Genomic DNA, 56,192 nt, shown 5'->3' with positions numbered 1-56,192 from the left:
CCCAGGACTTACCCGCCTGGCTGACACGCGGCTCCGGGTCGGCAACCAAGTTGCCAACGACTGTGATCAGCGGCTCACCGGCCATGAGCTACGCGCCGACCTTTGCAGCGGCGCGTGCCGCCTTGGCCTGGTCGCGCTTCGTCTGAGCAGCGCGCTGGGCGATGAGCTCGTCGGAGCGGAGCACCTTGGTGCGGAGCACGGCCTCGGACAGGCCCAGCTGGCGATCGAGCTCAGCGGTGGCTTCGTGCGACGCGGTGAAGTTCACCACGACGTAGATGCCCTCGGACTGCTTCTTGATCTCGTAGGCCAGACGGCGCTTGCCCCAGATGTCGATGTTCTCGATCTCGCCACCCGCATTGCGGATGACGCCGAGGAACTTCTCAATGCTGGGGGCAACGGTGCGCTCGTCGATACCCGGATCGAGGATCACCATCAGTTCGTACGGATGCATTATTGACCCACCTCCTTCGGACTTCACGGCCACAGGATTTCTGTGACAGGAGGGTGTTTGTGCATCGTGCCTCCGTGACGCACCGGTGCGCGGCACGCAGACAACCTCAGTAGCTTAGCACTTTGCGGCCGTGTTGGCACCTGTGCGCCGACCCACCGCCGCCACCCCGCCTAGGCTGATCACCATGCGGATCGCGCTCATCTCGATGCACACCTCTCCGGCGGCGGTGCCGGGGAGGGGCGATGCCGGGGGAATGAACGTGGTGGTCCGCGAAGCAGCCAGCGCTCTCGCCGCTCGCGGTCACGATGTCTCGGTGATCACACGGGCGACCGCTGCCGAGCCCGCAGGCACCAGGCCACTGCATGCCAGCCACCCCTCCGGGGCACGATTGATCTCCATCGCCGCGGGTGATCCCGATGCACCGAAAGAGGCATTGCCCGCGCTCGTTCCCGATTTCTCGCGGGCCATGGTCTCGCGGTTCGCGGATGATCACGCATTCGATGCGGTGCACGCGCACTACTGGCTGAGCGGAGTCGCCGCCCTCCCGCTGGCGGCAACGTCGCGCGTCGTGCCCGCGATCACGCTCCACACCGTCGGGGCGCAGAAGAATGCGCTGCTCGCGCCCGGAGCACGCCCCGAGCCCCCGCTGCGCCTCGCCGCCGAGCGCGCAGTCGTGATGCGCGGTACCGCGGTCGCGGTGAGTCGCGCCGAGGCCGCGGCGATCCGCCACGCGACTGCGGTGCCGGTTGCCGATGATCGACTCGTTCTCCCGGGAGTCGACACGTCGATGTTTCGTCCTCGACCGCGCGATGTTTCCCGTGAAACACCGACGACGCTGCGGCTCACGGTGCTCGGTCGCGTGCAACCCCTCAAAGGCCAGGATCTCGCCGTACGTGCCGCGGTCGCACTCGCGCAGCGCGACCCCGAACTCTGGTCGCGCACCGAACTGATCATTGCGGGGGAACCGACCCCCGGCGCTGAACCGTTCGCGCGACAGTTGCGCGAGCTCGCCCGCATCGGCGGCATCGCGAAGCAGGTGCGGTTTCTCCCGGCGCAGGATCGCGCGAGCGCCGCCCAGCTCCTCTCCGAGAGCACGCTCGCGCTCGTACCGTCACACTCGGAGACCTTTGGCCTGGTCGCCCTCGAAGCCGCGGCGAGTGGCACCCCGGTCATCGCGGCGGCGCACACCGGGCTCGTCGAGGCCGCGCCCGACGGCATTGCGGGTGCCCTCGTCGAGGGGCGGGATCCGGAGCAGTGGGCCGCCGTCATCGCGGCACTGCTGCGCGACGCCGCGCGCCTCACCCGTCTGCGGGAGAGCGCGCGGCGGCATGCGCTCTCCCATGATTGGAGTGCGCACGCCGCCGCGCTCGAACGCATCTACGCGAGCCTGCGCCTCACGTGAAACTCGCGCCGAGGGCGCACCCGCCCCCACGCACCAACGTCACTCGCCGAGGAACGCCTCAAGCTCCTCGCGCGCAGCGTGATCGGGCTTCTGTACCGCCGGCGACTTCATGAAGTAGGCCGAGGCGGACTCGACGGGACCGGCGAGGCCGCGATCCAGCGCCAACTTCGCGCTGCGGATGGCATCGATCATCGTTCCGGCGGAGTTGGGGGAGTCCCAGACCTCGAGCTTGTACTCGATGCTCATCGGGACGTCGCCGAAGCCGCGGCCCTCGAGTCGCACGAACGCGAACTTGCGGTCCTCGAGCCACGGCACGTGGTCGCTCGGCCCGATGTGCACATCGTCGGCAGGCAGGTCGACATCGATGTTCGAGGTGACCGCCTGCGTTTTCGAGATCTTCTTGGACTTCAGGCGGCTGCGCTCGAGCATGTTCTTGAAGTCCATGTTGCCGCCGACATTGAGCTGGTACGTGTGGTCGAGCGCGACACCGCGGCTCTCCATGAGGCGAGCGAGCACGCGGTGCGTGATCGTCGCGCCGACCTGGCTCTTGATGTCGTCGCCCACGATGGGCAGCCCGGCTGCGACGAACTTCGCGGCCCATTCCGGATCGCTCGCCACGAACACAGGCACCGCGTTCACGAACGCCACACCCGCTTCAAGCGCCGCCTTGGCGTAGAACTTCACGGCGTCATCGCTGCCGACCGGCAAGTAGCACGCGAGCACCTCAGCACCCGAGTCGCGCAGCACCTGGGCCACATCGACGGGGGTGAGCTCTGATTCCTCGACCGCGTCGCGGTAGTACTCGCCGAGCCCGTCGAGCGTCGGGCCGCGCTGCACCTCGATGCCGAGCTTCGGCACGTCCGAGAACTTGATCGTGTTGTTGTGCCCCGCCCAGATCGCCTCGCTGAGATCGAGACCGACCTTCGTCGCGTCGACCTCGAATGCGGCCACGAACTCCAGATCGGAGACGTGGTATCCGCCGAGTCGCACGTGCATCAGGCCCGGAACCTGCTCATCGTCGGCAGCGCCGCGGTAGTACTCCACGCCCTGCACCAACGAGCTCACGCAATTGCCAACGCCCGCGAGGGCCACCTTCACACTCATCGCACCCCTGTTCTCCGTGTGATTCGGGCGCGAGAACGCCCAACGAGTCAGCTTAGCGAGACGGGTCGTGCGGCTCGGCGTCAGCTCCGCGCTTCGGCGTTCGGCGTAAGCGACTCCGGCGCCGGAGTCAGACGACGAAACACCTCGACCGTGCGGATGGCCTCGCGCTGGCCACCCACGTGAACAATGTCGTCACCATCGACGGTGAGTTGCGTCGCGTACCCGCGCAGCGCGGCGACCTTGCGGGGGAGCCACTCGGTGACATCGTGGACCTCGAACGCATCGGCTCCGGTCGCGTCGGTGTCGGTCGCGTCGGCAGCCGCCGGGTCGCCGACGATCTCCCAGTACGGCAGATCGAGCGCCTGGGCCACGGCACGCGCGATGCGATACGCAAACACGTGATCGGGGTGCCCGTACCCGCCCCCATCGTCATAGCTCACGATGACCTGCGCACCCGACTGGTACGCAGCAGCCAGCAGGTCGTTGAGCGCTTCGACGGCCGGCGCCGAGGTGAGCGCATCTGGCCCGGCTTCGGGCGCCGCGGTCGCGCGGCCATCGGGCCCCCAGATCATGCCGGAGTCTTCGTAGATCACCGGCGGGAAGCCCTCGGCCCGCGCGGGTTCGACCCCGAGAAACGCGTGGCGCTCGACGCCGAGCATGCCGAGTGCGGTCTTCAGCTCGTTCTGCCGCGCGACGGCGATGCCGTGCGCCGCGACCAGTGCCTCGAGCGGGCCGGCGACCACCTCGCCCTGCTCGCCACGAGTCAGGGTGACCAGCAACGGTTCGCGCCCGGCCTCGGCGAGCGCGGCGAGTGTGCCGCCGGTCGCAATGGTCTCATCGTCGGGGTGCGCATGCACGAACATCGCCCGCGGGCGCCCGTCGAACCAGGTCGCTGCGTCACTCATTGGGGGTCTCCTGTCGGGCGGTTCGAGACGAAGGGGGAGGGGCATCGGCTGCGTGCTCCGCGAACCAGGCGCGCAGGCGATCGGCCGCGGCTTCCTCGCCAATGGGCCCCTCGTCGAGGCGCACCTCGAGCAAATACTTGTAGGCCCGGCCGACGACCGGCCCGGGCGCGATACCGAGCAATGCCATGATCTGCTCGCCATCGAGTTCGGGGCGCACCGCGGCGAGCTCCTCGGCTTCGGCGAGCTCATCGATGCGCCGCTCGATGTCGTCGTAGGCGTGCTCGAGCCGCTCCGCCTTGCGGCGGTTGCGGGTGGTCACGTCGGCGCGCGTGAGAATGTGCAGTCGCTCGAGCTCGGCGCCGGCGTCGCGCACGTAGCGTCGCACCGCGGAGTCGGTCCACTGCTGGTCGCTGTACCCGAAGAACCGCAGGTGCAGTTCGACGAGTCGGGCGACGCGCTTCACGGTGTCGTTGTCGAAGCGCAGTTCGCGCAGCCGCTTCTTCGCCAGCTTCGAACCGACGACATCGTGGTGGTGGAAGGTGACGCCGCCGCGCTCGAATCGCCGGGTCGCGGGTTTGCCGATGTCGTGGAGCAGGGCGGCGATGCGCAGCACGATGTCGGGTTCGGTCGTTTCGGGATCGCGCCGCTCGATCTCGAGCGCGATGGCCTGCCGCAGCACCGTGAGGCTGTGCTCGTAGACATCCTTGTGGCGGCCGTGGTCGTCTTGCGTTTCGACGAGCGCGGTCAGCTCGGGGAGGAAGCGATCGACGAGGCCGGTCTCGACGAGCAGGCGGATCCCGGGTTCCGGGTCGGGTGCCGAGAGCAGCTTCACGAACTCATCACGGATGCGCTCCGCCGAGATGATGTCGAGGCGTTCCGCAAGCTCGTACATCGACGCCTGCGTTTCCGGGGTGACCGCGAATCCGAGCTGCGCGGCGAACCGTGCGGCTCGGAGCATGCGCAGCGGATCATCCGTGAACGAGATCTCGGGTGCACCCGGCGTGCGGATCGTGCCGGCCAGCAGATCCTCAACACCACCGGAGACGTCGACGAGTCGCAGATCCGGCAGCATCAGCGCGAGCGCGTTGATCGTGAAGTCGCGCCGCACGAGATCACCCTCGATGGAGTCACCGAATTGCACGTCGGGCTTGCGGGAATCGTCGCGGTAGATCTCAGCACGATAGGTCGTGATCTCAACGGTCTCGCCATGCACCTTCGCGGCGATGGTGCCGAAGTCGCGACCCACATCCCACACATTCCCCGAGACCAAATCGAGAATGGCGCGCGTCTCATCGGGCCGAGCCGACGTCGTGAAGTCGAGATCGGTGACCGGGCGGCCGAGCAGGGCGTCGCGCACCGGCCCGCCGACGAGAGCGAATTCGTGGCCGCGTTCGGCGAATGCCGCGGCCAGCGTGGCGACCGGCGCCGAATCGGCGATGGCGCGCACGGCGTCCATCGAGGCAGCGAGGGAGGGCATCTCACCAGGGTACCTGGGTCCGCTCCACGACCCCGTTCCCTACACTTGGCGCTATGCCTTCTCTGCCCCGAGTTTCCCGTCGCGTCGCCGGCGCCTGGGGACTCGCCGCCGCAGTCGCACTCGGCGGGTTCCTCGGGGCCGTTCCGGTGACGGCGGCGTCGGCTGCTGCGGTTGGGGTTCGTGTCGGATCGCCCGAAGCGGCTGCGCAACCGGCCGAATGGCAGACCGAGCAGCAGGCCGGTTCCGAGGCTTCAGACGCTGCGACGCCGAGTGCCGATCTCGTCATCGCGCCGCAAGACACCGTGCTCGAGCCCGGCACGAACGACGTGCAGTTCAGTGTGCTCGTGCGCAATACCGGTGAGGTCGACCTGCCCGCTGGGCAACTGTCACTCGTCATCGGATCCCGGCCCCTCGCCGATCTCGATGCGCTCACCGAACTTGACGCGCTCACCGAACTTGACGACGAATCGCCCGGCGTTGCCATGGCCATCGGCACGGCCGAAATCGGCACGACGGGTGCGGGGGAAGAACAGACCACGACGATCGCGGTGCCGCGCTCCGAGCTGCCGCTCACCGCGTCGTCGGACGCCGGCGTCTATCGCGTACAGGGCACACTGGCGTTCGCCGAGGCTCCAGCATCGGGGCCTGCGGAGTTCGACGACGGCGAACCCGAATCACCGGGCGACCTCATCGCGACCACCCCGCTCGTCTGGCGCGGGGCCGGCGAAGCTACCGTGCCCACGAGCCTCATCGTGCCATTCGTGCTGCCCTCCGACATCCGCACCCTGCCCACCCGGCAGCAGCTCGACGAACTCTCGCGCAACTGGGATCGTCTGCTCACTGCGGCCCGGTCGCACCGCGCCACGATCGCGATCGATCCCCGCATCATCGCGGGGATTCGCGCGTATGGAGACGATGCACCGCGCAGTGCGCAGCTGCTACTGGGTCGCCTCGAGTCGACCGCGCTGCCGTCGTTCCTGCTCCAGTTCGCCGATGCCGACCCCGCTGCTCAGGCGGCCCTCGGGTTCACCTCGCTGCTTGAACCCACCAGCCTCGACTTCGTATCGCGATTCGGCACCTTCCCGGACGTGAGCACCGATATCTCTGGCGACTCCTCCGGTCAATCATCAGATGCGTCGGGCAGCGACAGCGGCACGAGTACGCCCTCGCTGAGCAGCACCCCGTCACCGACTCCCACACCGGATGCAGGTGAGGAGGCGAACGCGGACGACGAGAATTCGCCGGTCGATGCCGACGAGCCCGACGTCACGCTCCCGGAACTCACCGAGCTGCTGGAGTGGCCCGCAGAAACCGCCGCAACCGCGTGGCCCGCCGGCGGACGCGCCGATTCCGAAACACTTGAGCTGCTCGAAAGCAGTGGCATCAACAATCTCGTGTTGAGCTCGGACGCCGTCACCCGCACCGGCGGACCCCGTGCCGCACTCGGCGACGCGGAAGCAACCGTCACCGATGCCGGCCTCGACTCGGCTGCGCGCCGAGCACTCGCGGGTACCTCAGAGACCGAGCGCTCAGCCGGGCTCACCGACCTCGCCGCACGGCTGGTCATCGAGGCGCAGTCCGGTTCCACCGGCGTGGTCATCGGTCTCGACCGCGGTGCCGTCGGCGATGCCGCGGACCCTGCGACCCTGCTCGATGCGCTCGACCGCTTCACCTGGGCGACACCGACCGCCGTGGCAGATCAGCCCGTCGGCAGCGCACGCCTCGCCAAATCAGGCCCGTCTGAAGACCGCCTTGAACAGCTGCGAGCCGCCGCCAACCGGGAGGCCTCCGTCGCCGAAGTCGGCGCCGTGCTCGTGCACCCCGAGTACCTGTCGGGATACCAGCGCACCCGACTCCTCGAACTCTTCGCCACTCGGTACGCCGACACCGACGTCGACTTCACCGATGTCGCGGCCACGTTCCGCGCACGCGATGCCGAATTGCTCGACGGCGTGCAGGCCATCAGCACGGAGCACATTCAGCTCGTGGGTAGCTCCACGCGAGTTCCCGTGCAGATCAAGAACGCACTCCCGTTCGATGCAGTCGTCACCGTGCAGGTCGATCCGGCATCGGCGGCCCTCTCCGTGAGCGAGCGACGCTTTGCCGACGTCCTCGTCTCGGCCGAGGCCAATGAACGGGTACTCGTGCCCGTGCGCAGTCGCGTCTCCTCGGGCGAATCAGGTCTGGTCGTCGGCATCTCGACGGTCGACGGCACCCACACCGTCTTCACCGGAACGCTCTCGATCACCATTCGCAGCAGTGTCGAGACCATCGCGTTCTGGGTGCTGGGCATCCTCGCCGCAGCCCTGCTCGGATTCGGCATCTGGCGCAGTATCCGCCGTCGACGCGCACGCCGCGACTGGCACGGCGATCCCGCAGCCACGCCCACCGGTGACGCCTGAGCGCACCCCGAGGCGGCAGGAATACCGCGCGCCTAGGATGGGTTGTACCCACCGAGCGGCCCAGGCCGCGAATTCCGTCACCGGTGTGCAAGGAGCCTCATGCACCAGATCATCATCATCGGATCCGGCCCCGCCGGGTTCACCGCCGCAATCTACGCTGCGCGCGCCGGCCTGCAGCCCGTGCTCTTCGCAAGTTCCGTCGGCATCGGCGGCGAGCTGATGAACACCACCGAGGTCGAGAACTTCCCCGGCTTCCCGGAGGGGGTGCAGGGCCCCGACCTCATGCAGAAGATGCAGGAGCAAGCGGAGAAGTTCGGCACCGAGGTCGTCTACGACGACATCACCGAGGTCGACTTCAGCGGCGAGATCAAGCGCGTCACCGCCGGCGACGGTTCCGTTCACGAAGCCCACACCGTGATCTATGCGACCGGTTCGGCGTACCGCAAGCTCGGCATTTCCGATGAGGATCGCCTCTCCGGTCACGGCGTCTCGTGGTGCGCGACCTGCGACGGGTTCTTCTTCCGCGAGAAGACGATCGCGGTCGTGGGCGGCGGCGACTCCGCGATGGAAGAAGCCACGTTCCTCACCCGCTTCGCCGACAAGGTCTACGTGATCCACCGCCGCGAAGAGCTCAAGGCGTCGAAGATCATGCAGCAGCGCGCATTCGACAACGAGAAGATCGAGTTCGTGTGGAACTCCGAGGTCGCCGCGATTCACGGAGACGAGCAGCTCAGCGGCGTCACCCTGCGCGACACCGTCGACGGCACCGAGAGCGAACTCGCGCTCGAAGGCTTGTTCATCGCGATCGGCAACGACCCCCGCACGCACCTCGTGCACGGCAAGCTCGATCTCACGGAAGACGGCACCATCGCGGTCGAGGGGCGCACCTCACGCACCTCGTCGCCCGGTGTCTTCGCCGCGGGCGACGTCATCGACCCGTCGTACCGCCAAGCCATCACCGCCGCGGCATCCGGAACGGTCGCCGCGCTCGATGCGGAGCACTACCTCGCCGCACGCGAGCAGGCCGAGCACACCGCTCTCGCCGCCGTCTAACCAGCAGAACTGTCAGAAGGAGTTATCGTGTCCAACGCAATCACCGTAGACGAGCAGAATTTCGAGCAGGCCGTGCTCCAGAGCGACGTGCCCGTGCTCGTCGACTTCTGGGCCGAGTGGTGCGGCCCGTGCCGCGCTGTCGCGCCGGTGCTCGACCAGATCGCCGCCGAGCAAGAGGGCAAGATCATCATCGCGAAGCTCAATGTCGATGAGAACCCCAACCTCGCGGCTCAGTTCCGCATCACCTCAATTCCCGCGATGAAGGTCTTCAAGGGCGGCGAAGAGGTGCGCGAGATCATCGGCGCCATGCCGAAGCCCATGATCGAGGAGCACCTCAACGGCATCATCTGAGCGCACTCGCGCTGTGTAACGGCTGTGGCCGGGATCCCGATCGGGTTCCCGGCCACAGCCGTTTCTGCAGGTGCTGCGCTCAGAGCAGCTCAGTCGTGCACGATCGTCTCTGCGAGCTCGGCCAGACGATCCACCGAGGCACGGAGCGCATCTGCGGTGAAGGATCGCGCACGCTCGAATCGACTTTCGTCGGTGAGCCCGCTCCAGTCGTAGGTGTGCCGCACCAGCGTCATGCCATCGCCGACCGGTTCGAGTTCCCATCGCCACAGATGCCCGGGTTGCGCTTCGCCCACCGGGCTCGGCTTCCACGCGATCAGGCGGCCCTCGATGAACTCGACCACATGATTCGCGCGCACGTGACCGCCAGTGTTGTGCATCACGAATACGTCGCCGATGCCGTGCACCCGCTGGCCGTCTGCGGCCTCGCTGAGGTTGTCGTTGCCATCCCACTCGGGTTGCCGCGACGGGTCGGCGATCAGTTCAAACAGTGCAGCGGCATCGGCGGAGACGACTCGCTCAGCCGTGACAATTCGGGAATCTTCGCTCATGACGACAGTCAAACACACCCGGAGGCTGTGCGAAGCTGCACCCTCGTGAACGTTATGCGCCGAACCCCGGGTCGCCGAGATCGGAAAGGATGCGCTTCAGATCAGCGATCGTGGCGAAGTCGATGACGATCTGCCCCTTCTTCGCACCGAGCTTCACCGCGACTCGCGTATTGAAACGGTCACCGAGACGATCAGCGATCTCACCCAGCTGCGCCTGCACGCCGCCGGCCCGAGCCTTCGGCCCGCGGCGCTTCGGCTCATCAGCTGCGGCAGACTCCGCGGCGCGCACAGACAGGCCCTCGTTCACCACCTTGTCGGCGAGACGCTGCATGGCATCAATGTCGCCATCGAGTGACAGGATCGCTCGAGCGTGCCCCGCTGACAGCACTCCGGCAGCAACCCGCGCTTGCACCGTCTCGGGGAGACGCAACAGGCGAATCGTGTTGGAAATCTGCGGTCGCGACCGTCCGATGCGCTCGGCGAGCTGCTCCTGGGTGATGCCGAAGTCGGCGAGCAACTGCTGGTACGCCGATGCTTCTTCGAGCGGGTTCAACTGTGCGCGATGCAGGTTCTCGAGCAGCGCATCTCGGAGCATGTGCTCATCGGCGGTGCTGCGCACGATCGCGGGAATCGTCTCGAGTTCAGCGCGCTTCGACGCACGGAGTCGACGCTCACCCATGATGAGTTCATATCGCGGCCCCTGCTCGGGCACCGGCTCAATGGCACGCACCACGATCGGCTGAAACACCCCGAACTCGCGGATGCTGTGCGTGAGCTCATCGAGCGCCTGCTCGTCGAACTCGGTACGCGGCTGCACGTGATTGGGCACGATGTCGCTGACATCGAGTCGAGTCAGGCGGGCACCGGGCACCTCTTGCAGCTGTTCGTCAGCGGCATTCGGTGCGACATCCTGAGGTGCGGTCGCCGCAGCCGTGCTCTCGGCGTCGACCGGCGTCGAACTCGCCGGGAAGAAGACGTCAACCGGGCGTTCGCCCGTCGACGGCGACTGCGGAATGAGCGCGCCGATACCGCGCCCGAGGCCGCCTCGTTTCTTCGTCGCCATTCCGTTACGCCTTTCCGTCTTCGTGAGTGCCAGCTGCCACCGGCGCGCCTGCTCCGCGGTCCGCCATCTCGGCAGCCGCTTCGAGGTATGCAAGTGCTCCGATCGATGCCGCATCATAGGCGTGCACCGTCTGGCCGTAGCTCGGAGCCTCCGAGATCCTCACGGATCTCGGGATGATCGCTCCGAGTACCTGCTCGGGGAAGTGGGCCCGCACTTCCCCGGCGACCTCCTGAGCGAGATTCGTGCGGGCGTCGTACATCGTGAGCAGAATCGTCGAGATGCGCAGCCCCGGATTGAGGTGCTTCTGAATCAGCTGGATGTTGCCGAGCAACTGACTCAGACCCTCGAGCGCGTAGTACTCGGTCTGAATGGGAATCAGAACTTCGTCTGCGGCGACGAATGCGTTCACGGTCAGCAGCCCCAGTGACGGCGGGCAATCGATAAAGACGTAGTGGTACGTGCGCTCCGAGGTTTCAAGGAAGTTCTGCAGTGCCGTGCGCAGTCGCTGTTCACGTGCAACCAACGAGACGAGTTCGATCTCGGCACCCGCAAGGTTGATCGTGGACGGAACGCACCACAAATTCTCGTGGTCCGTTGTCGGTTGCAGGGCATCAGGAATGTCGTCATCGCCGAGCAACACGTCATAGATGCTCGTGATTTCTGGCCGATGCGGCACTCCGAGGGCTGTGGATGCATTGCCCTGCGGGTCCATGTCGATCACGAGCACATTCGCGCCGCGTCGTGCGAGTGCCGAAGCGAGATTGACGGTCGTTGTCGTCTTTCCGACGCCACCCTTCTGGTTCGACACGGTGATGATCCGCGTCGCATCGGGAAGTGGCGACACGGTCTCCGCGAGTTTGCGCCGTCGCCGAATCTTGTCGACGAGGTGGTCGCCGACGAGCGATTTCTCCGCTTCAGCCATGTCTCACGATTTTAGCCCGAAAGACGCGCGTCGTTTCAGCCAGCAATCCTGCGCCGAGCTCTTCGACGGTAACGTCGCGCACCCGATACTTGCGGAGCGCTTTCTCCGCGTTCTCGATCTCGGCCTCGACAGATGCCCCCTTGAGGAACAGCATCTCCCCGCCGTCGACGAGCAGGGGAGCGGTCAACGGCACCAGCTTGCGGAGAGCTGTGACCGCACGCGCCGTGATCTGGTCGACCTCGAACGCATCGTGGTATTCCTCGGCACGCCCCCGGCGCACTTCGGCATTCGTCAGCCTGAGGGAGTCGATCTGTTCCTGCAGCCAGGCGCAGCGACGCTCCATGGGTTCGATGAAGATGAAGTGTGCATCGGGCCGCACGATGGCCAGTACCAGTCCGGGCATGCCGCCCCCGGTGCCGATGTCGGCAACCTGTGCTCCAGTGCGGATGAGCGGTGCGAGCACGGCACTGTTGAGTAGATGACGTGTCCACAGGCGAGGGGCTTCAAGCGGGCCGATGAGGCCCAGCTCTTCACCTCGCCCACCGAGATCTGCAGCAAAGGCTCGCAGCAACTCAATGCGGTCTCCGGCAATCTCTGCTGCAGCCGCGGGTTCCTGCTCGATGACCACGTCACCGGACATGGGGCTCCTCCCGGAGTTTCACGTGAAACGAGTGCGAATTCAGGCGGCGCTGATCACGAGTCGGCGATCGCGGCCTTCACCGCGCGACTCGGAGTGGTAGCCGCGTGATGCGACCTCGTCGTGCACGAGCTTCCGCTCGTACGATGACATGGGTTCAAGTTCAACAGTGCTGCGCCCGGCAACGATCTGAGCGACTGCACCATCGACCATGCGCTTGAGCTCGATGGCTCGGGCGTCGCGCGATCCACCGACATCGACGATGAGCCGAGAGAATCGGCCGGTCTTGGCCTGCACGGCGAGTCGCGTCAGGTCCTGCAGTGCCTGAACCGCATCCGGGCCGGCGATCCGATCGAGATCCGCGCCGCCGCCCGTCACCGAAACGTAGGCACGACCATTGGCAACGTCGATGTCGATATCTCCGTCAAGGTCGGCGATATCGAGCAGGCCCTCGATGTAGTCGGCGGCAAGGTCACCGTCTGACTCGAGATCGGCCAGGCTCAGCTCTTCGGTCTCCGACTCGGGAGTCGTCGTTTCAGCGGTCACGCTACTTGCCCTTCTTCTTCGCACGCTTGGAGCTCAGGGGCTGCTGACGCTGGCCCTCCGGGAGAGCGATGATCTCTTCGCCGCGCGCCTGGGCGCGCTTCTCGTCGTCGGTGAGCTTTCCCTTGGCCTTCAGTCGCGCCTGACGTTCACGCCACGCATCGCTGCCGGGAGTCGGCATGTTGCGGATGACGATGAACTGCTGCGCCATCGTCCACAGGTTGGAGGTGAACCAGTACACGTTGAGCGCGAGGGGGAATGCGACGCCCGAGAAGAGGAAGGCGAACGGGATGATGTACAGCAGGATGCGCTGCTGGCGGTACATCGGCGAGTTCTTCGTCTCATCCGAGACGTTCTTCGACATGATCTGCAGCTGGGTGAAGAACTGCGAGCCGATCATCAAGATGACGTTGATGCCGAGCAGCACGACCACGGTCCAGTTGCCAGATTCCCAGCCCTGGGTAAAGGTCATCTTCAACGGTGCGCCGAACAGCGACGCCGCGTTGAAGTTGTTCGTGAGCTCCTTGGTCATGAAGCCGATGCCCACCGAGTTGTCGGCCGCGTGGCGCAACACGTAGAAGAGCGAGAAGAAGACGGGCATCTGAATCAGGATCGGCAAGCACGAAGAGAACGGGTTCGTGCCGTGCTTCTTGTACAGCGCCATCGTCTCGCGGCTCATGGCTTCGCGAGAGAACTGATCTTTCTTGCCCTTGTACTTGTCCTGGATCTTCTTCATCTCCGGGGCAAGATCCATCATGCGACGCTGCGACTTGATCTGTCGCACGGTCACCGGGATGAGTGCCGAACGCACCACGACGACGAGTCCGATGATCGAGAGCACCCAGGTGAGCCCGGATTCGGGATCCATACCGATCCACGTGAACGCCTGATGCCAGACCGCGAGCACGAGCTCGACGAGCCAGCGAAGCGGCCAGAGAATTGTTTCGAAGAAGTCCACCGGGTTAAGCCTTTCGCTCGATGGGGCGGACGAAGCCGCGGGTGTTGGTCACGTAGTGTGCATGCGCGCGCGGAGGGACATCATCGACGCCGCCGGCGGTGAAAGGATTGCAGCGCAGCAAGCGCCACGCAGTGAGCGCGGTTCCGACGGTGAAGCCGCGAAGTTGATACGCCTCCACAGCGTATCTGGAACACGATGGATAATACCTGCACACTTCGCCGTACAGTGGCGAGACGAGACGCCGATACGCGTGCATGCAGGCGATCGCCGCATTTCGGGGGAGCAGCCAAACCTCATGAACGATTTGGATCATGTGCGGGCTGCTTCTTTGGGCGAGGTGATCCGAGCGATGGCCCGCGTCATCTCGTGTTCGAGCTCGGCGAAGCTCGCGTCCGCTGCCGCAGGGAGCGCACGAAAGACGACATCGATTCCGGTGGCCCCGCCGGCGATCTGTCGCTCGACGACAGTTTTCATTCGGCGGCGTACACGATTTCGCGTGACCGCGTTCCCCACGGCCTTGGAAATGATGAAGCCATACCTCGCTGGGGTGTCTTCACCTGAACGCAAAACCGCGTGGGTGATGCACAGTGCACCACCCACGCGGCGGCCGGCACGAAGAGTGCGCCGGTAGTCCTCACCCCGGGTGACACGATTGCGCCTTGCGGGCATGATCGAGTTCGGGGTGCAGAAATTACGCGGTGAGCTTCGAGCGGCCCTTGCCGCGACGAGCTGCAACGATGGCGCGGCCGGCGCGAGTGCGCATACGGGCACGGAAACCGTGCACCTTTGCGCGGCGGCGGTTGTTGGGCTGGAAGGTACGCTTGCTCATAGTGAAGGCTCCGTGACTTATGGAATAGATCCCCGAGCGTCTGAGCGTCGAGGAAGTCGGATGTTGGCAGCTCGCGTTCGCACGTTCACCGATGAATGTTGTTCGTCGGTGGGCATACGACTACGCGCTCGCGTGTTACGAGCTACCCATACAAGGTCTTTACTCTACGCGCTTCATGCCGTTCCGTCAAAGTTGTCAAGCGTATCGTGCGGCATGTTCTCCTACGCTCCAGCACCAACTGCGGTGAAATCGTGCAACTTTGACCGGTGGACTTGCCTGTGGACAAATCTGTGACTAACGTTGGCGCAAGCATTTCCACACGGCTGCAGTCTGCTGTATTTCCGCGAAACTCTGTCCGATTGGCTGTGGATAAGCCTGGGTATAACCAGGTTCCGTTCGGAAGAATTTTGAGGCAGGAGTCACGTGACCGAGGACGAGCTTCAGGAAGTCTGGGAACGAGTCACTCAGGCGGTGATGGGGGATCCGGCAGTGGGCCCCGCCGTGGGAGCGCAGCTTGCGCTGGCGCTTCCCCGTGGTATCGCAGCGGGGACGCTGTATCTCGCGGTCCAGCTGGATTTCACCTTGAAGCTCCTGGAGAACCGCTTGCGCCCGGCGATCATGACGGCCATTGCGAACATTCCTGAGGCTCGTGAGATCGAAAACTTCGTGGTGATCGTCGATGAAGACGCACATCCTGATATTGATCCGGAACCGTCGCCCGAGCCTCGGGTCGCACCGACGCCGGAGCCCATGCCAGATTTCGATGGGGGCTTCGGAGGATTCGAACCGAGTCGGGCTGAATCATCACGTCCAGTTGCTGAGCCTCGCCGACGCCACGGTGTGGATGAAGTGCTCGACAGCCGGCTCAATGAGAAGTATCGATTCGACAGCTTCGTGATCGGCCAGTCCAATCGCTTCGCACACGCCGCCGCAGTCGCGGTCGCCGAAGCTCCGGCCCGCGCGTACAACCCCCTCTTCATCTACGGGGATTCCGGTTTGGGGAAGACCCACCTGCTGCACGCCATCGGACACTATGCGCGTGAGCTGTTCCCGGATGTGCGTGTTCGTTATGTGAGTTCTGAAGACTTCACAAACGATTTCATCAACTCGATCGCCAACAACCAGGGCGCGGCGTTTCATGCGCGGTATCGCAGCGTCGACATTCTGCTCGTCGACGACATCCAGTTCCTCGAAGACAAGGTTGAGACCCAAGAGGCTTTCTTCCACACGTTCAACACCCTTCACGACCACAACAAGCAGGTGGTCATCACGAGCGATGTGCAGCCGAAGCAGCTGCGCGGGTTCGAAGAGCGCATGCTCTCGCGCTTCGAGTGGGGCCTCCTGACCGATATTCAGGTTCCCGACCTTGAGACGCGTATCGCCATTCTTCGGAAGAAGGCGGAGCGTGAGAATCTCGAGATCGACTACAGCATCCTCGAGTTCATCGCCAGCAAGTTCTCATCGAATATTCGCGAGCTTGAGGGCACGTTGATCCGCGTCACCGCCTATGCGAGCCTCAACCAGCAACGCATCGATATGCAGTTGGTGCATACCGTGCTGAAGGATTTGATCACCCTCGATGCCGACAACGAGGTTCAGCCTTCCGACATCATCAATAAGACCGCCGAGTATTTCGATCTCTCGGTCGATGACCTGTACGGACCGACGCGTGCGCAGCAGATCGCAACCTCGCGTCAGATCGCAATGTACCTGTGCCGCGAGTTGACCCCGCTGTCGTTGCCCAAGATTGGCCAACTCTTCGGTGGACGTGATCACACGACGGTGATGTACGCGCACAAGAAGATCTCGCAGCTCATCGCTGAACGGCGTTCGATCTACAACCAGGTGACCGAATTGACCACCCGCATCAAGCAAGGCACGCGGTAGGGAAGTTATCCACAAGAATTCATTCACATGTGGATAGTTGGGGAGAACTCGACAATTTTTGTGCATGAATTCGCCGGACCTGTGAGTCGAGCAGATCGGGCCGGTTGCTGGAAAATCTCAAGGATCGGGATCTATGCACCGCTCCTCCACAAGCTACAAGCGTGTAGTTCCCTGCCTAGAGTTGCGATGTCTCGAGTTATCCACACAATCCACAGACGTTAACACTGTTAACATCCCTCTCATTTTTAACGGGCACTCGATCACGCGAACGACTTCCGCGGTGTATGGCTTCACAAGAATGCTCGCCCCTACGGAGTATGCAAAGATTGTGAACCGGAACAGATACGCGACCCAGTTCGCGTGCGGAGGGAAGTCAGATGCGTTTCACCGTCAATCGTGACGTGTTCAGCGAAGCCGTATCGTTCGCTGTCAAGCTGCTTCCCCAACGCCCGACACAGCCATTGCTGAGCGGTGCGCTGATTGAAGCCGATGGCGACCAGTTGACAGTCTCATCGTTCGACTATGAGGTCTCCGCGCGTACATCGATTACCGCTGTGGTCGCAGATGCGGGTCGCGCTCTGGTTTCCGGTCGATTGCTCGGTGAAATCGCTCAGCGTCTTCCCCACTCTGACGTCGAGGTCACGCTGATCGATAGCCGTGTCGAAGTTCGTTGCGGCTCAGCGTCATTCAGCCTGCCGGCGATGCCCGTCGAAGAGTACCCGCAGGTGCCCCGCATCGATGAGGTGTCCGGGTCCGTTCCCGCAGATGTGTTCTCAGACGCTATCGCTCAGGTATCGCTGGCTGCGTCGAAGGACGATGTCACTCCGGTGATCACTGGCGTGCAGTTCGAGATTAACGAGAACTCGCTGACGCTGACCGCTACAGATCGTTACCGCGTTGCAACGCGCAGCATCGATTGGGAGCACCGCGATGCTCAGGAGTCACTGACGGCCCTGGTCCCCTCGAAGATCGTGACCGAGGTCGGCAAGACCTTCTCGGGGGACGGCGTGGTGCAGGTCACCATCATCAAGGATGCCGATCGTGAACTCATTGCATTCACCGGCGGTACCAAGACGGTGACCTCATTGTTGATCAAGGGGAACTACCCCCCGGTCGGGCGCTTGTTCCCGGAGAGCGTTGATAATTATGCGGTGATCAGCACTTCTGAGCTCGTTGAAGCCGTCGGCCGCGTGGGATTGGTCCTTGAACGCGAAGCAGCGCTGCGCTTCTCGTTCGCAGAAGGCACGGTGACGCTCGAGGCCGCGGGCACCGAGTCGGCACAGGCTGTGGAGACAGTGGACGCACATCTGGTCGGCGAAGAGATGGTGGTCTCGCTGAAGCCGCAGTTCTTGCTCGATGGACTTCGCTCGACGCACGCAGAATTCGCTCGAGTGGCCTTCACCCGCACGGACAATCCGGGGAAGCCGGGGCCTGTGTTGATTACCAGCCAGCGGAGCAAGGAAGATGCTGATGAAGAGAGCTTCCGCTACCTGTTGCAGCCGAACCTGCTCCTTCGATAGGCGATAGATGCGTGTCGCGCATCTATCGCTGAGAGACTTCCGCAACTACGAGGAAGCAGAACTGACCCTGCATGCTGGCCCAAATCTTCTGATCGGTCGCAATGGGCAGGGAAAAACGAATCTCGTCGAAGCGATTGGATACTTCGCTTCTCTACGCTCGCACCGAGTGACGGGTGACGCAGCACTCGTTCGAGCTGGCGCAGACGCCGCAGTTGCGCGTATGCGACTCCAAGCGGGTGAACGCGATGTGTTGCTCGAGGTGCAGGTCAATCGTGATCGCGCAAATCGTGCCCAGGTGAACCGCAACTCGGTTCGTCCGCGCGAGGTGACTCGGTGGTTTTCTTCGGTGGCATTCGCCCCCGAAGACCTCATTATCGTTCGTGGAGAGCCCTCAGGACGTCGCCGATTCCTCGATGACGCACTGGTTGCACGCCATCCGATGGCCGTAAGTGTGCTGGCTGACTATGAAAAGGTAGTTCGGCAACGTACATCGTTACTCAAGTCGAGCCGTGGCTCGCTTCGTGCGATCGAGAGCACCCTTCCGATTTGGGACGCACAGCTCATCGAGCTCGGTTCGCAGATCATGCTCGCGCGACGTGAGCTGCTTCGTGATCTCACTCCGCCATTGCAGCTGGGATACGAGGCGCTTGTTGGTGCAGATCACGCCCCTGGCTTGTCGATGCAGGAATCCATGCGCGACACCCTTCGCTCGGATCGTGTTTCACGTGAAACCTCGTCGATGCTCGATAGTGCCAGCGTTTCACGTGAAACGTTGGGTGAAGAGTTCCGCGAGGCGTTGGATCTCGTTCGGGTGAAAGAAATTGACCGCGGTGTCACGCTCATTGGTCCGCATCGTGATGACCTGGTGTGCACACTCAATCAGCTACCCGTCAAAGGCTACGCCAGCCATGGTGAATCTTGGTCGTACGCACTTTCACTCAAGCTTTCGCTCGCGGAACTCCTACGGACCGAGTCCACCGCCGGCGACCCAGTCATTATCTTGGATGATGTTTTTGCGGAACTTGATGCGTCTCGTCGTACCCGCCTCATGGCAGCAGTCGGGGAGTATGAGCAGGTGATTGTGACTGCGGCGGTTGAATCCGACGTTCCACAGGATTTGCAGTGGTTCCGAACGCACATCGAGGGTGGGGAGATCGTACCCGTCGAATCTGATCAGGATACTGATCAGCATGCGTGAGGCACCTGACGTTCCTTTCGCGACTGACGCATATTTGCGGGCGAAGTCGGTGTGGCGAGGTGTACCGCAGCGTCGACGCCGTGTATCGGGACAGTCAGACGCTCTGGGAGGGAGCCCCTTCGGTTTCGGTCGCGATCCGCGCACGCTATCGGATGTACTGGTGACGATGTCCGTCGAGATGGGCTGGAATGTTGAGCTCGAGCAAGCCCGCGTGATCGGGGAGTGGTCCGATTTTGTGGGGGAGGCGACTGCGGAGCACACTGAAGTCATCGGCATCAGTCACGGTGTGCTGCAGATTCAATGCAACTCGACCACCTGGGCGACAGAACTGAGACGACTCCGAGCTGAAATGCTGACGCGTCTGCTCCTGGAGTACCCCGACTCAGAGATCAGCGACTTGCGCTTTCTCGCACCAGGCGCGCCGTCATGGCGCCATGGGCCGCGTACGGTTCCGGGGCGTGGACCACGCGACACCTATGGGTAGAGGACGCCCGAGACGTTCGGTACGAGGCTATTCGTGCGTGCATTGTGGCGACTGATTGTGCAGGTGGGGACGATCCCCTCTCTTAATTGCGCCATAACGGGCCGTGGCGCCCCTTTAGAGAGTGCTTTCTTGGTAAGCTGGTGTGCGGAAGTATCCAGGGCTCGATCGCGCCCTGAGACGCCCAGAGAAGGATCTTTCAAAGTATGAGTTCAGAACAGGCCGCCGCTGCAGAAGAATACGGTGCCGGAGCGATTCAGGTGCTCGAAGGTCTTGAGGCGGTTCGCAAGCGGCCTGGCATGTACATCGGTTCAACCGGGCCTCGAGGACTCCACCATCTGGTATATGAGATCGTCGACAACTCCGTTGACGAGGCGCTTGCAGGATACTGCGACACCATTGACGTCACCATTCTCGCAGATGGTGGGGTTCGTGTCATCGATAACGGGCGCGGCATCCCCGTTGATGAGCACCCTACCGAGGGAAAATCCACGGTTGAGGTCGTGCTCACCGTTCTCCACGCGGGCGGCAAGTTCGGCGGCGGGGGATATGCGGTGTCGGGCGGCCTACACGGTGTCGGCTCATCCGTGGTGAATGCCCTGTCGAGCCGTTTCACTGTGGCCGTCAAGCGCCAAGGTTTCACGTGGAACATGTCGTTCACCGGAAGTGTCCCGGATGCGCCGTTGGCGCCAGGTGAGGCGACGGAAGAGACCGGCACGACCATCACATTCTGGCCGAGTGCAGAGATCTTTGAGACGGTCGAGTTCGACTATCAGACCCTCCGTACTCGATTCCAGCAGATGGCCTTCTTGAACAAAGGCCTCCGCATTGCGCTCACCGACTTGCGCGAGCAAGAGATGGTCGAGAATGAGGCCGGAGAGCTCGTTGCCGCGCCGGCTCCGCATGATGAGTTCATGTACGAGAATGGCATTCAAGACTACGTACAGCACCTCAACGCAGCGAAGCGCGCTGAGCTGGTCAACGACGAGATCATCGCTTTCGAAGCCGAAGACACCGACCGTCAGATCGCAGCTGAGATCGCGATGCAGTGGACGACGGCCTACACCGAAAGTGTGCATACGTATGCCAACACGATTAATACGCACGAGGGTGGCACCCACGAAGAGGGGTTCCGTGCCGCGCTGACGACGCTGGTCAACCGCTATGCGCGTGAGAAGAACATCCTCCGAGAGAAAGACGACAATCTCTCCGGTGACGATGTGCGTGAGGGGCTCACCGCGGTCATCTCCGTCAAACTGGGGGAGCCGCAGTTCGAGGGCCAGACCAAGACCAAGCTGGGCAACACTGAAGCCAAGGCCTTCGTGCAGAAGGTGGTCGGCGATCAGCTCGGAGATTGGTTCGAGCGCAACCCCGGGCCCGCCAAAGACATCATCAGGAAGTCCATTCAAGCGGCCACCGCACGTCTTGCGGCGCGTAAAGCGCGCGAGACGGCCCGACGCAAGGGACTGCTCGAGTCCGGTGGCATGCCGGGCAAGCTCGCGGACTGCACGAGCAAGGACCCTTCGGTGTCAGAGATCTTCATCGTCGAGGGCGATTCGGCAGGCGGATCCGCCAAGACCGGGCGCAACCCGCACACGCAGGCGATCCTGCCTCTCCGTGGAAAGATTCTCAACGTTGAAAAGGCACGGCTCGACCGGGCGCTCAACAACGCTGAGGTCCAAGCGATGATTACCGCTTTCGGTGCAGGAATCGGTGAAGAGTTCACACCTGACAAGGCGCGCTATCACAAGATCGTGCTCATGGCCGACGCCGATGTGGACGGGCAGCACATCACCACGTTGTTGCTCACCTTGCTGTTCCGGTACATGCGTCCGTTGATCGATCTCGGCTATGTCTACCTTGCCCAGCCGCCGCTCTATCGCATCAAGTGGGCGAACGCCGAGCACGAATATGTCTACAGCGACAGAGAGCGTGACGTGAGCCTGGCTGCGGGTGCCGAAAGCGGACGCCGACTGCTCAAGGAGAGCGGTGTCCAGCGCTACAAGGGCCTCGGCGAGATGAACCATGAAGAACTGTGGGAGACCACGATGAACCCCGAGACCCGCACGCTGCTGCAGGTCACGATGGAAGACGCTGCGGCCGCAGACGAAATCTTTGCCACGCTCATGGGCGAAGATGTCGAGGCGCGACGCAGCTTCATTCAGCAGAACGCGAAGGACGTGCGCTTCCTTGACATCTGAGAATCAGACCCCCGAAACCGCGGCCGACGAGATCGAGGAGCGGGAAACCGCCGTCCACGGCAAGATCGACCAGGTCGACCTGCAACTCGAGATGCAGCGGTCTTACCTCGATTACGCGATGAGTGTCATCGTGGGTCGAGCGCTCCCTGATGTCAGGGATGGCCTCAAGCCTGTGCACCGCCGTGTGATCTACACGATGTACGACGGAGGGTACCGGCCCGATAAGGCATTCTCGAAGTGCACCCGTGTCATCGGCGATGTCATGGGACAGTTCCACCCGCACGGCGACGGGGCAGTGTACGACTCGCTGGTGCGTCTCGTGCAGCCGTGGACGCTGCGCTATCCCCTCGCACTGGGACAGGGCAACTTCGGCTCACCCGGTAACGACGGCGCGGCTGCGCACCGATACACCGAAACCAAGATGTCCCCGCTCGCCATGGAGATGGTGCGCGACATCGACGAGGAAACGGTCAATTTCCAGGACAACTACGATGGCCGCACCCAGGAACCGACGGTTCTGACCGCTCGGTTCCCGAATCTGCTCGTCAATGGCTCCGTCGGCATCGCCGTCGGTATGGCCACCAACATTCCGCCGCACAACCTCCGAGAGGTTTCCGAAGGCGCGATTTGGCACCTGGAGCACCCCGACGCGACCCGTGAAGAACTGCTCGAGGCTCTGATTGAGCGCGTTCACGGGCCCGACTTCCCGACCGGGGCTCAGATTCTCGGCACCAAGGGAATCCGCGAGGCATATCGCACGGGCCGAGGCTCCATCACGATGCGTGCGGTGGTCAACATCGAGGAGATCCAGGGCCGTACGTGCCTGGTCGTCACCGAATTGCCGTACCAGGTGAACCCCGACAATCTTGCCGTCAAGATCGCAGATCTGGTCAAGGACAACAAGGTTCAGGGCATCGCGGATATCCGCGATGAGTCGAGTGGCCGTACCGGTCAGCGTCTGGTCGTCGTGCTCAAGCGCGACGCCATCGCCAAGGTTGTGCTGAACAACCTGTACAAGCACACGCAGCTCCAGGAGAACTTCGGAGCGAACATGCTGGCCATCGTCGATGGTGTGCCGCGCACGCTCGCCATCGACGGATTCATCTCGGCATGGGCGAAGCACCAGATCGAAGTGATCGTTCGGCGTACCGAATACCGCCTCAAGAAGGCTGAAGCCGAGGCGCACATCCAGCGCGGCTACCTCAAAGCTCTCGATGCACTCGATGAGGTCATCGCACTCATTCGTCGCTCCCCGACAGTCGATGAGGCCCGTGAGGGGCTCATGTCGCTGCTCGACGTCGATCAGATCCAGGCAGACGCGATCCTCGGTCTGCAGCTGCGACGCCTCGCCGCACTGGAACGCCAGAAAATTCTGGAACTCGCTGCCAAGCTCGAGGCGCAAATCGCCGAGTTCCAGGGCATTCTCGCGTCGCCCGCGCAACAGCGTGCGATCGTGATCGAAGAGCTCGGCGAGATCGTCGCGAAGTTCGGAGACGAACGACGTACCGCGATCATGCACGGCTACGACGGTGACATGTCGATGGAAGACCTCATCCCTGAAGAGGAGATGGTCGTCACGGTCACACGAGGTGGCTACGTTAAGCGCACCCGTATCGACAACTACCGTTCGCAGCACCGCGGGGGCAAGGGTGTCAAGGGTGCGCAACTGCGTGCTGACGACATCGTTGAGCACTTCTTCGTTACGACGACGCACCACTGGCTGCTCTTCTTCACCAACACCGGCCGGGTGTACCGCGCGAAGACCTACGAGATCCCTGAGGGCGGCCGCGACGCGAAGGGCCAGCACCTGGCGAACCTGCTCGCGCTCGCACCAGACGAGTCGGTCACGCAGATTCTAGATGTCCGCGATTTCGCCGCAGCGGGGTACCTGGTCCTCGCAACACGCGATGGTCTTGTCAAGAAGACTGCGCTCACCGAGTACGACACGAATCGAACGGGCGGCATCATCGCGATCAAGCTGCGCGACGGCGATGAGCTCGTCTCTGCACTGATTGCCGAGTCGAGTGATGACGTGTTGCTCGTGTCGAAGCAGGGAATGTCCGTGCGATTTACCGCTTCTGATCAGGCTCTCCGCCCGATGGGGCGTTCGACCAGTGGCGTGCGTGGCATGAACTTCCGCGAGGGCGACGCGCTGCTCGCAGCTTCGCGCATCGATGAGACCGGGGGATTCGTCTTCGTGGTCACCGAAGGCGGATATGCGAAACGCACCGCCGTCGACGAGTATCGCGTGCAGCAGCGAGGCGGATACGGCATCAAGGTCGCCAAACTCGATGAGAATCGTGGTGACCTGGTCGGTTCGCTGATCGTCGAGGCCACGGACGAGGTGCTCGCGGTGCTGGCGAGCGGTAAGGTAGTGCGCTCAAGCGTTGCCGAAGTTCCCGCGAAGGGCCGAAATACGATGGGCGTCGTCTTCGCGCGATTCCCAGAGCAGGACCGTATCATTGGCATCGCGCGCAATTCGGAGCGTGGGCTCGACGACGACGAGTCCGGGGCCCCCGGGTCCGAGAACGCGGAAAATGAGGAAGACCTGAATGAGTAACACTGTCGCCGACAAACTGGCGAAAAAGACCCGTAAGAAGGCGCCGGCGAAGCAGGTTCGGCTGAAGCTCGTCTATGTCGACTTCTGGTCGGCTGTGAAGTTCTCCTTCCTGGTGGCGATCTGTTTCGCCATCGTGAGCGTTGTCGCGACGGTGCTGATCTATACAGTGCTGCTGCAGACAGGCGTGTTCGCGCAGGTCGACGAGCTCTTCATGGACATCGTCGGTGAAGAGAACAGCCTGATGAAGATCATCGGTCTGCCTCAGGTACTGGGTTTCTCCGTCGTAGTGGGCATTCTCAACATCATTGTGGGAACGGCACTCGGCGCGGTCGGCTCGCTCGTCTACAACCTGCTGGTGCGCGTGCTCGGTGGGTTCCAGCTCGGATTCACGAGCAACTGAGTCGTGACGCCCGACCCAAATCGGGTCGGGCCACGCCCGGTATTCCAGGTCGATTTCGGATTTGCCTGGAGTTCAGGTAGAGTCATTGCTTGGTCGAGGGGCTATAGCTCAGGTGGTTAGAGCGCTTCACTGATAATGAAGAGGTCCCAGGTTCAAGTCCTGGTAGCCCCACCAACACCACACGAAATCCCCGCTCAGTGAGCGGGGATTTCGTGCTTTCCGGGCCGCGCACGAGCGAGACCGTGCGTCACGCGCCACGCCGAACCGGCCGCTTTTGCATTGGCTGGATAGATCGAGTAAAGTAGTGCGAGTTGTCATGGTCACAGGCCAGAGACAATGAGTGTTCACTCACTCGGGTCCTTAACTCAGTTGGTAGAGTGCCTGCTTTGCAAGCAGGATGTCGGGAGTTCGATTCTCCCAGGATCCACCACTTCGAAAGCCGGCCCCTCGCGGGCCGGCTTTTCTGATTTACCAGTGAAGTGCTCGATACACGCCGTTCCCGGTTTCCTGCGGGGCGAGCACGAGCGACAAGCTAGAAGCATGCGTGCGAATTCCTCCCTGCTCTTCGGCACCACCGCGGTACTGATCGCGCTGAACTATCCGCTGGGTGCTCTGGCATTACGTGGAATGAGCCCGTTTCTGCTGATACTGCTCCGTTTCGGCGCGACGGCGGTCATCGCCTGGGTCGCAGTCGCAGCACTCCGCAGTGCGCTCCCGCAGGGGAGCACATGGTGGCACGCGGCCGGCGCCGGCGTCTTGGTGCAGGGCGCCCAGTTTCTCGGGGCGTACTGGGCGATGAGTCATGGCGTGGGGGCAGGGGTGACCGCGTTGATGATCGCGATGAACCCGGTACTCGTGACGATCCTGAGCGGTGTGATCAGTCGGCGCCGGGAACCCGCGCTCGTCTACCTGGCGGTTGCGATCGCGATGGTTGCGGTAGTGCTGGCCTGCTTGCCGCGGATTTTGCGAGATCCATCGCTCGGCAGCGGAGTCTTCGCGGCGCTGATCGCGCTCGTCGGTCTTGCGGTCGGCTCGGTCTGGCAGGGGAGAACGCTCCAGGGCGTGTCACCGGTGTCGTTCACGGCGATCGGAGTGACTGCCTCGCTGCCATTCGCCGGTGTCCTGCTCCTCATGAATGACGAATATGTGGCACCCGGTGCGACCACGTGGGTGCTGCTCGCCGCAGTGACGATTGTGGGACTTCTGGGCACCACGGCATACGCGGCCTATATCGGACGAGCCGGTGCACGTCGGGCATCGATCGTGTTCGCCATCATCCCGGCACTCGCGGCGATCGGGTCGTGGGCGATGCTGGGCGAACCGCTCGACCTCGCCATCGGTGCCGCGCTCGTGCTGGGGTGCGCCGCATGTGTGATCGATGTCGTCGCATCACGGCGCGTGACTGGTTCTTGAGCGGCGACCGCAGCCCACGCGAGTGCGGTCATCGCAGGTGGATTCGGGAAAACCCGAATACGAGTCTCGGGCTGCCCGGCTGCCCGGGTGTCTGACGCACGCTCTACCGTAGGAGCATGACCAGTTCTCCCGTCTCGCGCTCAGTGAGGCCTCCCTACCGTCTCGCGCTCACCGCGTTGCATCTTGCCGCGCTCGGTATGGTCGGCTTCACCGTCACGCTCCTCCTGCTCACGATGATCGGTACCGGCATCGGCATGCTGATCATCGGTATCGGCCTGATTCTGCTGGTCGCGCTGGTGTACGCCCTCTTCGGCATCGCGTGGTTCGAAACTGCACGTGTGGGTGGGCTCTACCGAATTCCCGTGATTGCACCGACGTGGCAGCCCCTTCGCGGACACGGGTTCGGTGCCTGGTTCGGATCGGTACTGCGGCAATCCATTGATGGGCGCATGTGGCGATCGTTCGCAAATTTCGCGATCTCGAGCGCCATGGGTGTTGCGGTCTTGGCGCTCGTTCAGGGGTTCGTGCACGCACTGCTGTCGGTCTTTCGCACGTTCTCGATCTGGTGGCAGCCCGGGGTCGTCGGCATGCTGCTCAGTGCCGCAGCAATCCTCGGCATCGTGCTGCTGCACCGCATCGTGTCGATCGCGATCATCGGAGCCGGGGTCACAGATGAGGCGCTCGTTGAACAAGCTCGCGTCTCACAGCAACAGCGCGAGGGCGCGGTTCGTGCCGCAGACGTCGAGCGCACACGCATCGAGCGCGATCTGCATGACGGCGTGCAACCGCGGCTTGTATCCGTGGGAATGACACTGGGTCTTGCGCAGGAGAAGATCGAAAGCGACCCGGCCGCGGCGAAGCTGCTCGTCGCCGAGGCGCACACCTCGACCAAAGCGGCGATCACCGAGCTGCGCCAGCTGGCGCGGGGGATCTATGCGTCGGTGCTCGACGATCGAGGGCTCGACGCTGCGCTTTCCGCGCTCGCCGCGCGGTCGCACATTCCGGTGCACCTCGACGTGCGCCTCGTCGAACGGTTCAGTCGTGACGCCGAGGCTGCGGTGTACTTCGCGATCGCAGAGTCACTGACCAACGCTGCGAAGCACTCACGAGCCAGTGAGGCGCGCGTGCTCGTGCGTGTGCGCGCCGACGACCCCGCGAGCCCGCAACTGTGGGCACGCGTCGAAGACAACGGCATCGGCGGCGCACAGGTGACGCCCGGCGGTGGCCTCGACGGCATCATGAACCGCGTGCTGGCCGCCGGCGGCACCGCTCGACTCGAAAGCCCGCAGGGCGGGCCGACCGCACTGGAGGTGAGTGTCCCATGCGCATCCTGATCTGCGAAGATTCCGTACTGCTGCGCGAAGGGCTCGTACGACTGCTCGAACACGGAGGGCACGAGGTCGTTTCGGCGCTTCCTGATGCGACGACGCTCATGGCCGCAGTGGCACAGGCCGATCCTGAACTCTGCATTCTCGACGTGCGGCTGCCGCCGACATTTACCGACGAGGGGATTCTCGCGGCGCTTGAGCTGCGCCGCACGCGACCGGGGCTGCCGGTGCTCGTACTCTCGCAGTACGTGGAGGAGCGCTACGCAAGCGAGTTGATCGCGGCGCAGGGCGGGGCCTTTGGCTATCTGCTGAAGGATCGCGTCGCCGACGTGGGGGAGTTCATCGACTCGGTGCAGCGCATCGCCGATGGTGCCACAGTGCTCGACCCTGAAGTGGTGGCGCAACTCCTCACTCGTCGTTCGCGAGATGATCGCATGCGGGCTTTGACGGAACGGGAGCGCACCGTGCTCGCCGCGCTGGCCGAGGGGCGTTCGAACCAGGCGATCGCATCGCTGCTGTTCCTCTCGGAAGCCAGTGTCGAGAAACACATCACGGCGATCTTCCAGAAGCTCGGGCTCGAACCCGACGAGGGCGGCAATCGACGGGTGCTCGCCGCCATCGCTCATTTCGAAAGCTACGGCGCCGCCACCGGTCAGCCCAACGACACGTCATCACAGAACCCGCAGACGGGAGCCCCCGCATGACCGATCAGTACTCACCCCAGAACCCGCCGGAGCACACGCCACAACCATCAGCGCAGCCGGCACCCCAGCCTCAGATGCCCGCCGCGGCAGCACCGGGTGCGCAGCCGGGTGCGCGCCCAGGCGCGGCGAAAACCGTCACCGCGACGGCGACGATCGTCGCTGTGACTGCTGCAGTCGGTGGTCTCGTGCTGCTCGGCGTGGGGGCTTCGGCCGCCTATGCAGTGCTCGCGCCAGATCGCTTCAGCATGGTCGAATCGCTCGTTGATGGCGGCGATTTCGACGAGACCCTGGGCACCGAAGGATCCGGCGCCACGACGATGAGCGACGCAGATGGGCAGGTGACGCAGACCGTTGACGTGACGGAGGTCACCTCGCTTGATCTCGACATCGAGGCGGCGGCATTCACATTGCAATTCGCTGACGTCGCCGAGGCGCAGCTCGAGGTGTCGGGCCCGCGGGCCGATGCATGGGTGCTCGGGGTCAAAGGCACGGAACTCACCGTGGAGACGCCGGATCGCGGGCTCGTCTCCGGCTGCTTCGTCAATTGCGGATCCGGCGGGTTTGGCGGCGCGACCGCAACACTGACCTTGCCGCAGTGGATGGATGATGAGCAGAGCCTCAACGTCGAGGCATCGCTGCAGGGTGGCACCTTGACCGCCAACGGTACCTACCGCGGGTTCGATGTCGATGTCGAAGCGGGAGAACTGCGGCTTGACGGCAGCGCTCGCTCGCTCTCGCTTGATCTCGAAGCTGGGAAGGCAGACGTTGCTCTCGCGGACGTCGCGACGCTCGACCTCGGCGTCGAAGCCGGTTCTGCGAAGCTCGAGCTCACCGGAACGCTGCCGAATCGCGTCGATGTCGAAGCCAGCACCGGAAGCGCAGTACTGCGCCTGCCAGCCGGCGACTACCGCGTCGACGAGCAGTCTGAGCTCGGCAAGATCGACAACCGCTTGACCGTTGACCAGGAATCGAAGCACGTGATCTCGGTGCGGGCGGAAGCGGCCCAGGTCACACTGCGCTGAGCCGTGCTGCTGAGCGGGGCCTCTCAAGCCTGTGGCTCGGTCGCGCACGCTTCACCCCACACCCACGCCTCCATGCCGCACCGTACACTGGGCGGCATGGAGGCGTCGGAGGTGTCACCCGAATGGCGGCCCGACGTGCTCGGGCCGGGATTCGAATGTCATGAGATCGACCTCGGCAGCGATGAAGAAGGCCCGTTGGTTGCCACGCTCGTGCGATCCCTCCCCGCTGGGCGTCGATTCTTTGAGCGTCTCACGAGCCGTCCACGACCCCTGGAAGGCGTTGACGTGCTCTATGTGCATGGATGGTCCGACTACTTCTTCCAGCGCAGTCTGGCGCGATTCTGGACGGATCGAGGAGCACGCTTCTTCGCCCTTGACCTCCGCAAGTACGGACGCAGTCTGCGCGAGGGGCAAACGGCTGGGTACATCGAGGATCTGACGGACTACGACCTCGAGATCGATCAGGCGCTCACGATCATCGGTGCGGAGCCCGCCAGCTCCGATCGACCGCAGCGTGGGCGTCGTCGACTCCTACTCTTGGGGCACTCGACCGGCGGCCTCGTGCTGAGTCTGTGGGCTGCAGCGCATCCGGGTCGCGCGGACGGCCTTATTTTGAACAGCCCGTGGCTCGAGTTTCAACTCAGCGGCGCGGGGCGGCAGATGATTGCGCCACTCGTGAATCTGCGTGCGCGCTTCAACCTGCGCGATGCGGCACCGCAGTTCGACTCAGGGTTCTATTCGCGGGCACAGCGCGAGGTGGGGCCGCGCGAGGAGCTCGACCTGGTCAACACGACGTGGCGCCCGGATCGCAGCCATACGGTGGTGAACGGATGGTTGCGGGCGATTCTCGCGGGACATGCGCAGGTGAATCGAGGGCTGCATCTGCACGCGCCGATTCTGATGCTGCTCTCGGCACGATCTGCGTTGCCACTGCGATGGGATCCTTCGCTGACGGCTGCGGATACGGTGCTCGACGTCGACGAGGTCGCGAAAGCCGCGCTGCATCTGGGCAGTTCTCTCACCGTCGAACGATTGGATAGTGCCCTGCACGACGTCTTCCTGTCACGAGCAGAGGTGCGGGCCGAAGCTTTCGCGCGGATGGATCGATGGCTCACGGGGTGGGCGCGGAGCAAAGCGGGCCCCGGCCCCGTGGCAGCGAGCTCAAGCGTTCAGCGACCGCCGCCGTCGGCGCGGTCGAAGGCTGCGGAGGGCACGACCGACTAGGCTCGGATCATGGATCTTCGAGTGGCTGCCTACGCGGTGGTAGAGCGGCGCGGCAAGATCCTGCTGACGCATTGGCGACGCGGGCACCTGCACGGCTGGACACTCCCCGGGGGCGGCATCGAGAGCGGTGAGGATCCCCGTGACGCCGTCATACGCGAGGTGGCCGAGGAGACCGGGCTCGAAGCCCGAGTCGGCAAGCTGCTCGGTGTCGATTCCCGCGTGATGGTGCGTGAAGAAGTGCCCGCCGGCGATGATCCCGAGCTCCATACGATCCGCATCGTCTATCGCGCAACGGTCTTGGATGGGCCGCTGCGGAACGAGGTTGGCGGCTCCTCCGATGAGGCGCGCTGGGTACCCCTGCGTGAAATCAAGTCGCTGCGTACCCTCTCACTGGTGCAGACGGGGTTGCGGATGGCGGGACTGCACCGTCGGCCCCCGGCGAAGGCTGTGAAGGGCGGAAGCCGGCAGCAGCGCCAGGGCAAGCCGCGCAAATAACGGAGTCTATGCAGAGAAGGGGCGCCCGAACCAGTTGGTCCGGGCGCCCCTTCTCTGTCAATACGCGCAATACGCGTCAGTTGGCGCTGGAACTTTCGGGAGCGACCCACAGCTCATCATCGGTGCGGAAGGCCTGCCAGAGGGCGTAGCCGACGCCCACCGCCGCAGCGATGCCGATGCCGAGAGCGATCACGCCGCCCTTGCTCTTCTTCTCAGCCTTGAGATAGCCGGAACGTTCACCGAACCCGCGCACCTGCTTCGCAGCGTCGTGGTTGTCGAGCTCGTCGAGGGTGCGAATCGTGCGCGCAAGAGCGCTGGCGACGAACGGCGTCGTCGCGCGGCGCACGGTGTCGGCTGCACGACGGGCATTGGCGACCCCGCGGTCGATCTTCGGGCGCACGGCCTCAAGCGCGTCGTCCACGCGGGGCGCGAGGTGCTCATCGCTCAGCCGACGAGCCTGGCTGCCGGCCTGACCCAGAACTTCTCCTGCGTGCCCGAGTACGAGGCGCTGCTGGTCGAGCAGCTCCTGGGCGTTCTTCCGCAGCTTGCGAAGTTCGCGGCGGCGCTTGCGTGAGAGATTCATTCGTATCCTCCTTGCTCGACGAGGCAAACCTGTCGGTGGTGTCACCCGTTGCGTCCACGCTACACCGAACCTGTGGTCGCAGGGCGTCCGTCGCAAGCGATCGCCCGGGATTCCAGGCGTTCTCCGGGGTCGAAGGGGGTTGACAGCAGTTTCTTTGTCAGTGCTGCCGCATAGACTGAAACCATGACCATTCACACTTCGGTAGCCACCATTCACACCAATCACGGCGACATCGTCATCAACCTCTTCGGCGATCACGCACCGAAGACGGTGAAGAACTTCGTCGACCTTGCCGAGAAGGGCTTCTACGACGGCGTCATCTTCCACCGCATCATTCCGAACTTCATGATTCAGGGCGGCGACCCGACCGGCACCGGTACCGGCGGCCCCGGCTACACCTTCGACGACGAGATCCACCCCGAGCTCGTCTTCGACCAGCCGTACCAGCTGGCTATGGCGAATGCGGGCAAGCGTCCCGACATGACCGGGCGCCTCGCGGGCACCAACGGGTCGCAGTTCTTCATCACCACGACCGCTCCCGACTGGCTGAACGGCAAGCACAGCATCTTCGGCGTCGTCGCCGATGATGCGTCAAAGGCAGTCGTCGACGCGATCTCAGGTGTGCAGACCGGTGGTCAGGATCGCCCGGTCGAAGACGTCGTGATCTCCGGCGTCGACGTCGTCGCAGCCTAAGGAATTCCGAAGGTGACGAACGGGTCGGGGCCGGCATTCGGCGAACGCGTCGAGTACGGCCCCGACGACGTCTGTTACCGGCACCCGAATGTGCACAGCTTCACGCTGTGCCAGCGGTGCGGCCGCACGATCTGTGGTGACTGCCAGGTCGTCTCTGCGGTCGGGGTGCTGTGCCCCGAATGCACGAAGCAGATGCAGGCACCGGTGACGCAGCGCGCTGCGCGGTCCACTCGGGTTGCTGGCCGTCGCATTGCGGCACTGGAGACTCCGGTGACCTACGCGATCATGGCGCTCTGCACCGTGGTCTTTATTGCGCAGTGGCTGGGGTCGGCCTTTGCTGATGACGGCGTGACGCGCGCTCTCTGGTACGCGCCGCTGTATTCCGTGCCCGGAGTGTTCGAACCGTGGCGACTGGTCACGGCGATGTTCACCCACTCCACCGGATTCATCTTCCACATCCTCTTCAATCTGTACACGTTGTGGCTCTTCGGAAGAAACCTGGAGCAGATGATCGGGCGGGTGGCGTACGCGCTCCTCTACGTCTTCGCCGGAATCGGCGGATCACTCGGCGTGATGCTCTGGGCGTATGCCGACCCGCAGACGATGCTCGTACCCACTGTCGGTGCATCCGGCGCGATCTTCGGTGTACTCGCGGCCACGCTGGTCGCGCTGAAGGCCGCTCAGGTGAATATCACCTCGCTCGCCGTGCTGATCGGTCTGAACTTCGCGATCGGCTTCATCCCCGGTACGGCGATTTCCTGGCAAGCCCACCTCGGCGGCATGGTCGTCGGTGCGTTGACGATGTGGATGCTGTTGGCGACGCGCGGGCCGCGACGTCGCACCTTGCGCGTGACCGGGCTCGTCGGCATCGGTGTGCTCCTGGTAGTGCTCGCGGGCGCCTACTTCGTCATGGTGCCGGGAGGCTAATGCTCGGGTGATCCGGTGCGCGTCGCATTGACCAGAAACGACTGAAGGCCCTCGGGAAACCGAGGGCCTTCGAGTTATCCACAGGTTCATCCCCAGTTGGGGAAGAATTACACCGGTGTGGTTTTCTGTCTGCTCGCCGGGAAAGCGAAGCTGAACAGCAAGTTTTCAGTTACTTCCACCACGGAGTCATCAGGAACCCAACGAGCACCAGGCCGAACCCGATAAAGATGTTTGCCTGACCGAGCGCCGGTACCGGCAGCTGCAGCCCTGCGCTGGTGATGTAGTAGAGCACGATCCAGACGAGCCCCAGCAGCATGAAGCCGAACATGACCGGCTTGAACCAGACCGGGTTCGGAGCATCTTTGCGCGCAGCAGCGAGCTCCGCACGGTTCTGTTCGACCTCGGCCGACTTGCGCTTGCTTACATTCTTCCCAGCTGCTGCCATGCCGACAGTCTACCTGGAACCCGGTCTGCGCCCAGAGTGCGCGTCCTAGAATATGGGGGTGAGCGAGACGACTGAACCCCGGCGCCGTCGGCGGCGTGCGCGGCTGAGCCCGCTCACCGTGATCGGCGAAGTACTGCTGGTCGGCGGCATTGCCGTGCTGGGGTACATCGTGTGGCAGCCCTGGCACACCGGCGTGGGCGTGACGGCCAAGCAGACCGATCTGTCAGCGGAAGATTCGGCTCAGTGGGACGCAGAGGCTGCAACCGAGCCCTGGGACGGCGTCGTTCCTGTGCCGGCGAAGCCCGCAGCGGCGGATGTATTCGCAGTGCTCCATGTGCCCGCATTCGGTACGACCTACGCGAACCGCGTCGCTGAGACCACTGACTGGGATACGGTGCTGAATCTCGATGACAAGGGCATCGGTCATTACGAAACGACGCAGATGCCCGGTGAACCCGGCAACTTTGCGCTCGCGGGGCACCGATCCGGGCCGCTCATCAACTCCTTCCGTGAAGTGATGAATTTGCGCGTCGGTGATCCGCTGTTCGTCGAGACTCCCGAGGGCTGGTACACGTATCGATTCCGCTCGATTGAGTACGTGCTTCCCGATGAGGTTGACGTACTGAATCCGTTCCCGCGGCTCGAGGGCACTCCCGGCACGGACCAGATCTTGACGCTGACGACCTGCCACCCGAAGCTGGCGGGCAGCGACGAACGCGCCATCGCATACTCGGTGTACGAAGGCTTCCAGCCGCGCAGCGCGGGCCCACCGCAGGAACTGGTCGACCTCAACCCGACCATGGGCGCGACGCAGGCGCTGAGAGGAGATCAGGAATAGTGTTCTCGATACTCTGGCGATTCTTCCCCGGCCCCGCCTGGCTGCGCGTGATCGTGCTGCTGCTCGTCGCGGCGGCCGTGGTCTACGCACTTATCGCATACGTGTACCCCTGGGTCGCTCTGCAAATGCCGGGCGAGGAAGTGACGGTCGGCTCATGAGCAAGATACTGGTCATCGACAATTACGACAGCTTCGTCTACACCCTGAACGGGTACCTGCAGCAACTCGGCGCAGAGACGCATGTGATTCGCAATGATGAGGTGAGCGCCGGAGAACTCGAGGCGCTCGTCGCCGACTATGACGGCGTGCTCATCTCACCCGGCCCCGGTACCCCGACTGACGCCGGCGTCTCGATCGCGATGGTGGACCTTGCGCTCCGCACAGGTGTGCCGCTGCTCGGCGTCTGCTTGGGGCACCAGGCCATTGCCGAAGCGTTGGGAGCAACGGTGACGCACGCTGAAGAGCTCATGCACGGCAAGGTGTCGCGTGTGCGGCACACCGATGACGCCTTCTTTGCCGGTGTTGCGCAAGAGTTCGATGCGACGCGCTATCACTCGCTCGCTGTGGTGCGCGATACGGTGCCCGAGACTCTCGTGATCACCGCCGAGACCGCGAGCGGTATCGTGATGGCGTTGCGCCACCGCGAGCTGCCGATCTACGGCGTGCAGTATCACCCTGAGTCAGTTCTCACCGAGGGTGGGTATCAGCAGCTGGGCAATTGGCTGACCGTCGTCGGCGTGCCCAATGCTGCTGAGGTCGCGCGTACGCTGTCACCGTTGCTCGCGAAATAGGTCCGCATACACAAGGGCCGCTGACTTCCGGATGTGTGACGGAAGTCAGCGGCCCTTGTGTATCGGTGCCAACGTGTTGCAGCGATTACCCTGCGCAGTAGCGCAATTCGAGGCTTGAGCGTTGCGGCTGAGATCCGACCGCCGACTGCGAGACGATGGGGTACCCCTCGACCGTCGGGCAGGAGTTGTCAGCGGTGTAGGCGACCGTGAGGCCGAGGTTCTCGACCTGAGACTTGGCAACCTGCATGGGTGCGCCGGTGACATCGGGGATCGGCACATTGCCGCTGGATACCGTCATCTCGACGCCGGTTCCTGAGGCGACCGAGGTGCCGGGCTCGGGAGTCACGCTGAGCACCCGTCCCGCGGCTTCCGTCGGGTTGTCTTCCTTCGTGATGATGCCGACCGTCAGTCCGAGATCGTTCAACGCCTGCTTGTACTCATCTTCAGACATGCGCCCGATGCTCGGTACTTCAGCCTGCTCGGGCCCGGTCGACACGTAAATCGTGATGCTGTCGCCCGCGGTGAGGACGGTGCCGGGTTCAGGGTCGCTTGAGATGACGTGATCGTTCGCGACATCGGCGCTGTTCTGCTCGACGCTCGTCACAATGAGGTCGAGGTTTCGCAACGAATCGATGGCGTCACCTCGCTGCATGTCGACGAGTTCTGGCACGGCACGGGAGGTGTCGGGCAAGAACTCTTTTGGAGCGAGTGTGACGAGCCAGAACACCACGGCGACGATCACTGCACCGATGGTGAGAATCGCGGCCCAGGTCCACATGACTGGCGGGCGGCTCTGCGTACGCGCGGCTCCGCCGGCTTCGGAAAGCTGACGCAGTGCGAGGTCTGATTCCGAGACCTCTTCGCCGCCGGAGAAGAGCACAGTGTCTTGCTGCTGTACGGCAAGCTTCGGCATCTTGCCGCTGGCTGCTTCGCGCAGCGCTTCGCGGAACTCTGAAGCCGACTGGAAGCGCTTGGCACGATCTTTCGCGAGACCGTAGAGCACGACGCGATCGAGCTCGGGGGTCACATCGGGGTCGCGATCGCTCGGCGGCTTCGGGCGTTCGCTGACGTGCTGGTAGGCGACGGCCACTGCGGTGTCACCGCGGAACGGCACATCCCCGGTGAGGAGTTCGTAGAGCATGACCGCGGTCGAGTACAGGTCGGTGCGCGCGTCGATCGACTCGCCCTTCGCCTGTTCCGGAGAGAAGTACGCAGCTGTACCGAGAATCGCGGTGGTCTGCTGCAGTGTCGACGAGGTGTCTGACACGGCACGGGCGATACCGAAATCCATTACCTTCACTTGACCACTCTTCGTGATCATGATGTTGGCGGGCTTGATATCGCGGTGCACGATGCCGGCTCGGTGCGAGTACTCGAGAGCGGTCAGCACGGAGTCAACCACGCGGCAGGCCTCGGACTGCGAGAGGCGCCCCTCGGTCTCGAGCTGACGCAGGTTCGTTCCCTCGACGTACTCCATCACAATGAACGGAAGTCGCTTGGGGCCCTCGGCAGTTTGGATCAGGTCGTCGCCGGCGTCGAAGACGCGCACGACAGTCGGATGCGCCATGCGCGATGCCGACTGCGCCTCTTGGCGGAATCGTGAACGGAACTGTTCGTCACCCGCGAGGTCGGCTTTCATCACCTTGATCGCGACCTGACGGCCGAGCTTGGTGTCGGTGCCGCGGTACACGGTGGCCATGCCGCCTTGACCGACGAACTCCCCGATGGCGTACCGGCCGGCGAGAATTCGCTGCTCGCCGACGTCGGTCGATTCGGGCATGTTCACCTCTTCCGTGCTCATGGGATGCCTTCCAAGTTTACCTGGGCGCTAGCCCCGAAAATACCGTGTGTTTAGTTCGCCGCTGCGGTGCCAGTAGCGCCTGCGGCGGCGGTGCCATTCGCACCGGAAGTACTCGTGCCGCTGGCTGAGCCACTCGAGCTCGAGTTCCCCTCGGTGTCAGCATCGCTCTCAGACTGAGCGTCCGAGTCTTTGTCTGGCTGGACGGTCACACTCAGTGCCGGTGACGCCGGTGACGCGGCTGAGTAGCTGCCATTCGAGCAGGTGAAGGTGTACGTAATCGTGATCGTTCCCTCCTTCGTCGCGCGCACCTGAGCGGAACCGCCCGAGGCCGGGCTCGAGAGAGTTCCGGCATCACTCACCGTGACGACGTAGTCGCTGGGGGTGAGTCCTGCGGGGCACGTGCCCGAGATGCCTTGGATCGCAAAAGTGTCGCCGACCGTCACACTTGAGGGGCCCGACGGGGCACTGGGCTGCGAAATGTCGCCGAATGCGATGCTGTACGTGAGCGTGATCGACTCATCCAACGGAACGGTCGTGCCGGTGGGGTTGACGTCGGTGACGAGATTGGCCGAGGCCGGGTCGGTCGGGTTGCCGGCGACGGTGCGCACATTCGTGAACCCCAGGTCCGCGAGCGCTTGCGCAGCGGCATCCACGTTCATCCCGACCAGCGAATCACCATCGACGATGCCCGTCGTGGGCTTCGGCGGGGTAGTCGTCTTCGGCGGCGTGGTCGTCTTCGGTGTGCTCGTCGTCGGCGTCTTATCCGTATTGCCGCTGTTGTTGTTGAGCAGCGCGATCGCCGTGCCGCCTCCGATCAACAGGAGCAGCGCGAGCAGCGTGATGAGCGGCCACGTCCAGCGGCTCTTCTTTTTCTTCGGCGCGTCGCCGGCAGCGGCCTCGTCACCCTCCACGCCCGAGTCCGGCAGCACGGAGGTGCCGGGCAGCGCGGTGGTCTGCGGCAGTGCCGTGGTGGCGGCATCGGACACGGTGGTCTGCGGCAGTGCGGTGGTAGCGGGCTGGCTGTCGCCGAGCACCTGCGGCACGTAGCTCGCCGCGAGCTGCACGTCACCGCGGTGCAGGGCCGTCGCCGCCTGCGCGAGCTTGGCCGCGGTCAGCGGTCGGCCTGCGGCATCTTTCGCGAGGCAGGCGTACACCAGGTTGCGCACGGGCTCGGGAATGTCGGTCGGCAGATCCGGCGGGGTGTCATTGATCTGCGCCATGGCGATCGCGACCTGCGACTCACCGGTGAAGGGACGCTTGCCTGCGAGGCACTCGTATGCGACGACGCCGAGCGAGTAGATGTCGGTCGCCGGGGTGGCAGTGTGGCCGCTGGCCTGCTCGGGAGCAAGGTACTGCACCGTTCCCATGACCTGGCCGGTCGCGGTGAGGGGCACCTGATCGGCGATGCGTGCGATACCGAAGTCGGTGATCTTCACGCGGCCCTCGGGCGTGATCAGCAGGTTGCCCGGCTTGATGTCGCGGTGCACGAGGCCGGCATCGTGCGCGGCCTGCAGCGACGTTGCGGTCTGCGCCACGATGCCGAGCACGCGATTCGCCGGCAGGCGGCCTTCACGCTCGATGATCGCGGAGAGCGGCTCACCGGGAACGAGCTCCATGACGATGTAGGCGGAGCCCTGCTCCTCGCCGTAATCGAAGACGTTGGCGATGCCCTCGTGGTTCACGAGTGCGGCGTGACGGGCCTCGGCGCGGAAGCGCTCGAGGAACCCGGGGTCGCCCATGTACTCGTCTTTGAGGATCTTGATGGCGACGGTGCGCCCGATGATGCTATCGGTCGCCTTCCACACTTCACCCATGCCACCGACGGCGATCCTCGAGCTGAGCTCGTAGCGTCCGCCGAATGTGATCCCTGCCGCTGGTCTCATTCGCTCAACACCGCTTCCATAACTTGTTTTGCCACAGCTGTCGGGAGGTCGAAAGAACCGCCCACGTTTTGATATGCCTCGCCGCCACCATCGGCGATCACGACCGCAACCGCGACCTGAGGATCATCTACCGGTGCGAAACCAGTGAACCACAAGGTATATGGCAACGGATTCCCATCCGCGTCATTCCCATTCTCTGCGGTTCCGGTCTTCCCGGCGACGCGCACGCCGTCGATGGCCGCTTTCTGCGCGAGTCCATCCGTAGTGTCCACGCCGCGCTCCATCATCTGGGTGATGAGGTCGGCCGTCTTCTTCGAGATCGGCTGGCTGAACTGTTCGGGAGTGTATTCCTTCTCGACCGTGAGGTCGGGCGTGATGACCTTCTCGACGACGTTCGGCTTCATGACCACGCCACCGTTGGCGATGCCCGCGGAAACCATCGCGATCTGCAGCGGCGTCGCACGCACATCCTGCTGACCGATCGACGAGAGCGCTACCTGCGCCTTGCCGTCGGGAGTCGGCGACTGGCTCGGCGTGACCGTCATCGGGATCGAGAGATCTTTCTCGAATCCGAACTGTTCGGCCATGTCGGGCACCGCGTTGTCGTCGAGCTGCGTGGTCATCTCGGCGATGGGAATGTTGCACGACATCACGATCGCCTGCTCGAGCGTCGCCTTGGCTCCCGTGCCGCAGGTGCTGCGCGAGGCGTTCTGCAGTACCGAGGTCGACTGCGGCAGGGTCCACTGCGCCGGGTTGTCGAACTCGGTCGACGGCGTCGCTTTGCCGGCTTCGATCGCGGCCGCAGCCGAGACGAGCTTGTAGACCGACCCGGGGTGGTACAGGTCGCCGGCGATCGCGCGGTTCTGCAGGGGCTGGGTCGGGTCTTCGTTGAGCTGCCGGTAGTTCGTGATGATGTCGGCGTTGTTGTTACTCGAGAGTTGGTTCGGGTCGTAGCCGGGCGTCGACACCATGGCCAGCACCTTGCCGGTCTTGGGTTCGAGCGCGACGACAGCGCCCGAGAAGCCGTTCTGCGTCATCGCGTCGTAGGCCGCCTGCTGTGCCGCGGGGTCGATGGTGGTCTCGACCGAGCTGCCTTGCGGCTCGACGCCATTGAGGGTGTTCATGATGCGCGAGAAGAACTGCGCGTTGCCGCTGCCCGAGAGGTCTTGGTTCATCGCAGATTCGAGCCCGGTCATGCCCTGCTGACGGGAGAAGTACCCGGTGAGCGGCGCGTAGAGGGGGCCGTTCGAATACTGGCGCACGTACCGGTAATCGTCATCGGTCGGCGTCGAGAACGCGACGGGGTCGCCGTCGACCAGAATCGAGCCGCGCTCTACCTTGTAGCTGTTCATCAGCGTGCGTGAGTTGAGGTCGTTCGCGCGCAGGTCGTCGGCCTGCACGAACTGGATCATCGTCACCGAGAAGAACAGCACGATGAACATGCCGAACACGGCGCGGGTAATGAACTTGAGCGGCTTGTTCACGAGCGAATCACCAGCTTCGGTCGGTTGCGCACGGAATTCGAGAGCAGGATCAGCAGCGCGATGATGATCCAGTTCGACACCAGCGAGGATCCGCCCGACGCCAGGAACGGTGCGGTGAGGCCGGTGAGCGGGATCACGCGGGTGACGCCGCCGACGACGATGAAGACCTGGAAGGCCAGCGTGAACGCGAGGCCTGAAGCGAGCAGCTTGCCGAACTCGTCGTGGCCCGCGAAGCCGATCCGGAGCCCGCGACCGACGAGCAGTAGATAGGCGGCGAGAATCACGAACAGGCCGATGAGCCCGAGCTCTTCGCCGAGGCTCGGAATGATGTAGTCACTGAACGACAGCGGGGTGACCTCGGGGTAGCCCTGGCCGAGCCCGGTACCGGTCATGCCGCCGTTGGCCATGCCGAAGAGCCCCTGCACCATCTGGTAGCTCGCGCCGCTCGGGTCGGCGAACGGATCGAGCCAGTTGGCGAATCGGTTGCCGACATAGCTCAGCGTCTGGCTGGCGATCAGGCCGCCGCCGATGAAGAGGCCGAGGCCGAGCACGATCCAGCCGATCCTGCCCGTTGCAATGTAGAGCATCGAGAGGAACAGGCCGAAGTAGAGCAGTGAGGTGCCGAGGTCGCGCTGGAAGACGAGCACCGACATGGCGGCAAGCCAGAAGACGATGAGCGGGCCGAGATCTCGAGCGCGCGGGAACCGGATGCCGAGAATCTTCTTGCCGGCCATCGCGAGCGAGTCGCGGCTGCGCACCAGATACCCGGCGAAGAAGATCGCGAGCAGGATCTTGGCAATCTCACCCGGCTGGAATGAGAATCCGCCGATGTGAATCCAGACGCGAGCGCCGTTGATGGTCTGCCCGATGCCGGGAAGCATCGGGAGCAGCAGCAGAATGACCGCGGCCAAGCCGGTCAGGTAGGTGTACCGGAACAGCACCATATGGTTGCGGATCACCCAGAGAATGACAATTGCCGCGACCACCGCGATGGTCGACCAGAGCAACTGGCGCGACCCGTCGGCGTCGGGGGCGTCGGGGGAGAGCGAGATGCGGTAGATCATCGCGACGCCCACCATGTTGAGCATGGCCGCGATCGGCATGATCAGCGGGTCGGCGTCGGGTGCGATGCGGCGAATGGTGAAGTGCAGGCCGAAGAGCGCGACGACGTAGGCGATGCCCATCGGCAGCAGGGTCGCCGTAACGGCGCCGTTGACGGTGAGATCGATGATAATGACGGCGGCGACGCCGATGGCGATCGCCAGAATCAGCAGCGAGAGCTCGAGACCGAGCAGTTTGCGGGGCGCGCGCAGCGCGGTGATGCGCTGCAGCACGGTCTCGCTCGTGCGGGTCTTCTCGAAGGTGCGGGGCTCGTTCGCTCCGGCGGATGCGTCAGTCATTCGCATCCCCCAATCGCAGCACGATGTCGCGCGCCTCCTCGATCGAGCCGGCGGAGAGCGTGCGACTCACCTGACGCTGCTCGAGCCCATCGAGGTCGCTCAGCGGAATCTCGGTGTCTTCCGCGATCGAATGCAGTGAGAACGAACCGATGTTCTGCTGCACGCCCTGGTAAATGATGACCGTGTCGCCGTCGGTACCGACGAAGTAGCGGGTCTGCGTCCACTGGTAGCCGATGACGAGCGCGCCGCCGATCGCGACCAGCACAGCGATGGCGCCGAACGCCCACAGCAGGCGGCGGCGGCGATTGCGTCGCCGCGTCTCGGCCATGAGCTCGGCCAAGTACTCGTCGACGCGCGACTCGAAGTGGCTCTCTTCGACGACCGGAGGCTTGCGCACCGGGCGCTTTCGGCTGAGCAGGCGATTGCGAGCGGTGGAGGTGCTGCCGTCGATGTCGGATTCGGCGGTCGCCGCCGACCCCGCGAAGCGCGGGCCCTGATGCTTGAGCTCGAGCGTTTCGTCGGGATTGATCTCCGGTGCGGCTTCGGTCTCGACGAGCACGACCGTCACATTGTCGGGGGCACCGTGCGACAGGCTCTTGTCGATGAGTGCGTCGACGGCGCCCTGCAGCGATGAGCGCCGGCGCAGAATCTTCTCGATATCTTCATCGTCGACGTACCCGCACAGCCCGTCGGAGCAGAGCAGCCAGACATCGTTCGGCTGCGTATCGACGACCTGCGTATCGACCTGCGGAGACGAGTCAACGTCGCCCAGCACGCGCATCAGCACGGAACGACGCGGGTGGATCTTCGCTTCTTCTTCAGTGATCTTGCCGCTGTCGACGAGACGCTGCACGAAGGTGTGGTCTTTCGTGACCTGGCTCAGCGTGTTGTCGCGCAACAGATACAAGCGACTATCGCCGATGTGCCCGATGGCCAGCTGATCCCCCACCGGAATGATGCCGGTGAACGTCGTGCCCATGCCCGCGAGCTCGGGGCGGTCGCGCACGGTCGAGCGCAGTGCAGCATTGGTGTCGAGGATCGCCGTGCGCAGCACATTGGTCATCGCCTCGGGGCTGCCCGTGGGCGGCACATCGAGCTTCGCCATGGCCTTCGCAGCGATCGCGGAGGCGACATCGCCACCCGCGTGCCCGCCCATGCCATCGGCGACCAGGTAGATGAAGTCACCCGCGAACGCGGAATCCTGGTTGTTCGAGCGCACCATGCCCACATGCGAGCCGATGGCGCTTTCGTAGACGACCGTCACGCTCAGGGCCTCAACTCGAAGGTGGTCGTGCCGATGGTGACGGGCGTGAACGGGGCAACGGGAACGGACTTCGTGACGCGAGCTCCGTCGAGCTTCGTGCCGTTGGTGGAGTCGAGGTCGGTGAGAATCCACTGCTCACCGGTGCGCACGAGTCGTGCGTGGTAAGTGGAGGTGTATTCGTCGACGATGACGAGGGTCGAGTCGCTGCTGCGGCCGATCGTGACGAGGTCTTCGTCGAGCTCGATCGAGGTGCCGGTGGCGACGCCTGACGTGATGACGAGGTGGCGCGGTGCGCCGAACCCGCCGGCGGAGGGCAGAGCGCCGCCGCTGGGGGTGATCGCGGGGCCCGAACTGTGGGGCACGGCTTGCGTCGCGGCCGACTGCGGAGCCGGTGCTGCGGTGACCGGGGCCGCGGGCTGCGGGGTGACCGCCTGCACGGATGGGCCCGAATCGCCCTTCATGCGGCGCACGGGAGCGCCGAACAGATCGCTGCGCAGGGCGTACACAATGGCGAAGATGAAGATCCACAGCAGCAGTAGGAAACCGATGCGGAGGATCAGGAGCGTGAGTTCGCTCGTCACAGGCCTCTCCAGAAGTCTTCGTCGATTCCGGGGGCGGCGCTCGGCGTCGCGTTCGGATTCGGAGTGGGCGCAGCAGTGCGTCGCGGTGCAGGAGTGCTGGGGGAGACCGGGGCTGCGGGAGTCGTGGGTCGTGCGGGTGCAGAAGTTTGGGGTGCCGGGGTCGCTCGCGTCGGTGCGGCGGGTGCCGGGGTGCGCTGTGCGGCGGCCGAGCGGCCGGGCACCAGCTGGAACTGGAGGCCGGTCTGGCCGATCGTGATGATGGTGCCGGGGGAGAGCGCGGCCTCGCGGAAGCGCTGGCCGTTGATCTTCGATCCGTTGGTCGAGCCGAGATCTCGGGCGATGCCGGCCGCACCATCCCAGATGAGTTCGAGATGCTTGCGCGATGCCGCGTTGTCGCCGATGCGAATGCCGCAGTCGCTGCCGCGACCGACCGTCGTGGTGCCTCGACGCAGTTCGTGGCGCGTGCCGTCGACATCGACGACCGCAACCCAGTCGACGGCGCCTTCGACGCGCGAAGCGTCGACCTGCAGCACGCCGGCGGTAATGGAGTGGTCTTCGCGGATCTCGACGTCGGGTTCGCCGAGCAGCTGGTAGCTCTGTCGCTTGGCGTGCTTCAGCACGACCCCGCGCAGCTCTTGCTCGAGCGTGCCGCCGAGCTGCAGCAGTCGGGCCGCGTCTTTCTCGGAGACGCGCACGACAAACCGGTTGGGGGCGAGCACGCGATCGCGGTCGACGATCACGGCGCCGATATCGAGTTCGCGCTTCAGTGCCGACGCGATCTCGACGGGCTGCACGCCGGAGCGGAAGGTGCGTGCGAAGGCGCCATTGACGGCACGCTCGAGCCCGCGCTCCACGCTGTCCAGAATGCCCACGAGTCGGTACGTCCCTCCATGAACCACGGGCGGCGCCCGCGGCGGTTTGCTTTAGTTTAGCCCGCTTTGGTGTGCGGGCCCCAGGGTGCTAAGCTAGGGGAGTTGTCTGAGTGGAGACGCTCAGGAAACGACTCGCGCGAGTGGCGGAATGGCAGACGCGCTGGCTTCAGGTGCCAGTGCCCGCAAGGGCGTGGGGGTTCAAGTCCCCCCTCGCGCACGAGTGATGAGATAGGCCCCGGTTCTTTGTGAATCGGGGCCTATTGCGTTGTGTGAAGGCTTCCAGGTTCATTTGGCCTCGGGCCCGTCGAGCACTTGCCTGACCAGCCATTCTTCGGGCACCGATTCGACGAAACGCATACAGTTTTCGACGTCAAGTGTGTGCGTTTCGTCGAATCGGTGTGCGAGGCGTCGTACGCCGCGCGGCCGACTCACAGCCCCACGTGCACCCCGGTGATGCGGCCGCTCTGCACCAGAAACCCTCGCCCGGGCGGAAAATCGGCGCGCTTCGCGTGCGTGAACGGGGTGGTGAACACCGAAGGCGCGTCATTTGCGTCGGGTTGGAGCGCGAGTGCCCAGCGCGCACCGCGCAGCGGCGAGGCGAGTTCCCACACGGTTCCCAGCGTGGCGTTCTCACCCTCGACGATGGTCGTCGCGTCACTGCGGCGCAGCAGTTTCAGCAGTGCGCCGAGCGCAGCCTCGTTGCCGCTCCCGTCGAACCCGCCGATGTCTTCGATGACGACGATCGCGCGAGCGCCGGGCCGCGGGAATGGTGGAGGGATGGTGGAGGAAGCCGCGGGCTCGGAGGGCTCAGCTTCAGGAGGAACGGTGCCGACGAGCGGCAGCAACGTGAGGCCCGCCGGCGCCGCGGGGGTGCCGCCGAGTGCGCGTGTGAGGCGTTCGATGAGCTCGGTCCGAGATTCCGCGGTGTCGGCTATCGTCGACCACGCGGCCGCAGTACGCAACTCGCTGCGCCGCGGGGCGATCAGCACGGCCTCGAGCGGGCGCTCAGCTATTCCGGCGTCTTCGTTCATGGCCGCGAGCAGCGAGCGAACCGCATGCGTGCGCCCGGAACCCGCCGGCCCGGTGACGAGTGCCAACCCCTCACCCGGTGTGCCCACGCCCTCGAGGTGGTCGGTGTCGAGAGCGAATGGCGCGCTCGCGCCGGTGCTGCGCACGATGTCTGAGCGGTCGATCGCCGCGGGAACCGCGGGCACCGGTGCCGGTCGGTCGATAAGTTGTTCACCCATCCGCAGCGCCAGCTGTTCTAGTGCAGCGCGAGTGTCAGAAAGATCACCGGTCGCCCCGGGCAGTGCAATGTGGAGCTCGTCGCCAGAACCGATGCGAATGGCCCGCCCGGGCCCGGTGTTCTCGAGTGCCTCAAGGGGTACCCCGAGCATCTGGTAGTCCGCCTCAGCGGTCAGCCGCAACGCGAGGCGCTCTGAGAAGCTTGATGCGAGGGAGGCGGGGAGTCCGTTCGACCGTTCGGAGGTGAGCACGACGTGCACGTTGGTGCCGCGTCCGCTCGCCGCAATGTCGATGAGATCGGCGAACGGGTCGGCGCCACCGCCGCGATGCTCGTGCGCGTCGCGGAACGCCGCGAGTCCATCGAGCAACACGATCACCGGCGCGGGGTTCTCGGCAGCCGCGGCTGTTCGCTCAGCGATGGTGTGCTTCGCGAGTGCGAGCAAGCGGATGACGCGATCGCGCTCGTCGCCCGGAACGATGTCGCCCGTGTGCGGCAGCGCCGTGAGCATTCCGAGGCGCCCGCCGGCGCAGTCGATACCGTAGAGATGCGTACGTGGATCGGCGGTCACCGCCGAGACGGCGAGCGAGATGAGAGTGGTGGTCTTGCCAGAGCCCGCGCCACCAAAGATCGCGAGGTTGCCGATCTCTGCGAGCTGCACCATATACGGAGACTGCCGTTGCGACTGCGGTTCATCGATCAGGCCGAGCAGCACACCGGCCGCTGCGCCGCGTCGGGCGCTGCGAGCGGCGGCCGACGGAGGCCGCAGAGAATCGACCGGCAACTCGTCAGGCAGTTGATCGACCCAGGGGCGGCGCGGGGTTGCCGTGCCGAGGTGCTGCGCGGCGTTGCGAATGTTGTTGGCGAGCGTCTCGATGTCGCGAGTGCCGCGGTGGGCTCGTGCGGCTCCCGACCGCGCTTCGGGGATCAGATTCCACGGCTCGCGCTCACCGAATTCGAGGTCGCGCACCTCGACGGCGTCGCGGTACTCGGTCTCGGCGCGACCACCGAGATACCCCGCCTGCAGGTGCGCCAGACGCCCGGCACCGACCTTGATCGCTGCTCGACCAGGAACCTCGGGTGAAAACAGTGCCGCGTCTGCGACGCCGATCACGTCTGAGCTGTCGGCCGGATCCGCCATGCGCAGCGCAACACGCAAATTCGTGTTGGCGCGGAGGTTGTCGGTGATGACCCCGGCCGGCCGCTGCGTAGCCATCACCAGGTGCAGGCCGAGCGACCGTCCGCGCTGGGCGACGTCGATCACGCCGTCGACGAACTCGGGAATCTCTTTCGCCAGCGCTGCGAACTCGTCGATGACGATCACGAGTGCTGGCGGAGCTTCCGAGTCGCCGCGCCGCTCCAGTGCGATGAGATCTTTGGCACCTTTTTCGGCCAACAACTCCTCGCGATACCGGAGCTCCGCGCGAAGCGAGGTCAGGGCTCGGCGTACCAGGTGGGTATTGAGGTCGGTCACGAGGCCGACCGTGTGCGGCAGATCGACGCAGTCGGCAAACGCGGCACCGCCTTTGTAATCGACGAGCATCAATTACCGCAATGAACGATGTCCCCCCACTGCGTGTGGATCTTGATGGTGTCGTCCGCCAGGATCTCCACGAACCGAACGGTTGCACGCAGGAATGACTGTTGCTCATCAACCTTGAGCGCCGGCCAATGGCGCAGCGCTTCGGTCCGCCCTTCCAAGTAGTGCGACGCCGAATTTCGGGACGCCTTCGCCGCGTCTGCTTGCTGCGATTCCAGCTCCGCAATCTCGGATTGCAGCGCGGATCGAGCTGCAGCGTGTTCCTCGGTGGAGAGTCGTTCCATCGCCAAGTTGATGTTCAAGTTGACCAACGCCTGGTTGAGCTGCTTGAGACGCCCAGCCAGTAGAGACGTGTCTACGGGCGCGGATGTGTCGATAACCTCTGCGCCAATTGGTAGCCCCATGACCCATCGTCCAACGAGTTCGTCAACAGGCTCGCAAACCCGCGTCTTGCGCGGATGCTTCTCGGTTGCAGTGCATGTGTAGGAGCGGAGCCTGCTGTTCGAGACGTTCCCGACGCGCTTACGCCCGCAGTGACACACGGCGAGCGTTGAGAGCAGGTAGGGCGAGACTCGGGGGCGCTTGGCGATCGACCTATCGCGTCGACGGTCCATGAAACGCGCGTACTCATCCGGGCTGATTACGCCGTCGTGCACGCCTGGAACCAGTTCGCCATTGAACGAGATCTGACCGGAGTGGAATGGCGACTCGAGACAACCACGCACTGCGGCGAATTGCCAGAGGTTTCCGCGCTTCGAGCGGTGCCCGTTCTCGTTTAGCCAGTTGGCGATAGCGACGAGTCCACTGCCCTCTGCGTACATCGCATACATGCTGCGGATGGTCGCGCGGTCACCTTCCGAGATCGTCGCGACACCATCGACTAGCCTCCACCCCCACGGCATGCTCCCAGTCGGTGGCAACCCTAGGCTTACTCTCCGGGCGAATACTTCTTGCCACTGCTCTCCGATCTGTTCAGATTGGAACGCGGCGTATTCCGTCATCACCCCGCGGGCGAAGCGTCCGGATGCGGTTGCAGTGTCGATTGGCTCAGTGGCGGATTCGATCCTCCCGCCCGCGATGTCGACACGGTCAGCAGCAATCGCCCAGTCCTTGCGATTACGCGACAGGCGCGACCACTTCCACAGCACGATCACGTCAGCAGCACGGCTATCGATCATGTCCATTACTCGCTGGACTGCAGGCCGCTTCGACCAGTTGCGACCCGACAGCCCTTCATCGACCTCTACGCCGACGACGTCGTAGCCGTTCTGCTCGCAGTGGTTTCGGCCGGCGAGTTCTTGTAGTTCGATGCTGATCGAGTCATCACGCGAGACCGACTGGCGAAGGTACAGAACCGCCTTCTTTGGTGCCGATGGGACAGCTTTCAACGAGGGCATCAGGCAACCGCGACTTTCTTCGCCCACTGGCCGTCGCCCATGCGAGCGAATGCGTACAGGTAGTCGCCGAGTCGATCAAGAGTGCGCATGTAGGCCTCAACGATGTAGTCCATGACATTGAGCTCCTGTGCGATGGCTTCGACGTTGTTCCCGAACTTCAACTCAGCGTGCTCGAAGTCGATCATGGCGATCAGGTAGTGCGCCGCCCACTCGTCTGCACGGCGCTCGTCACGCTCGTCATACACGCCGAACATCGTGCGCCGGTCACCACGGATGAAGTGAGCGAGCTCATGGCAGAGAACGGACCGCTCGAGACGTTCCAGCATGCCCTCCTGCAGGCGAATCACGCGCTCGTCAATGTTGCAGTCGCCGTCGCGGTCTAGATGCGAGAGATCGGCGTACTCGATACGCACACCGAGCGACTCTGCTAGGTCGAACAGATCCTGCACCATTCCTCCTTAGTCGTAGGTGACTTCGCCGCGGTTCTTGCTCCGCTTCTTTGCTGCCAATGTGAAATCGCTTTGCTGGGCGGGTTCATTAGTGTCATCGGAACCGCCGACATTTATCGACTCGTCATCGCCTGAATCCCCATCTTGGGCTTCGCGCTTCAGTGCGCGCATCCGCAGGACGTGCAGTACCTCCGAGTCGGCGAATGGCTCGAGCATCTTCTCGAGGCGGAAGCGGGGCGAAAGTGTGGAGATGCGATCGAGCGCGGCTTGGAGGTTCGCGTCACGGTCAGTTAGCTCTCCGGTTCCGACAGGAAAACCTGCTGCGATGAGAGCCTCATCGCGCGACACGCCGAGGGCGTTTGCGGTTACCGTGGCCAATTTGTGGCTCGGTGACTCCTTACCGGCGAGCCATTTGCTTACCCGGTCGGCCTTGATGTGGCCCTCTGATTCGCGCACAAGATCGGCTTGTTTCCAGGCGCGTTCGGTGAGTTGAGCGCGTAGCCAGTCCGACCATGTGTTTTCAGTCATGCCCACAGTATTGCGCACGCGCAACAGTTGCGCAAGTTGCGAGCTAGTTGCGCGCCCCAGAAACATCACTTATGGTGGACGCAACATCAACTTGCGAACACCAGAAAGGGGGCCAAAGTGCTCAAGGTAGACACCACCGCGATGGTCGAAATTGCAGCCCAAGAGGGATGGATTCACGACAACGGACGGCTCGCTGGAACCATCAACGCGCGACGCATGGCGGCGGGGCTCGGAGTCTCCGTATCCACCATCACACGGGCATACGACGAAGGCGCGACGGGGCTGCTCCTGCTCGAGAAGTTGCACGACATCTCGGGCCTGCCCCTGGACTCGCTCGTGACGAAGGTTGCGGCGTGATGACCGAGATCCTGCAAATCGATGTTGACGCGGCTCAACGTCGCGCCGAGCGGATACGCTTCCATGCCACGAATGCGAACGAGGCGATGGAGTCGCTTCAGAAGCTTGTACACACGGCTCGCGACCTAGAGGACCATGTCACCCTCGGCTACGCATCATGGACGGCCTACGTCACTGACCTGTTCGGGAACGAGCCACTGCGCCTCGCTCGGGACGTACGTCGAGAACTTGTTGCTGAGCTTACTGAAGCAGGTATGAGCACCAGGGCAATCGCCCCGATTGTCGGCACTGGGTTCAAGACAGTGGCTCGCGACATCGAAGCGGCGCGAGGTGTGTCATCTGACACACCTGAACTCATCAAGGGCAGTCGCCCGGATGAAGCTGCGGCGCTCATGTCCTCTGGGTTCGTGGAGTCTATCGATGACCTCACCGTGAACACACGTACGGGCGAAGTAATCGACCGCCCTGTCGAAACGACAGAGCACACGGTGACGGAGAAGGTGAAGACAGTGACCGGGCTTGACGGCAAGGAGTACAAACGCCCCGAGCCGCGTCCGCGTGAATCGACACCAGTGCTCACTGGTGATGCGGCTGAGCTACAGAATGCGATCGCCACAGCCAAGGCTGTTGGGCAGTCGCTCGCATCCCTCGAAAGGTTCCAGTACGAGAGAGCGCGAAACACGTTCCTCGATGTCACGTGGCCATCGGGCCGCGATGAAGTGCAACCCGTCCACAGGGCGCTCGTTAGCCCCGACGAGATGCGTCGAATTGCCGAGTATCTCACCACTCTTGCAAACGAAATGGAGTCACGCCATGAGCACTAAAGAGATCTACTCCCGTGTTTGGTTCGAAACCGTCGATGCTGCGAGCGACTTTGGCATGGACAAGGGCGACGCCGAGGCTCAAGCGGTCGAGACACTCATGGTTGAGGTCCGGGCTGGGCGGCTAGAAATCGATGTCGAGAAAGCGCTCCTTTCGGAAATCCGCAAGGCAGATGCCACCCATGGCCGACATGCTGATGCTTTGCTCTCGAAGATCGCTGCGGGAGACGTGCCGCTCGTGTTCGAGGACTTCGAAATGGTTGTCACCCTTGGCGCTGGCCAGCGAAAGACCTGGTATTACGTTCGGCCCGAGGATCTCGACGTTATGAACGAGATTCGATACAAAAACTTCCGGGCCTCACGTGACTCGTTCCAGCGGTTCAACAGCGACATCATGGCGATCCGCCCTATTGTCCACGAGTTCGAGACTATGGGCGCCGCGTTCGAAGCTGGAGCGTTTTCGAAGAAGCAGGCGGCGGCGTGATGGAAACGTTCGAGTCTTGCCGGCGCACTGCGGGACGCGTTCTCGGGAGGGCGCTCACCCGGATTCTGAACTCTGACCCCCGTGAGGCTGCGGAAGCGGCGTGGAAGCCGGGTGGTCCTTCGGTTGATGAGTTGGAGGTGTTGGTGAGAGAGATCCAGGCCGACTTCGCTGATCCCGTGTACCGGGCAATCGCCTAACTAGTTCCTTCCTCTTCTGGGGTTTCGACCCCACCGGTGCTTGGTGCACCCAAAAACGGGCCGGTCGGCCTCATAACTGGCCGGTTCACGACAAGGCCTAAACAGCCGCCCACCGTCACGAGAGCCCCTTTCATCGGGCGTTCCACGACTGGCACCAGGGCATTGAACTGAATAACAGATAACCGGCACACGGCGTCGCATCGGGAGTAATGACCTGATGCTCACGGCTTCGTGTGTGGGGAGTGGTTGGCAGCACCAGAGATGGTGTGCGCGATCCATACGTGGGGGCTCTGGTGGCCCTTCGGTGCGAGTTGTTGGCGTGCGATTTTGGCCTGCTTGGTGGTGGGAACGGTGCCGTATCGGTTAAGCGGCTCAGAGTTTTTTTGGCCCCGCGTTGGTGGGGAACCGGGCACGGGTTATGTGCGGGCGGCGCATGGTGTCGCGTCATGGCTGGGTTACCCGGTGACGTGCAGGGATCGTGACCCTGACCGCCACGGCGGAAAGTCCGCTGAAGAGAGGTGGATGTTGTGATTGAGGCAGTTGTTTGGCTCGTGGTGTGGTTCATTCTTGCGGGCGCTGGGACGTGGTTGGCGGTGGCTCTGTTCTCGCTGATCGGTGTGGGGATTGCTGGCGCGATTGACAGTGTTTGGCCCGCTGCAGTGTTCGGCTTTCTTGGGTGGGTGGGCGGTATTGCCTGGCTGATCTTCGCTGCTGTGCATGTCGTGCTTCAGGTGATCGACGTGGTGCAGTTGGTGACTGCGTAGTTGGTTTGGCCCGTGTGTGCGCTCGCGGATCGGCGCACGGGTACTGGCGCTTTAGTGCGTCATCGCGGCCCAATGTGGGTTGGCGGCGGCATCGGGGTTTGCCGTACGGGATGGGCTGCGTAGCGGTCGTACCTAGATAAGGGGTCAGTCGATGGAACTACGGCTGGCCCCATATTCCCGCACAAGTTTTGAGACAAGGGAGTTCGATATGCCAAGTGATGAGCAGTGGGAGAGATTGCGGTCCCGGCTTCTTCATAACCACGTGACAACGGATCTTGCGCTGCACGGGCCGCGACCAATGGGCCAATGCAGGGCGTGCGACTACGAACGCGAGCAGCACGAACGGGCAGCGAGGCAAGGGCGATGAAGTCGAAGGAAGAGATCGAAGCGCGGATCGCGGAGTTGCGTGGTCAGCGTGGGTATGCAGATGAGCTTGAAGAGGCGTCTCCGGGCGAGGAACTAGGCGACTCGGTATGGGAGCGCGAGTCGGTTGCACTTACGCGTCTGATCCGGGAACTGGAATGGGTGGTGTCATGAGCGACAAGTTCGTAGCAAGCAACGGGATCCGAGTGAAGCGCACAATTCATGGGTCAGTGGAGTTCGGTATGGGCGGAAACGTGCAGGCCAAATCAGCGATGGCGCTGCGTGAGTTCTTCCAGCATGAGCGCGACCAGGAACTCGGGCGGTGGCGGTGGCCCGAGAACCCGGATTACGTGGTGTACCCCACTGGTGAGGACTCCGCTTGCGCGGTAGATGAACGTTCCCGCGACAGCTCGGTGCAGACTCGCGACCTGGTTCGGCTCCGAGAGCAACTCGAGGGAATGAGCGGGGGCGTTCATGGCGCTCTAGTCGCTTTCTTCGCCGCTCACCCGGAGCCGAAGCCGTGGCATGACGCGAAACCCGGCGAAGTGTGGGAATTCACTTATGTGCAGATGGGCGGGGGCGACATCACGAGGGTGTTCACCGTGGACTCGCTCAAGCAGTTCCGCAACACGAATGGGGTACGCGTGGACGTGGCATACCAGGTCCTATCCGCTCGTCGCATTTGGCCGGTGGTGTCGGATGTTCAATAGCGTGGCGACTGTTCGTGATCCTGAGCCGTGGGTGGTTCATTTCGGGTTGGGTGAGGGGAATCGGCGGTATGCGTCGTGGGTTCCTGGCGCGTTGGATCAGCCGCGCATGGTTGAGCCGCCCCGGAAGTCGGCGGTGTTGGTGAAGTTTCGTGAAGCGACTCTGCTGCTTGGTGTGGGTGCGTTCTATAACGCGCGCTGCTGGCTCGATTTCATGGACGACTTTCCGGGCCATTTGGAGGCTGGTGTACCCGACGACGAACTCGATCATCTGGTGCGGGTTCTGCATCGTCTCGTGAACGTGTACGGGGAGGCGTGATGGATTACATCGACCCTGTCACTGGTGCGATTGTTGCGGTGCTGGTGGCTGGTGTGGCTGTGTGGCAGCGACGCACGGCGATCCTCGTCTGGCTTGGGATCTGTGATGACTGAGTGGACTTTCGATTTCGATTGGTCGAAGCCGCCCCTGTCGTTGAACTATCGGATGCATCACATGCAGGCCGCGAAACTCACCAAAGAGATTCGCGGCCTCATCTGTACCCGGGCCGCTCACCTGCCCGTCATGCGGCGGTGCGAGGTGTCACTGACCTGGTTCGTGAACACCCGCACCCGACGCGACGACGAGAACCCCGTCCCCACGCTCAAAGCGTTGTGCGACGGCATCGTGGACGCCGGCATTGTCCCGGACGACACGAACGAATTCATGAAGAAGTTGATGCCGGTCATCGTGTACCGGCGAGGTGAGCCAGCGTCGATGCGGCTCACCATACGAGACATAGGAGAAGAGAATGACTATCCCGGAAACAGGCCTGCCGTTTCTTCCAGAGGGCTACTTCTGGCGAGTTACGCGCGGAACTGCGTCGAAGTACGTCTACGTGCAGATTCGAAAGCGCAGGTTGATCGGATCGGCCTGCGTAGCTAGCTCGATCCTTTCCAAGGGTGAAGCGACCGCGCGAACGATTCGTTCGCGCGCTGGGTTCGCTCTCAAGGATTTCGACCCGGACCACAACTATCGGCAGTTTGTTGGCGACTACCCGCCAAAGAAGTTGGAGGTGTCGTGATGTCGGAGACGCCAACGTTTTTGAACGAGACCCGGGGGTGGAATCCTCCGGGTCTTTCGTTTGGTGAGGGCCTATACGTCGATGACGTGGACCGCCCGGTCAAGGCGCACATGTGTGGGAAGTGCATGAACCCGCACACGCGAGAAGGCAACCCGGAATGCCCCAACCGGAAGCAGCCACTGTGAGCGCGCCGCGTCGTGATCCGTGGGGTGCGGACACGGTGTTTGAGGATGCCGGGGCGGATGGCGATCAGGGGTGGTGGCCGGACGACCCTTCAGGGTGGACGGCCGCGAACGATGCCGCGATCGACCGCATCAGAGAGGAGAAACACTTTGGGATATGAAGGTGTCGTGTACGACCTCCCGAACGAGGAGTACCACGCTCAAGAATCGCTCTCAGCGACCGGCGCGAAGACGCTGCTGAAGTCACCCGCGAAGTACAAGTACGAGGTGATCGACGGGCACGAGCAGTACAAGAAGTCCTATGACCTTGGCTCTGCTGTTCACGCGAAGGTGCTCGGTGTGGATGACGAGGTTGAGGTGTTCCAGTTTGATTCGTGGCGCACTAAGGAAGCTCGGGAGGCACGCGATGAGTCGAGGCAGGCAGGGCGTGTCCCGATGCTGGCGCACGAACTCGGCCCAGTGGATGCGATGGCGGAAGCCGTGCTCGGTCATGGTCTTGCCCGGAAGTTGATGGAGCGACCCGGCCGTTCTGAGGTGTCGATGTTCGGTGAGAGTAACGGGGTGCCGTTGCGGTGCCGCTTCGATCGGCTCCCCAACGAGGGGCATATCGCGGTCGACTTGAAGACCACCTGAGACGACGCCACCGCTGACGCGTTCGCAAGAAACGCAGCGAAGTACGGGTACGACATCGCACGAGGCCATTACCTCGACCTGCTCGAGATCGTGACCGGCCGGCGCATGGAGATGGTGTTCATCGTTGTCGAAACCGCAGCTCCACACCTTGTGAACCTGATCCAACTCGATCAGCAGTTCGCAGACATGGGGTACATCAAAGCGCTCGAAGCGCGAGACATCTACAAGCGATGCATGGAGTCAGGGGAGTGGCCCGGATACCCGGACACGAAGGTCGCGTTTGCTCGAGCACCGCACTTCGCAATCGCTGAATACCAGGAACGATTTGGAGAGAACGCATGACCGAAATTGAACAGTTGCTGCAGAAGCCAGCATCCCAGGGCGCGTTGGTGGAGCAGTCCCGTGCGGTCGCGGAGGTCGCTGCTGCAGTGCAGGTGGCGAAGTCGTTCCCGCGGGATACGAACCGTGCCGCAGAACAATCGAACGAGCTGTGCAGTCGCCTCGCGGTCGCCTCACGCGCGTTCTACTCAGTGCCCAAGCGTGGCTCCGGCATGAGTATCCACATCGCCCGTGAGCTGGCACGGATCTGGCAGAACGTTGACTACGGGGTGCGCGAGCTACGCCGAGACGACGAAGCGGGTGTCTCCGAGATGCAGGCGTGGGCGTGGGATCAGCAGGAGAATGTGCGCTCAACACGCTCGTTCATCGTCCCTCATCTTCGCTCCACCAGGAACGGAAACCAGGCGCTCACCGACCTCGGGGACATCTACCTCAACAACCAGAACCAGGGCGCGAAAGCGGTACGTGAGTGCATCTTCGCAATGCTC

At 63.6% G+C, this 56,192-nt stretch carries 58 protein-coding genes, 3 tRNA genes and 1 pseudogene (1 of these 62 running past the window's edge); 35 read left to right on the top strand and 27 right to left on the bottom strand.

Features of this window, described 5'->3' with window-relative positions; all coding sequences use genetic code 11:
* Together ssb and rpsF are read right to left on the bottom strand one after the other, a co-directional pair.
* On the bottom strand, positions 1-85 hold the 5' portion of the coding sequence (ssb, locus tag AMS67_RS03000) for a single-stranded DNA-binding protein (protein ID WP_053386040.1). 458 nt of this gene lie to the left of the window's left edge; 85 of the gene's 543 nt are visible here — the first part of the coding sequence; its start codon is at positions 83-85; its stop codon lies beyond the left edge, outside the window.
* 3 nt (positions 86-88) lie between these two features.
* Entirely contained in the window at positions 89-451 is a 363-nt protein-coding gene (gene rpsF / locus AMS67_RS02995; protein ID WP_053351441.1) for a 30S ribosomal protein S6, read from the bottom strand.
* A 184-nt stretch (positions 452-635) separates the two neighbouring features.
* On the opposite strand from rpsF, the gene AMS67_RS02990 reads away from it, so the two are divergent.
* The gene (locus tag AMS67_RS02990; RefSeq protein ID WP_075201203.1) at positions 636-1,853 is read left to right on the top strand and encodes a glycosyltransferase; all 1,218 of its coding nucleotides are present in this window, start codon (positions 636-638) and stop codon (positions 1,851-1,853) included.
* A 39-nt stretch (positions 1,854-1,892) separates the two neighbouring features.
* Here the strand turns inward: AMS67_RS02990 and AMS67_RS02985 are convergent, their stop codons facing one another.
* The 3 genes from AMS67_RS02985 to AMS67_RS02975 all read right to left on the bottom strand — a co-directional run bounded on the left by AMS67_RS02985 (position 1,893) and on the right by AMS67_RS02975 (position 5,339).
* Positions 1,893-2,957 (bottom strand): inositol-3-phosphate synthase, encoded by a 1,065-nt coding sequence (locus tag AMS67_RS02985; protein WP_053386039.1) that lies wholly within the window; start codon positions 2,955-2,957, stop codon positions 1,893-1,895.
* A gap of 80 nt (positions 2,958-3,037) precedes the next feature.
* On the bottom strand, positions 3,038-3,862 hold the full coding sequence (locus tag AMS67_RS02980) for a PIG-L family deacetylase (protein ID WP_053386038.1): 825 nt from the start codon (positions 3,860-3,862) through the stop codon (positions 3,038-3,040).
* The gene (locus tag AMS67_RS02975) at positions 3,855-5,339 is read right to left on the bottom strand and encodes a CCA tRNA nucleotidyltransferase (protein ID WP_053386037.1); all 1,485 of its coding nucleotides are present in this window, start codon (positions 5,337-5,339) and stop codon (positions 3,855-3,857) included. Before AMS67_RS02975 ends, AMS67_RS02980 begins: the two co-directional genes overlap by 8 nt.
* A gap of 53 nt (positions 5,340-5,392) precedes the next feature.
* Here AMS67_RS02975 and AMS67_RS02970 point away from each other — a divergent pair, with 53 nt between their 5' ends.
* From AMS67_RS02970 to trxA, 3 genes are all read left to right on the top strand, one after another.
* Complete coding sequence (locus AMS67_RS02970; RefSeq protein WP_053386036.1) at positions 5,393-7,741, top strand: DUF6049 family protein; 2,349 nt, start codon at positions 5,393-5,395, stop codon at positions 7,739-7,741.
* Positions 7,742-7,840: 99 nt separating this feature from the next.
* Complete coding sequence (gene trxB / locus AMS67_RS02965) at positions 7,841-8,794, top strand: thioredoxin-disulfide reductase (RefSeq protein ID WP_053351435.1); 954 nt, start codon at positions 7,841-7,843, stop codon at positions 8,792-8,794.
* A gap of 27 nt (positions 8,795-8,821) precedes the next feature.
* Complete coding sequence (gene trxA / locus AMS67_RS02960; RefSeq protein WP_053351434.1) at positions 8,822-9,145, top strand: thioredoxin; 324 nt, start codon at positions 8,822-8,824, stop codon at positions 9,143-9,145.
* An 89-nt stretch (positions 9,146-9,234) separates the two neighbouring features.
* Here trxA and AMS67_RS02955 read toward each other — a convergent pair whose 3' ends face one another.
* The 9 genes from AMS67_RS02955 to rpmH are packed head-to-tail and all read right to left on the bottom strand — an operon-like array spanning position 9,235 to position 14,645.
* Entirely contained in the window at positions 9,235-9,693 is a 459-nt protein-coding gene (locus tag AMS67_RS02955; protein WP_053386035.1) for an SRPBCC family protein, read from the bottom strand.
* A gap of 52 nt (positions 9,694-9,745) precedes the next feature.
* Positions 9,746-10,756, bottom strand: a complete 1,011-nt coding sequence (locus AMS67_RS02950) for a ParB/RepB/Spo0J family partition protein (RefSeq protein WP_053386034.1) — start codon at positions 10,754-10,756, stop codon at positions 9,746-9,748.
* Positions 10,757-10,760: 4 nt separating this feature from the next.
* Positions 10,761-11,678: a ParA family protein gene (locus AMS67_RS02945; RefSeq protein ID WP_053386033.1), complete on the bottom strand. Its 918-nt coding sequence runs from the start codon at positions 11,676-11,678 to the stop codon at positions 10,761-10,763.
* Positions 11,671-12,318, bottom strand: a complete 648-nt coding sequence (gene rsmG, locus AMS67_RS02940; protein ID WP_053386032.1) for a 16S rRNA (guanine(527)-N(7))-methyltransferase RsmG — start codon at positions 12,316-12,318, stop codon at positions 11,671-11,673. The genes AMS67_RS02945 and rsmG overlap by 8 nt, the downstream gene beginning before the upstream one ends.
* 39 nt (positions 12,319-12,357) lie before the next feature.
* Positions 12,358-12,861 (bottom strand): Jag family protein, encoded by a 504-nt coding sequence (locus AMS67_RS02935; RefSeq protein WP_082305247.1) that lies wholly within the window; start codon positions 12,859-12,861, stop codon positions 12,358-12,360.
* Position 12,862: 1 nt separating this feature from the next.
* Positions 12,863-13,816: a membrane protein insertase YidC gene (gene yidC, locus AMS67_RS02930; RefSeq protein ID WP_053386030.1), complete on the bottom strand. Its 954-nt coding sequence runs from the start codon at positions 13,814-13,816 to the stop codon at positions 12,863-12,865.
* A 4-nt stretch (positions 13,817-13,820) separates the two neighbouring features.
* Positions 13,821-14,129 carry a membrane protein insertion efficiency factor YidD gene (gene yidD, locus AMS67_RS02925; protein ID WP_053386029.1) on the bottom strand — a complete coding sequence of 103 codons (309 nt, stop codon included), beginning with the start codon at positions 14,127-14,129 and terminating at the stop codon, positions 13,821-13,823.
* Complete coding sequence (gene rnpA, locus AMS67_RS02920) at positions 14,126-14,485, bottom strand: ribonuclease P protein component (RefSeq protein WP_075201202.1); 360 nt, start codon at positions 14,483-14,485, stop codon at positions 14,126-14,128. The genes yidD and rnpA overlap by 4 nt, the downstream gene beginning before the upstream one ends.
* 22 nt (positions 14,486-14,507) lie before the next feature.
* A complete protein-coding gene (gene rpmH, locus AMS67_RS02915) occupies positions 14,508-14,645 on the bottom strand; it encodes a 50S ribosomal protein L34 (protein ID WP_010155609.1) in 138 nt (45 codons plus the stop codon).
* 474 nt (positions 14,646-15,119) lie between these two features.
* Between rpmH and dnaA the strand changes: the two genes are divergently transcribed.
* The 15 genes from dnaA to AMS67_RS02840 all read left to right on the top strand — a co-directional run bounded on the left by dnaA (position 15,120) and on the right by AMS67_RS02840 (position 31,078).
* Positions 15,120-16,532, top strand: coding sequence for a chromosomal replication initiator protein DnaA (dnaA, locus tag AMS67_RS02910; protein WP_053386154.1), 1,413 nt, complete (start codon positions 15,120-15,122; stop codon positions 16,530-16,532).
* 377 nt (positions 16,533-16,909) lie between these two features.
* A complete protein-coding gene (gene dnaN, locus AMS67_RS02905; RefSeq protein WP_053386028.1) occupies positions 16,910-18,052 on the top strand; it encodes a DNA polymerase III subunit beta in 1,143 nt (380 codons plus the stop codon).
* A 7-nt stretch (positions 18,053-18,059) separates the two neighbouring features.
* Entirely contained in the window at positions 18,060-19,250 is a 1,191-nt protein-coding gene (gene recF, locus AMS67_RS02900; RefSeq protein WP_053386027.1) for a DNA replication/repair protein RecF, read from the top strand.
* The gene (locus AMS67_RS18085) at positions 19,243-19,734 is read left to right on the top strand and encodes a DciA family protein (protein WP_053386026.1); all 492 of its coding nucleotides are present in this window, start codon (positions 19,243-19,245) and stop codon (positions 19,732-19,734) included. Before recF ends, AMS67_RS18085 begins: the two co-directional genes overlap by 8 nt.
* Positions 19,735-19,937: 203 nt before the next feature.
* The gene (gyrB, locus tag AMS67_RS02890) at positions 19,938-21,932 is read left to right on the top strand and encodes a DNA topoisomerase (ATP-hydrolyzing) subunit B (RefSeq protein WP_053386025.1); all 1,995 of its coding nucleotides are present in this window, start codon (positions 19,938-19,940) and stop codon (positions 21,930-21,932) included.
* Between the two features lie 31 nt (positions 21,933-21,963).
* Positions 21,964-24,492: a DNA gyrase subunit A gene (gyrA, locus tag AMS67_RS02885; RefSeq protein ID WP_053351549.1), complete on the top strand. Its 2,529-nt coding sequence runs from the start codon at positions 21,964-21,966 to the stop codon at positions 24,490-24,492.
* Positions 24,485-24,892, top strand: a complete 408-nt coding sequence (locus AMS67_RS02880; RefSeq protein ID WP_053351422.1) for a DUF3566 domain-containing protein — start codon at positions 24,485-24,487, stop codon at positions 24,890-24,892. The genes gyrA and AMS67_RS02880 overlap by 8 nt, the downstream gene beginning before the upstream one ends.
* 97 nt (positions 24,893-24,989) lie before the next feature.
* A tRNA-Ile gene (locus AMS67_RS02875) sits at positions 24,990-25,066 on the top strand.
* A gap of 180 nt (positions 25,067-25,246) precedes the next feature.
* A tRNA-Ala gene (locus AMS67_RS02870) sits at positions 25,247-25,322 on the top strand.
* Positions 25,323-25,432: 110 nt separating this feature from the next.
* On the top strand, positions 25,433-26,305 hold the full coding sequence (locus AMS67_RS02865; protein WP_053386024.1) for a DMT family transporter: 873 nt from the start codon (positions 25,433-25,435) through the stop codon (positions 26,303-26,305).
* A gap of 116 nt (positions 26,306-26,421) precedes the next feature.
* Positions 26,422-27,639, top strand: a complete 1,218-nt coding sequence (locus tag AMS67_RS02860; RefSeq protein WP_053386023.1) for a sensor histidine kinase — start codon at positions 26,422-26,424, stop codon at positions 27,637-27,639.
* Complete coding sequence (locus AMS67_RS02855; RefSeq protein ID WP_053386022.1) at positions 27,627-28,337, top strand: response regulator transcription factor; 711 nt, start codon at positions 27,627-27,629, stop codon at positions 28,335-28,337. The genes AMS67_RS02860 and AMS67_RS02855 overlap by 13 nt, the downstream gene beginning before the upstream one ends.
* The gene (locus tag AMS67_RS02850; RefSeq protein ID WP_053386021.1) at positions 28,334-29,359 is read left to right on the top strand and encodes a hypothetical protein; all 1,026 of its coding nucleotides are present in this window, start codon (positions 28,334-28,336) and stop codon (positions 29,357-29,359) included. Before AMS67_RS02855 ends, AMS67_RS02850 begins: the two co-directional genes overlap by 4 nt.
* A gap of 72 nt (positions 29,360-29,431) precedes the next feature.
* Complete coding sequence (locus AMS67_RS02845; protein WP_241487969.1) at positions 29,432-30,583, top strand: alpha/beta hydrolase; 1,152 nt, start codon at positions 29,432-29,434, stop codon at positions 30,581-30,583.
* A gap of 9 nt (positions 30,584-30,592) precedes the next feature.
* Positions 30,593-31,078, top strand: a complete 486-nt coding sequence (locus AMS67_RS02840) for an NUDIX hydrolase (protein WP_053386020.1) — start codon at positions 30,593-30,595, stop codon at positions 31,076-31,078.
* 76 nt (positions 31,079-31,154) lie between these two features.
* Here the strand turns inward: AMS67_RS02840 and AMS67_RS02835 are convergent, their stop codons facing one another.
* The gene (locus AMS67_RS02835) at positions 31,155-31,661 is read right to left on the bottom strand and encodes a hypothetical protein (protein ID WP_053386019.1); all 507 of its coding nucleotides are present in this window, start codon (positions 31,659-31,661) and stop codon (positions 31,155-31,157) included.
* A 183-nt stretch (positions 31,662-31,844) separates the two neighbouring features.
* On the opposite strand from AMS67_RS02835, the gene AMS67_RS02830 reads away from it, so the two are divergent.
* Positions 31,845-32,354 (top strand): peptidylprolyl isomerase, encoded by a 510-nt coding sequence (locus AMS67_RS02830; RefSeq protein WP_053351415.1) that lies wholly within the window; start codon positions 31,845-31,847, stop codon positions 32,352-32,354.
* A 12-nt stretch (positions 32,355-32,366) separates the two neighbouring features.
* On the top strand, positions 32,367-33,281 hold the full coding sequence (locus AMS67_RS02825; RefSeq protein WP_053386018.1) for a rhomboid family intramembrane serine protease: 915 nt from the start codon (positions 32,367-32,369) through the stop codon (positions 33,279-33,281).
* Between the two features lie 169 nt (positions 33,282-33,450).
* Here the strand turns inward: AMS67_RS02825 and AMS67_RS02820 are convergent, their stop codons facing one another.
* On the bottom strand, positions 33,451-33,726 hold the full coding sequence (locus tag AMS67_RS02820; protein WP_053351413.1) for a cell division protein CrgA: 276 nt from the start codon (positions 33,724-33,726) through the stop codon (positions 33,451-33,453).
* Between the two features lie 58 nt (positions 33,727-33,784).
* On the opposite strand from AMS67_RS02820, the gene AMS67_RS02815 reads away from it, so the two are divergent.
* Genes AMS67_RS02815 through AMS67_RS02810 form a run of 3 tightly spaced genes read left to right on the top strand, consistent with a single transcriptional unit; the run spans position 33,785 to position 35,354 of the window.
* Entirely contained in the window at positions 33,785-34,564 is a 780-nt protein-coding gene (locus AMS67_RS02815) for a class E sortase (RefSeq protein ID WP_239683903.1), read from the top strand.
* Positions 34,564-34,722, top strand: a complete 159-nt coding sequence (locus AMS67_RS17710) for a hypothetical protein (protein ID WP_164477389.1) — start codon at positions 34,564-34,566, stop codon at positions 34,720-34,722. The genes AMS67_RS02815 and AMS67_RS17710 overlap by 1 nt, the downstream gene beginning before the upstream one ends.
* Complete coding sequence (locus tag AMS67_RS02810) at positions 34,719-35,354, top strand: anthranilate synthase component II (protein ID WP_053386017.1); 636 nt, start codon at positions 34,719-34,721, stop codon at positions 35,352-35,354. The genes AMS67_RS17710 and AMS67_RS02810 overlap by 4 nt, the downstream gene beginning before the upstream one ends.
* An 85-nt stretch (positions 35,355-35,439) precedes the next feature.
* On the opposite strand, the gene pknB is transcribed toward AMS67_RS02810, so the two are convergent.
* The 7 genes from pknB to AMS67_RS02775 are packed head-to-tail and all read right to left on the bottom strand — an operon-like array spanning position 35,440 to position 44,639.
* On the bottom strand, positions 35,440-37,155 hold the full coding sequence (pknB, locus tag AMS67_RS02805) for a Stk1 family PASTA domain-containing Ser/Thr kinase (protein WP_082305245.1): 1,716 nt from the start codon (positions 37,153-37,155) through the stop codon (positions 35,440-35,442).
* Positions 37,156-37,205: 50 nt separating this feature from the next.
* Complete coding sequence (locus AMS67_RS02800) at positions 37,206-39,038, bottom strand: serine/threonine-protein kinase (protein WP_082305244.1); 1,833 nt, start codon at positions 39,036-39,038, stop codon at positions 37,206-37,208.
* Positions 39,035-40,522 (bottom strand): peptidoglycan D,D-transpeptidase FtsI family protein, encoded by a 1,488-nt coding sequence (locus AMS67_RS02795; RefSeq protein WP_053386016.1) that lies wholly within the window; start codon positions 40,520-40,522, stop codon positions 39,035-39,037. Before AMS67_RS02795 ends, AMS67_RS02800 begins: the two co-directional genes overlap by 4 nt.
* Positions 40,519-41,922: an FtsW/RodA/SpoVE family cell cycle protein gene (locus AMS67_RS02790; RefSeq protein WP_053386015.1), complete on the bottom strand. Its 1,404-nt coding sequence runs from the start codon at positions 41,920-41,922 to the stop codon at positions 40,519-40,521. Before AMS67_RS02790 ends, AMS67_RS02795 begins: the two co-directional genes overlap by 4 nt.
* Complete coding sequence (locus tag AMS67_RS02785) at positions 41,915-43,186, bottom strand: Stp1/IreP family PP2C-type Ser/Thr phosphatase (RefSeq protein WP_193787062.1); 1,272 nt, start codon at positions 43,184-43,186, stop codon at positions 41,915-41,917. The genes AMS67_RS02790 and AMS67_RS02785 overlap by 8 nt, the downstream gene beginning before the upstream one ends.
* Positions 43,187-43,188: 2 nt before the next feature.
* Complete coding sequence (locus AMS67_RS02780) at positions 43,189-43,767, bottom strand: FHA domain-containing protein FhaB/FipA (RefSeq protein WP_053386014.1); 579 nt, start codon at positions 43,765-43,767, stop codon at positions 43,189-43,191.
* Positions 43,764-44,639 carry an FHA domain-containing protein gene (locus tag AMS67_RS02775; RefSeq protein ID WP_053386013.1) on the bottom strand — a complete coding sequence of 292 codons (876 nt, stop codon included), beginning with the start codon at positions 44,637-44,639 and terminating at the stop codon, positions 43,764-43,766. Before AMS67_RS02775 ends, AMS67_RS02780 begins: the two co-directional genes overlap by 4 nt.
* A gap of 134 nt (positions 44,640-44,773) precedes the next feature.
* On the opposite strand from AMS67_RS02775, the gene AMS67_RS02770 reads away from it, so the two are divergent.
* Positions 44,774-44,856: transfer RNA gene (locus AMS67_RS02770), tRNA-Leu, on the top strand.
* A gap of 211 nt (positions 44,857-45,067) precedes the next feature.
* Here AMS67_RS02770 and AMS67_RS02765 read toward each other — a convergent pair.
* Genes AMS67_RS02765 through AMS67_RS02750 form a run of 4 tightly spaced genes read right to left on the bottom strand, consistent with a single transcriptional unit; the run spans position 45,068 to position 49,796 of the window.
* Positions 45,068-47,425, bottom strand: coding sequence for an FtsK/SpoIIIE domain-containing protein (locus AMS67_RS02765; protein WP_053386012.1), 2,358 nt, complete (start codon positions 47,423-47,425; stop codon positions 45,068-45,070).
* Entirely contained in the window at positions 47,425-48,810 is a 1,386-nt protein-coding gene (locus AMS67_RS02760) for a recombinase family protein (protein ID WP_162230807.1), read from the bottom strand. Before AMS67_RS02760 ends, AMS67_RS02765 begins: the two co-directional genes overlap by 1 nt.
* An 8-nt stretch (positions 48,811-48,818) precedes the next feature.
* Positions 48,819-49,271, bottom strand: coding sequence for an ImmA/IrrE family metallo-endopeptidase (locus AMS67_RS02755; RefSeq protein ID WP_053386010.1), 453 nt, complete (start codon positions 49,269-49,271; stop codon positions 48,819-48,821).
* 6 nt (positions 49,272-49,277) lie between these two features.
* Positions 49,278-49,796: a hypothetical protein gene (locus tag AMS67_RS02750; protein WP_156316512.1), complete on the bottom strand. Its 519-nt coding sequence runs from the start codon at positions 49,794-49,796 to the stop codon at positions 49,278-49,280.
* A gap of 141 nt (positions 49,797-49,937) precedes the next feature.
* Between AMS67_RS02750 and AMS67_RS02745 the strand changes: the two genes are divergently transcribed.
* From AMS67_RS02745 to AMS67_RS02695, 10 genes and pseudogenes are all read left to right on the top strand, one after another.
* Positions 49,938-50,153 (top strand): hypothetical protein, encoded by a 216-nt coding sequence (locus tag AMS67_RS02745; protein WP_156316511.1) that lies wholly within the window; start codon positions 49,938-49,940, stop codon positions 50,151-50,153.
* The gene (locus AMS67_RS02740; RefSeq protein WP_053386007.1) at positions 50,153-50,977 is read left to right on the top strand and encodes a hypothetical protein; all 825 of its coding nucleotides are present in this window, start codon (positions 50,153-50,155) and stop codon (positions 50,975-50,977) included. Before AMS67_RS02745 ends, AMS67_RS02740 begins: the two co-directional genes overlap by 1 nt.
* Positions 50,967-51,458, top strand: a complete 492-nt coding sequence (locus tag AMS67_RS02735) for a hypothetical protein (protein WP_053386006.1) — start codon at positions 50,967-50,969, stop codon at positions 51,456-51,458. The genes AMS67_RS02740 and AMS67_RS02735 overlap by 11 nt, the downstream gene beginning before the upstream one ends.
* A gap of 724 nt (positions 51,459-52,182) precedes the next feature.
* Positions 52,183-52,419 (top strand): hypothetical protein, encoded by a 237-nt coding sequence (locus tag AMS67_RS02725; protein WP_156316510.1) that lies wholly within the window; start codon positions 52,183-52,185, stop codon positions 52,417-52,419.
* A 363-nt stretch (positions 52,420-52,782) separates the two neighbouring features.
* Positions 52,783-52,956 carry a hypothetical protein gene (locus AMS67_RS17220; protein WP_156316509.1) on the top strand — a complete coding sequence of 58 codons (174 nt, stop codon included), beginning with the start codon at positions 52,783-52,785 and terminating at the stop codon, positions 52,954-52,956.
* Complete coding sequence (locus tag AMS67_RS02720) at positions 52,953-53,492, top strand: hypothetical protein (protein ID WP_053386003.1); 540 nt, start codon at positions 52,953-52,955, stop codon at positions 53,490-53,492. The genes AMS67_RS17220 and AMS67_RS02720 overlap by 4 nt, the downstream gene beginning before the upstream one ends.
* A gap of 1 nt (position 53,493) precedes the next feature.
* Entirely contained in the window at positions 53,494-53,808 is a 315-nt protein-coding gene (locus tag AMS67_RS02715; RefSeq protein WP_156316508.1) for a hypothetical protein, read from the top strand.
* A gap of 105 nt (positions 53,809-53,913) precedes the next feature.
* A complete protein-coding gene (locus AMS67_RS02710; protein WP_075201199.1) occupies positions 53,914-54,411 on the top strand; it encodes a hypothetical protein in 498 nt (165 codons plus the stop codon).
* A 369-nt stretch (positions 54,412-54,780) separates the two neighbouring features.
* Positions 54,781-55,707: pseudogene (locus AMS67_RS17950) on the top strand (PD-(D/E)XK nuclease-like domain-containing protein).
* On the top strand, positions 55,704-56,192 hold a 489-nt coding region (locus AMS67_RS02695; protein WP_206541729.1), incomplete at its 3' end, for a hypothetical protein. The pseudogene AMS67_RS17950 and the gene AMS67_RS02695, both read left to right, overlap by 4 nt.

It is taken from the genome of Leucobacter japonicus (genome assembly GCF_001273855.1).
GTDB lineage: Bacteria > Actinomycetota > Actinomycetes > Actinomycetales > Microbacteriaceae > Leucobacter > Leucobacter japonicus.
This window is presented reverse-complemented; position numbering and strand designations above follow the sequence as displayed.

Coding starts and splice junctions, on each gene's coding strand:
- rpsF (WP_053351441.1), bottom strand. CDS start 451: ATGCATCCGTACGAACTGATGGTGATCCTCGATCCGGGTATCGACGAG.
- AMS67_RS02990 (WP_075201203.1), top strand. CDS start 636: ATGCGGATCGCGCTCATCTCGATGCACACCTCTCCGGCGGCGGTGCCG.
- AMS67_RS02985 (WP_053386039.1), bottom strand. CDS start 2,957: ATGAGTGTGAAGGTGGCCCTCGCGGGCGTTGGCAATTGCGTGAGCTCG.
- AMS67_RS02980 (WP_053386038.1), bottom strand. CDS start 3,862: ATGAGTGACGCAGCGACCTGGTTCGACGGGCGCCCGCGGGCGATGTTC.
- AMS67_RS02975 (WP_053386037.1), bottom strand. CDS start 5,339: ATGCCCTCCCTCGCTGCCTCGATGGACGCCGTGCGCGCCATCGCCGAT.
- AMS67_RS02970 (WP_053386036.1), top strand. CDS start 5,393: ATGCCTTCTCTGCCCCGAGTTTCCCGTCGCGTCGCCGGCGCCTGGGGA.
- trxB (WP_053351435.1), top strand. CDS start 7,841: ATGCACCAGATCATCATCATCGGATCCGGCCCCGCCGGGTTCACCGCC.
- AMS67_RS02955 (WP_053386035.1), bottom strand. CDS start 9,693: ATGAGCGAAGATTCCCGAATTGTCACGGCTGAGCGAGTCGTCTCCGCC.
- AMS67_RS02950 (WP_053386034.1), bottom strand. CDS start 10,756: ATGGCGACGAAGAAACGAGGCGGCCTCGGGCGCGGTATCGGCGCGCTC.
- AMS67_RS02945 (WP_053386033.1), bottom strand. CDS start 11,678: ATGGCTGAAGCGGAGAAATCGCTCGTCGGCGACCACCTCGTCGACAAG.
- rsmG (WP_053386032.1), bottom strand. CDS start 12,318: ATGTCCGGTGACGTGGTCATCGAGCAGGAACCCGCGGCTGCAGCAGAG.
- yidD (WP_053386029.1), bottom strand. CDS start 14,129: ATGATCCAAATCGTTCATGAGGTTTGGCTGCTCCCCCGAAATGCGGCG.
- rnpA (WP_075201202.1), bottom strand. CDS start 14,485: ATGCCCGCAAGGCGCAATCGTGTCACCCGGGGTGAGGACTACCGGCGC.
- rpmH (WP_010155609.1), bottom strand. CDS start 14,645: ATGAGCAAGCGTACCTTCCAGCCCAACAACCGCCGCCGCGCAAAGGTG.
- dnaA (WP_053386154.1), top strand. CDS start 15,120: ATGGGGGATCCGGCAGTGGGCCCCGCCGTGGGAGCGCAGCTTGCGCTG.
- dnaN (WP_053386028.1), top strand. CDS start 16,910: ATGCGTTTCACCGTCAATCGTGACGTGTTCAGCGAAGCCGTATCGTTC.
- recF (WP_053386027.1), top strand. CDS start 18,060: ATGCGTGTCGCGCATCTATCGCTGAGAGACTTCCGCAACTACGAGGAA.
- AMS67_RS18085 (WP_053386026.1), top strand. CDS start 19,243: ATGCGTGAGGCACCTGACGTTCCTTTCGCGACTGACGCATATTTGCGG.
- gyrB (WP_053386025.1), top strand. CDS start 19,938: ATGAGTTCAGAACAGGCCGCCGCTGCAGAAGAATACGGTGCCGGAGCG.
- AMS67_RS02880 (WP_053351422.1), top strand. CDS start 24,485: ATGAGTAACACTGTCGCCGACAAACTGGCGAAAAAGACCCGTAAGAAG.
- AMS67_RS02865 (WP_053386024.1), top strand. CDS start 25,433: ATGCGTGCGAATTCCTCCCTGCTCTTCGGCACCACCGCGGTACTGATC.
- AMS67_RS02860 (WP_053386023.1), top strand. CDS start 26,422: ATGACCAGTTCTCCCGTCTCGCGCTCAGTGAGGCCTCCCTACCGTCTC.
- AMS67_RS02855 (WP_053386022.1), top strand. CDS start 27,627: ATGCGCATCCTGATCTGCGAAGATTCCGTACTGCTGCGCGAAGGGCTC.
- AMS67_RS02850 (WP_053386021.1), top strand. CDS start 28,334: ATGACCGATCAGTACTCACCCCAGAACCCGCCGGAGCACACGCCACAA.
- AMS67_RS02845 (WP_241487969.1), top strand. CDS start 29,432: ATGCCGCACCGTACACTGGGCGGCATGGAGGCGTCGGAGGTGTCACCC.
- AMS67_RS02840 (WP_053386020.1), top strand. CDS start 30,593: ATGGATCTTCGAGTGGCTGCCTACGCGGTGGTAGAGCGGCGCGGCAAG.
- AMS67_RS02835 (WP_053386019.1), bottom strand. CDS start 31,661: ATGAATCTCTCACGCAAGCGCCGCCGCGAACTTCGCAAGCTGCGGAAG.
- AMS67_RS02830 (WP_053351415.1), top strand. CDS start 31,845: ATGACCATTCACACTTCGGTAGCCACCATTCACACCAATCACGGCGAC.
- AMS67_RS02820 (WP_053351413.1), bottom strand. CDS start 33,726: ATGGCAGCAGCTGGGAAGAATGTAAGCAAGCGCAAGTCGGCCGAGGTC.
- AMS67_RS02810 (WP_053386017.1), top strand. CDS start 34,719: ATGAGCAAGATACTGGTCATCGACAATTACGACAGCTTCGTCTACACC.
- pknB (WP_082305245.1), bottom strand. CDS start 37,155: ATGAGCACGGAAGAGGTGAACATGCCCGAATCGACCGACGTCGGCGAG.
- AMS67_RS02800 (WP_082305244.1), bottom strand. CDS start 39,038: ATGAGACCAGCGGCAGGGATCACATTCGGCGGACGCTACGAGCTCAGC.
- AMS67_RS02790 (WP_053386015.1), bottom strand. CDS start 41,922: ATGACTGACGCATCCGCCGGAGCGAACGAGCCCCGCACCTTCGAGAAG.
- AMS67_RS02765 (WP_053386012.1), bottom strand. CDS start 47,425: ATGCTCGTCGATTACAAAGGCGGTGCCGCGTTTGCCGACTGCGTCGAT.
- AMS67_RS02755 (WP_053386010.1), bottom strand. CDS start 49,271: ATGGTGCAGGATCTGTTCGACCTAGCAGAGTCGCTCGGTGTGCGTATC.
- AMS67_RS02750 (WP_156316512.1), bottom strand. CDS start 49,796: ATGACTGAAAACACATGGTCGGACTGGCTACGCGCTCAACTCACCGAA.
- AMS67_RS02745 (WP_156316511.1), top strand. CDS start 49,938: ATGGTCGAAATTGCAGCCCAAGAGGGATGGATTCACGACAACGGACGG.
- AMS67_RS02740 (WP_053386007.1), top strand. CDS start 50,153: ATGACCGAGATCCTGCAAATCGATGTTGACGCGGCTCAACGTCGCGCC.
- AMS67_RS02735 (WP_053386006.1), top strand. CDS start 50,967: ATGAGCACTAAAGAGATCTACTCCCGTGTTTGGTTCGAAACCGTCGAT.
- AMS67_RS17220 (WP_156316509.1), top strand. CDS start 52,783: ATGAAGTCGAAGGAAGAGATCGAAGCGCGGATCGCGGAGTTGCGTGGT.
- AMS67_RS02720 (WP_053386003.1), top strand. CDS start 52,953: ATGAGCGACAAGTTCGTAGCAAGCAACGGGATCCGAGTGAAGCGCACA.
- AMS67_RS02710 (WP_075201199.1), top strand. CDS start 53,914: ATGACTGAGTGGACTTTCGATTTCGATTGGTCGAAGCCGCCCCTGTCG.